The organism is Exiguobacterium sp. KRL4 (genome assembly GCF_001870785.1).
Lineage (GTDB): Bacteria > Bacillota > Bacilli > Exiguobacteriales > Exiguobacteriaceae > Exiguobacterium_A.
In genome coordinates this window covers 1-55558 of sequence record NZ_MOLV01000006.1, presented here as the reverse complement: position 1 = coordinate 55558, position 55558 = coordinate 1, and the positions used below count along the sequence as shown (strand labels likewise).

The 55558-nt window shown below is 48.3% G+C and carries 70 protein-coding genes (1 of these 70 cut by a window edge); 62 read left to right on the top strand and 8 right to left on the bottom strand.

Annotated elements, in window-relative coordinates:
• The 3 genes from BLD48_RS05990 to BLD48_RS05980 form a co-directional block, all read left to right on the top strand.
• On the top strand, positions 1 to 290 hold the 3' end of the coding sequence (locus BLD48_RS05990) for a P-loop NTPase family protein (protein WP_071499381.1). 463 nt of this gene lie to the left of the window's left edge; the window shows 290 of its 753 coding nt (coding positions 464-753); its start codon lies beyond the left edge, outside the window; the stop codon is at positions 288 to 290.
• A 717-nt stretch (positions 291 to 1007) separates the two neighbouring features.
• On the top strand, positions 1008 to 2075 hold the full coding sequence (locus tag BLD48_RS05985) for an AAA family ATPase (RefSeq protein WP_161487699.1): 1068 nt from the start codon (positions 1008 to 1010) through the stop codon (positions 2073 to 2075).
• Positions 2076 to 2568: 493 nt separating this feature from the next.
• Positions 2569 to 3531 carry a toprim domain-containing protein gene (locus BLD48_RS05980; protein ID WP_071499379.1) on the top strand — a complete coding sequence of 321 codons (963 nt, stop codon included), beginning with the start codon at positions 2569 to 2571 and terminating at the stop codon, positions 3529 to 3531.
• A 126-nt stretch (positions 3532 to 3657) separates the two neighbouring features.
• Here the strand turns inward: BLD48_RS05980 and BLD48_RS16650 are convergent, their stop codons facing one another.
• Together BLD48_RS16650 and BLD48_RS05970 are read right to left on the bottom strand one after the other, a co-directional pair.
• Positions 3658 to 3849 (bottom strand): helix-turn-helix transcriptional regulator, encoded by a 192-nt coding sequence (locus tag BLD48_RS16650; RefSeq protein WP_369825744.1) that lies wholly within the window; start codon positions 3847 to 3849, stop codon positions 3658 to 3660.
• Positions 3850 to 3882: 33 nt separating this feature from the next.
• Positions 3883 to 4659, bottom strand: coding sequence for a helix-turn-helix domain-containing protein (locus BLD48_RS05970; protein WP_071499377.1), 777 nt, complete (start codon positions 4657 to 4659; stop codon positions 3883 to 3885).
• A 249-nt stretch (positions 4660 to 4908) separates the two neighbouring features.
• Here BLD48_RS05970 and BLD48_RS05965 point away from each other — a divergent pair, with 249 nt between their 5' ends.
• From BLD48_RS05965 to BLD48_RS05860, 20 genes are all read left to right on the top strand, one after another.
• On the top strand, positions 4909 to 5571 hold the full coding sequence (locus BLD48_RS05965; protein ID WP_071499376.1) for a hypothetical protein: 663 nt from the start codon (positions 4909 to 4911) through the stop codon (positions 5569 to 5571).
• Between the two features lie 289 nt (positions 5572 to 5860).
• Positions 5861 to 6178, top strand: a complete 318-nt coding sequence (locus BLD48_RS05960) for a hypothetical protein (protein ID WP_071499375.1) — start codon at positions 5861 to 5863, stop codon at positions 6176 to 6178.
• Positions 6179 to 7053: 875 nt separating this feature from the next.
• The gene (locus BLD48_RS05950) at positions 7054 to 7608 is read left to right on the top strand and encodes a hypothetical protein (protein WP_071499373.1); all 555 of its coding nucleotides are present in this window, start codon (positions 7054 to 7056) and stop codon (positions 7606 to 7608) included.
• Positions 7598 to 8032, top strand: a complete 435-nt coding sequence (locus BLD48_RS05945) for an OTU domain-containing protein (RefSeq protein WP_071499372.1) — start codon at positions 7598 to 7600, stop codon at positions 8030 to 8032. Before BLD48_RS05950 ends, BLD48_RS05945 begins: the two co-directional genes overlap by 11 nt.
• A gap of 29 nt (positions 8033 to 8061) precedes the next feature.
• Positions 8062 to 8214, top strand: coding sequence for a hypothetical protein (locus BLD48_RS05940; RefSeq protein WP_161487698.1), 153 nt, complete (start codon positions 8062 to 8064; stop codon positions 8212 to 8214).
• On the top strand, positions 8211 to 8492 hold the full coding sequence (locus BLD48_RS05935; protein WP_071499370.1) for a hypothetical protein: 282 nt from the start codon (positions 8211 to 8213) through the stop codon (positions 8490 to 8492). The genes BLD48_RS05940 and BLD48_RS05935 overlap by 4 nt, the downstream gene beginning before the upstream one ends.
• Positions 8489 to 8773: a hypothetical protein gene (locus tag BLD48_RS05930; RefSeq protein WP_071499369.1), complete on the top strand. Its 285-nt coding sequence runs from the start codon at positions 8489 to 8491 to the stop codon at positions 8771 to 8773. The genes BLD48_RS05935 and BLD48_RS05930 overlap by 4 nt, the downstream gene beginning before the upstream one ends.
• Before the next feature lie 443 nt (positions 8774 to 9216).
• Positions 9217 to 9339, top strand: coding sequence for a hypothetical protein (locus BLD48_RS16575; RefSeq protein WP_255366246.1), 123 nt, complete (start codon positions 9217 to 9219; stop codon positions 9337 to 9339).
• Between the two features lie 155 nt (positions 9340 to 9494).
• The gene (locus BLD48_RS05915) at positions 9495 to 10235 is read left to right on the top strand and encodes a hypothetical protein (RefSeq protein ID WP_071499366.1); all 741 of its coding nucleotides are present in this window, start codon (positions 9495 to 9497) and stop codon (positions 10233 to 10235) included.
• A gap of 128 nt (positions 10236 to 10363) precedes the next feature.
• Entirely contained in the window at positions 10364 to 10771 is a 408-nt protein-coding gene (locus BLD48_RS05910; RefSeq protein WP_071499365.1) for a PDDEXK-like family protein, read from the top strand.
• Positions 10772 to 10783: 12 nt separating this feature from the next.
• Positions 10784 to 11200 carry a hypothetical protein gene (locus tag BLD48_RS05905; RefSeq protein ID WP_071499364.1) on the top strand — a complete coding sequence of 139 codons (417 nt, stop codon included), beginning with the start codon at positions 10784 to 10786 and terminating at the stop codon, positions 11198 to 11200.
• Positions 11201 to 11214: 14 nt separating this feature from the next.
• Entirely contained in the window at positions 11215 to 11775 is a 561-nt protein-coding gene (locus BLD48_RS05900) for a metallophosphoesterase family protein (RefSeq protein ID WP_071499363.1), read from the top strand.
• Positions 11776 to 11798: 23 nt separating this feature from the next.
• Positions 11799 to 13910, top strand: coding sequence for a DNA polymerase (locus tag BLD48_RS05895; protein WP_071499362.1), 2112 nt, complete (start codon positions 11799 to 11801; stop codon positions 13908 to 13910).
• Positions 13907 to 14140, top strand: a complete 234-nt coding sequence (locus BLD48_RS05890; protein WP_071499361.1) for a hypothetical protein — start codon at positions 13907 to 13909, stop codon at positions 14138 to 14140. Before BLD48_RS05895 ends, BLD48_RS05890 begins: the two co-directional genes overlap by 4 nt.
• Complete coding sequence (locus BLD48_RS05885; protein ID WP_071499360.1) at positions 14137 to 14370, top strand: thioredoxin domain-containing protein; 234 nt, start codon at positions 14137 to 14139, stop codon at positions 14368 to 14370. The genes BLD48_RS05890 and BLD48_RS05885 overlap by 4 nt, the downstream gene beginning before the upstream one ends.
• A 247-nt stretch (positions 14371 to 14617) precedes the next feature.
• On the top strand, positions 14618 to 15688 hold the full coding sequence (locus BLD48_RS05880; RefSeq protein WP_143082917.1) for a hypothetical protein: 1071 nt from the start codon (positions 14618 to 14620) through the stop codon (positions 15686 to 15688).
• On the top strand, positions 15685 to 16134 hold the full coding sequence (locus BLD48_RS05875) for a hypothetical protein (RefSeq protein ID WP_071499359.1): 450 nt from the start codon (positions 15685 to 15687) through the stop codon (positions 16132 to 16134). The genes BLD48_RS05880 and BLD48_RS05875 overlap by 4 nt, the downstream gene beginning before the upstream one ends.
• Before the next feature lie 32 nt (positions 16135 to 16166).
• Positions 16167 to 16667, top strand: a complete 501-nt coding sequence (locus BLD48_RS05870; RefSeq protein WP_236629950.1) for a crossover junction endodeoxyribonuclease RuvC — start codon at positions 16167 to 16169, stop codon at positions 16665 to 16667.
• Between the two features lie 127 nt (positions 16668 to 16794).
• The gene (locus BLD48_RS05865; RefSeq protein WP_071499357.1) at positions 16795 to 17031 is read left to right on the top strand and encodes a hypothetical protein; all 237 of its coding nucleotides are present in this window, start codon (positions 16795 to 16797) and stop codon (positions 17029 to 17031) included.
• 126 nt (positions 17032 to 17157) lie between these two features.
• On the top strand, positions 17158 to 17997 hold the full coding sequence (locus tag BLD48_RS05860; protein WP_071499356.1) for a hypothetical protein: 840 nt from the start codon (positions 17158 to 17160) through the stop codon (positions 17995 to 17997).
• Here BLD48_RS05860 and BLD48_RS05855 read toward each other — a convergent pair.
• On the bottom strand, positions 17984 to 18247 hold the full coding sequence (locus BLD48_RS05855) for a hypothetical protein (RefSeq protein WP_071499355.1): 264 nt from the start codon (positions 18245 to 18247) through the stop codon (positions 17984 to 17986). The genes BLD48_RS05860 and BLD48_RS05855 overlap by 14 nt on opposite strands.
• 95 nt (positions 18248 to 18342) lie before the next feature.
• Here BLD48_RS05855 and BLD48_RS05850 point away from each other — a divergent pair, with 95 nt between their 5' ends.
• From BLD48_RS05850 to BLD48_RS05810, 9 genes are all read left to right on the top strand, one after another.
• Positions 18343 to 18894, top strand: a complete 552-nt coding sequence (locus BLD48_RS05850; protein ID WP_071499354.1) for a hypothetical protein — start codon at positions 18343 to 18345, stop codon at positions 18892 to 18894.
• Between the two features lie 178 nt (positions 18895 to 19072).
• Positions 19073 to 19861, top strand: coding sequence for an AAA family ATPase (locus BLD48_RS05845; protein WP_083412250.1), 789 nt, complete (start codon positions 19073 to 19075; stop codon positions 19859 to 19861).
• Positions 19862 to 20287, top strand: a complete 426-nt coding sequence (locus BLD48_RS05840) for an RNA polymerase sigma factor sigma-70 region 4 domain-containing protein (RefSeq protein WP_071499353.1) — start codon at positions 19862 to 19864, stop codon at positions 20285 to 20287.
• A gap of 1 nt (position 20288) precedes the next feature.
• Positions 20289 to 21110 carry an N-6 DNA methylase gene (locus tag BLD48_RS05835; protein WP_236629949.1) on the top strand — a complete coding sequence of 274 codons (822 nt, stop codon included), beginning with the start codon at positions 20289 to 20291 and terminating at the stop codon, positions 21108 to 21110.
• Entirely contained in the window at positions 21103 to 21261 is a 159-nt protein-coding gene (locus BLD48_RS16255; RefSeq protein ID WP_161487697.1) for a hypothetical protein, read from the top strand. The genes BLD48_RS05835 and BLD48_RS16255 overlap by 8 nt, the downstream gene beginning before the upstream one ends.
• 275 nt (positions 21262 to 21536) lie before the next feature.
• A complete protein-coding gene (locus BLD48_RS05825) occupies positions 21537 to 22040 on the top strand; it encodes a hypothetical protein (protein ID WP_071499351.1) in 504 nt (167 codons plus the stop codon).
• 79 nt (positions 22041 to 22119) lie between these two features.
• A complete protein-coding gene (locus tag BLD48_RS05820; RefSeq protein WP_071499350.1) occupies positions 22120 to 22914 on the top strand; it encodes a helix-turn-helix domain-containing protein in 795 nt (264 codons plus the stop codon).
• Positions 22915 to 23812: 898 nt separating this feature from the next.
• Entirely contained in the window at positions 23813 to 24205 is a 393-nt protein-coding gene (locus BLD48_RS05815) for a phBC6A51 family helix-turn-helix protein (RefSeq protein ID WP_071499349.1), read from the top strand.
• A 1102-nt stretch (positions 24206 to 25307) separates the two neighbouring features.
• Positions 25308 to 25580 carry a hypothetical protein gene (locus BLD48_RS05810; RefSeq protein WP_071499348.1) on the top strand — a complete coding sequence of 91 codons (273 nt, stop codon included), beginning with the start codon at positions 25308 to 25310 and terminating at the stop codon, positions 25578 to 25580.
• A 29-nt stretch (positions 25581 to 25609) separates the two neighbouring features.
• Here the strand turns inward: BLD48_RS05810 and BLD48_RS05805 are convergent, their stop codons facing one another.
• Both BLD48_RS05805 and BLD48_RS16160 read right to left on the bottom strand, forming a co-directional pair.
• The gene (locus tag BLD48_RS05805) at positions 25610 to 26158 is read right to left on the bottom strand and encodes a tyrosine-type recombinase/integrase (RefSeq protein ID WP_071499347.1); all 549 of its coding nucleotides are present in this window, start codon (positions 26156 to 26158) and stop codon (positions 25610 to 25612) included.
• Between the two features lie 146 nt (positions 26159 to 26304).
• Complete coding sequence (locus BLD48_RS16160) at positions 26305 to 26577, bottom strand: hypothetical protein (RefSeq protein WP_161487696.1); 273 nt, start codon at positions 26575 to 26577, stop codon at positions 26305 to 26307.
• Here BLD48_RS16160 and terL point away from each other — a divergent pair.
• The 28 genes from terL to BLD48_RS05670 all read left to right on the top strand — a co-directional run bounded on the left by terL (position 26560) and on the right by BLD48_RS05670 (position 50973).
• Positions 26560 to 28020, top strand: a complete 1461-nt coding sequence (gene terL / locus BLD48_RS05800; RefSeq protein WP_071499393.1) for a phage terminase large subunit — start codon at positions 26560 to 26562, stop codon at positions 28018 to 28020. The two genes, BLD48_RS16160 and terL, sit on opposite strands and share 18 nt — an antisense overlap.
• 47 nt (positions 28021 to 28067) lie before the next feature.
• Entirely contained in the window at positions 28068 to 29615 is a 1548-nt protein-coding gene (locus tag BLD48_RS05795; RefSeq protein WP_236629952.1) for a portal protein, read from the top strand.
• 14 nt (positions 29616 to 29629) lie between these two features.
• Positions 29630 to 30574, top strand: coding sequence for a phage minor capsid protein (locus BLD48_RS05790; protein WP_071499346.1), 945 nt, complete (start codon positions 29630 to 29632; stop codon positions 30572 to 30574).
• An 89-nt stretch (positions 30575 to 30663) separates the two neighbouring features.
• The gene (locus BLD48_RS05785; protein WP_071499345.1) at positions 30664 to 31365 is read left to right on the top strand and encodes a hypothetical protein; all 702 of its coding nucleotides are present in this window, start codon (positions 30664 to 30666) and stop codon (positions 31363 to 31365) included.
• 24 nt (positions 31366 to 31389) lie between these two features.
• Entirely contained in the window at positions 31390 to 32481 is a 1092-nt protein-coding gene (locus BLD48_RS05780) for an SU10 major capsid protein (RefSeq protein WP_071499344.1), read from the top strand.
• Between the two features lie 14 nt (positions 32482 to 32495).
• Positions 32496 to 32735 (top strand): hypothetical protein, encoded by a 240-nt coding sequence (locus BLD48_RS05775; RefSeq protein WP_071499343.1) that lies wholly within the window; start codon positions 32496 to 32498, stop codon positions 32733 to 32735.
• Between the two features lie 26 nt (positions 32736 to 32761).
• Positions 32762 to 33151, top strand: coding sequence for a hypothetical protein (locus BLD48_RS05770; protein WP_071499342.1), 390 nt, complete (start codon positions 32762 to 32764; stop codon positions 33149 to 33151).
• A gap of 1 nt (position 33152) precedes the next feature.
• The gene (locus BLD48_RS05765; RefSeq protein WP_071499341.1) at positions 33153 to 33467 is read left to right on the top strand and encodes a hypothetical protein; all 315 of its coding nucleotides are present in this window, start codon (positions 33153 to 33155) and stop codon (positions 33465 to 33467) included.
• Complete coding sequence (locus tag BLD48_RS05760; protein ID WP_071499340.1) at positions 33464 to 33868, top strand: hypothetical protein; 405 nt, start codon at positions 33464 to 33466, stop codon at positions 33866 to 33868. Before BLD48_RS05765 ends, BLD48_RS05760 begins: the two co-directional genes overlap by 4 nt.
• A 3-nt stretch (positions 33869 to 33871) precedes the next feature.
• Positions 33872 to 34327: a hypothetical protein gene (locus BLD48_RS05755; protein WP_071499339.1), complete on the top strand. Its 456-nt coding sequence runs from the start codon at positions 33872 to 33874 to the stop codon at positions 34325 to 34327.
• Positions 34328 to 34371: 44 nt separating this feature from the next.
• Positions 34372 to 35415, top strand: a complete 1044-nt coding sequence (locus tag BLD48_RS05750) for a phage tail sheath subtilisin-like domain-containing protein (protein WP_071499338.1) — start codon at positions 34372 to 34374, stop codon at positions 35413 to 35415.
• 14 nt (positions 35416 to 35429) lie between these two features.
• Positions 35430 to 35861, top strand: a complete 432-nt coding sequence (locus tag BLD48_RS05745) for a phage tail tube protein (RefSeq protein ID WP_071499337.1) — start codon at positions 35430 to 35432, stop codon at positions 35859 to 35861.
• 69 nt (positions 35862 to 35930) lie between these two features.
• The gene (locus BLD48_RS05740) at positions 35931 to 36323 is read left to right on the top strand and encodes a phage tail assembly chaperone (protein WP_071499336.1); all 393 of its coding nucleotides are present in this window, start codon (positions 35931 to 35933) and stop codon (positions 36321 to 36323) included.
• Positions 36324 to 36564: 241 nt separating this feature from the next.
• On the top strand, positions 36565 to 39282 hold the full coding sequence (locus BLD48_RS05735; protein WP_071499335.1) for a phage tail tape measure protein: 2718 nt from the start codon (positions 36565 to 36567) through the stop codon (positions 39280 to 39282).
• A 10-nt stretch (positions 39283 to 39292) separates the two neighbouring features.
• Complete coding sequence (locus tag BLD48_RS05730) at positions 39293 to 40096, top strand: LysM peptidoglycan-binding domain-containing protein (protein ID WP_071499334.1); 804 nt, start codon at positions 39293 to 39295, stop codon at positions 40094 to 40096.
• Between the two features lie 12 nt (positions 40097 to 40108).
• The gene (locus BLD48_RS05725; RefSeq protein WP_071499333.1) at positions 40109 to 42286 is read left to right on the top strand and encodes an XkdQ/YqbQ family protein; all 2178 of its coding nucleotides are present in this window, start codon (positions 40109 to 40111) and stop codon (positions 42284 to 42286) included.
• Positions 42287 to 42296: 10 nt separating this feature from the next.
• Complete coding sequence (locus BLD48_RS05720; protein ID WP_071499332.1) at positions 42297 to 42629, top strand: DUF2577 family protein; 333 nt, start codon at positions 42297 to 42299, stop codon at positions 42627 to 42629.
• Positions 42629 to 43078 (top strand): DUF2634 domain-containing protein, encoded by a 450-nt coding sequence (locus BLD48_RS05715; protein ID WP_071499331.1) that lies wholly within the window; start codon positions 42629 to 42631, stop codon positions 43076 to 43078. The genes BLD48_RS05720 and BLD48_RS05715 overlap by 1 nt, the downstream gene beginning before the upstream one ends.
• 59 nt (positions 43079 to 43137) lie before the next feature.
• Positions 43138 to 44169, top strand: a complete 1032-nt coding sequence (locus BLD48_RS05710; RefSeq protein WP_236629951.1) for a baseplate J/gp47 family protein — start codon at positions 43138 to 43140, stop codon at positions 44167 to 44169.
• A complete protein-coding gene (locus tag BLD48_RS05705; protein WP_071499329.1) occupies positions 44162 to 44716 on the top strand; it encodes a putative phage tail protein in 555 nt (184 codons plus the stop codon). Before BLD48_RS05710 ends, BLD48_RS05705 begins: the two co-directional genes overlap by 8 nt.
• A gap of 29 nt (positions 44717 to 44745) precedes the next feature.
• Positions 44746 to 46764: a pyocin knob domain-containing protein gene (locus BLD48_RS05700; RefSeq protein WP_071499328.1), complete on the top strand. Its 2019-nt coding sequence runs from the start codon at positions 44746 to 44748 to the stop codon at positions 46762 to 46764.
• Complete coding sequence (locus tag BLD48_RS05695; RefSeq protein WP_071499327.1) at positions 46764 to 48758, top strand: hypothetical protein; 1995 nt, start codon at positions 46764 to 46766, stop codon at positions 48756 to 48758. Before BLD48_RS05700 ends, BLD48_RS05695 begins: the two co-directional genes overlap by 1 nt.
• 12 nt (positions 48759 to 48770) lie before the next feature.
• The gene (locus BLD48_RS05690) at positions 48771 to 49256 is read left to right on the top strand and encodes a hypothetical protein (RefSeq protein WP_071499326.1); all 486 of its coding nucleotides are present in this window, start codon (positions 48771 to 48773) and stop codon (positions 49254 to 49256) included.
• Complete coding sequence (locus tag BLD48_RS16370; RefSeq protein WP_201723138.1) at positions 49256 to 49366, top strand: CD1375 family protein; 111 nt, start codon at positions 49256 to 49258, stop codon at positions 49364 to 49366. The genes BLD48_RS05690 and BLD48_RS16370 overlap by 1 nt, the downstream gene beginning before the upstream one ends.
• Before the next feature lie 73 nt (positions 49367 to 49439).
• The gene (locus tag BLD48_RS05685; protein ID WP_236629948.1) at positions 49440 to 49592 is read left to right on the top strand and encodes a CD1375 family protein; all 153 of its coding nucleotides are present in this window, start codon (positions 49440 to 49442) and stop codon (positions 49590 to 49592) included.
• Entirely contained in the window at positions 49589 to 49864 is a 276-nt protein-coding gene (locus BLD48_RS05680; protein WP_143082915.1) for a hypothetical protein, read from the top strand. The genes BLD48_RS05685 and BLD48_RS05680 overlap by 4 nt, the downstream gene beginning before the upstream one ends.
• A 30-nt stretch (positions 49865 to 49894) precedes the next feature.
• On the top strand, positions 49895 to 50749 hold the full coding sequence (locus BLD48_RS05675) for an N-acetylmuramoyl-L-alanine amidase (protein ID WP_071499323.1): 855 nt from the start codon (positions 49895 to 49897) through the stop codon (positions 50747 to 50749).
• Positions 50750 to 50751: 2 nt separating this feature from the next.
• The gene (locus BLD48_RS05670) at positions 50752 to 50973 is read left to right on the top strand and encodes a phage holin (RefSeq protein ID WP_071499322.1); all 222 of its coding nucleotides are present in this window, start codon (positions 50752 to 50754) and stop codon (positions 50971 to 50973) included.
• A gap of 63 nt (positions 50974 to 51036) precedes the next feature.
• On the opposite strand, the gene BLD48_RS05665 is transcribed toward BLD48_RS05670, so the two are convergent.
• From BLD48_RS05665 to BLD48_RS05655, 3 genes are all read right to left on the bottom strand, one after another.
• Positions 51037 to 51576: a hypothetical protein gene (locus BLD48_RS05665; RefSeq protein ID WP_071499321.1), complete on the bottom strand. Its 540-nt coding sequence runs from the start codon at positions 51574 to 51576 to the stop codon at positions 51037 to 51039.
• A gap of 99 nt (positions 51577 to 51675) precedes the next feature.
• Entirely contained in the window at positions 51676 to 51981 is a 306-nt protein-coding gene (locus BLD48_RS05660; protein WP_071499320.1) for a hypothetical protein, read from the bottom strand.
• A 3-nt stretch (positions 51982 to 51984) separates the two neighbouring features.
• The gene (locus BLD48_RS05655) at positions 51985 to 53040 is read right to left on the bottom strand and encodes a ParM/StbA family protein (protein ID WP_071499319.1); all 1056 of its coding nucleotides are present in this window, start codon (positions 53038 to 53040) and stop codon (positions 51985 to 51987) included.
• 632 nt (positions 53041 to 53672) lie between these two features.
• Between BLD48_RS05655 and BLD48_RS05650 the strand changes: the two genes are divergently transcribed.
• Both BLD48_RS05650 and BLD48_RS16645 read left to right on the top strand, forming a co-directional pair.
• Entirely contained in the window at positions 53673 to 54797 is a 1125-nt protein-coding gene (locus BLD48_RS05650; RefSeq protein ID WP_071499318.1) for a helix-turn-helix domain-containing protein, read from the top strand.
• Between the two features lie 202 nt (positions 54798 to 54999).
• A complete protein-coding gene (locus BLD48_RS16645) occupies positions 55000 to 55290 on the top strand; it encodes a helix-turn-helix domain-containing protein (RefSeq protein ID WP_071499391.1) in 291 nt (96 codons plus the stop codon).
• Positions 55291 to 55558: the final 268 nt, after the last annotated feature.

The following is a 55558-nucleotide window of genomic DNA, read 5'->3' as shown; positions in this document are numbered from 1 at the left end:
AGGATTCGGCGGAAATGCAGGCGTTTGTTGCGGAACTAAGGATGGCGCAGACGGCGCAATTGATCGTACTCGATGATATTGGAGTGCGGGAAGCGACGCCAGGGTTCCGGACGCACCTGCATACGTTAGTGAATGCGCGAGTGGCCGCAGGGAAACCGACCATCTATACGAGTAATATCGAAATGAAGGAACTAGCGATGGTTTTCGGAGAGCAACGACTAGCCGATCGAGTAAAAGAACAGTGCGTAGAGATTGCGTTTACTGGCGAAAGTAAGCGTGGATTACGATGAAAACAGTAATTTCCTTCTCCTAGGAGGAATGGATCATAATTATTTAAAAGGTCTTTTGAACTCATAAACGTTAAAACGCCTTATTTCAATATATCTCAAAAGGCGGACTACAGCCTTTTTGAATTTGTTTGACCTGATTTTCAATGCAAGGGGTTATTTTTTCTTAATTCAACGATAACCTATATCTTGTAGGCAAATAGGTTTAGAAACGTCTAAAACGTCTATATAAAGTATATTGGCATGTGCTAAACTCAATATATAGTGTTGTTCGGTCGGAAAATAAAAATAGATCGAATAAGATTTACACTCGGAAGTTTGTCATTAACGCAAATAGTAGACACATACTTTTGACCTATTGTACTGATCGTAGTAATAGCGACGGGTTCACTGGAAAATAAGCGGATTTCATTTGTCCTTGTCAGATAGCAAAAACCGCTTAACAATTAACTTATACCTGGGAGGTAGCAAATGGCAGATTACGCAGCACGCCTTATTTCGCAATTGATCGATAACCGCGACCCGAAGTTACTCACGATTAGCGGACTGGTACAACGAGACATGGCCACGCAACTACTCGAAAACACTTACGAGTTTTGCGCCCAGCACTATGAACAAACGAACGAGATACCTACGCTCGATACCGTCACTTACGAAATTCCGGAGTTTGCTGACGTATACACGCCAAATGGCGATACTCCTACGTATTTAGTTGCCAAGATGAAGGAACAGCGCGGTAAAAACGAAGTTGTGCGGATTCTTGAGAGATACGTTACAGATCAGGAAAAATTCGACAGTACCCCGTTACAAAATTTTACCGGAGAGTTGATTGACGAGCTAAATCGCGCTAAACTAAGTACAAGTGTTCGTAGTTCGGGTGTAGAAATGCGAACAGCGAAATCAGCTTTTCAGGAAGAATACTCCAAACGTAAAGCCGGAACAAGTAGCAAGCGATGGCCTTCGAAATTCCCGGTAATCGGCGACTACCATTCGGGCAATATGTATGCGGTCTTTGCGAAGTCCGGCCGGGGTAAGTCGGTTATTACATTGGAGGAAGGCGTTCATGCTGCGTTTGAAGGCGCTAACACATTGATTTGGTCGCTCGAGATGTCTACGTACGAAGTGTTGTGCCGGGCATTATCGATTATCAGCGCTCGATTCGGTGCTACCGGCCGGACCCGCGACGATCATAACGAAGGTTTCGATAACCTGGCGATGCTTGGCGCAAGTCTTAGCGAATCCGACGAAGCAGCGTTATGGGACGTGTTTGACCATTACATGGCGCAGATTCCCGGTCGACTCGTCATTAAGGGCGCCGATGATCCGAGCCTTACGTCACGCACCGTAGACGACTTGGAAACGGATATTATCGAGACTGGCGCTAACTTCGTAGTACTGGATCCAATCTATTTGATGGATTATGAGGCGAATACGAGTAAGACCGCAGGCGGCGATGTAGCGAATACAAGCAAGAAACTGCGTCGTATGATCGGTCGCCAGCAAGTCGTGTTATTGATTGTTACGCAAGCTGAAGAGGATAATACGCAGAATGGCGAAGACGTTCGTACGGTGGCGCCTCCACCGCGGAATGCCGTCAAGAAGTCAAAAGCGATTCTCGAAGATAGTACGCTGCTGATTGCGTTTGATAGCGCAGACGATACGGCTCGTATTGAAATCGGGAAGGGGCGTAATGGAGGCGAAGGGGATTCGGCTGATCTCGTATTCTTACCGCGATACGGATTGGTCTATCAATTGACGGATAGCGAAGTGTTTGCGAATGCTTTCTAAAAAGGTGTATGGCGCAAGCGTTCGCTGCCTCTTAAAAAAATCGATACAAATGTTATAGGATTTAGGGTGCTTGCTGTATATTGGAATTATAGTAACGCAATATGACGCAGTATGGTGCAGGAATCACGCGTATTGGTGCAAGAATGGCGCAGATGACGTAGCTAATCGGGTGTGAGCGCGGCTAATCGCCCGTAAACGACTTTAACTGAAATGGTCGCCAATGCCGAAGTAATCTAAAATAAAGACATGCCCAACGAAGACTCAAATATGCTTGTAATACATTTAAAAGATGATTACGATCATTTTGCAGGGGCAGGTAGTTTTAAAAATCATTTTGAAATGGCTTTCATATCAATAGGCAATATATAATATTGATGCAACGGTAGTTTTTCCGAGATGTACTTTTAATCTGCCAGTTTATCTATCAAACTAGAATCATCACGTAGAAAAATCGAACTGACGTTTGTTATAACATCGGAGGAGGCGCTGCTAGTTGCTGACGAAACACGAAATCAACGAAGTCATGACGCTGATCGACGTCGAAGAAGAGTTGCGGGAGTTTGAATGGCCTGGCGCCAATTGGTCGCAAGACAAGTTAATTGCGAAAAGCCCGTTCCGTGACGATCATTCACCGAGCTTCTTCGTTAACTTAACCGGTGACTTGAAAGGCGTGTGGGCCGACTCGGGCGCTACCGACGATCGTTACGCAAAAGGCGGATGGCTGAAGTTAATCGCACATTTGCGCGGGATTAGCGTCGAAGAAGTGGTTGACGAGTATCGTGGACTATTGACGCAGCGTACGACCACGACCGAGTTACCGCAATTCAAATTAGGTTTGCGGAGTAAGGCGCCCAAGCCGGCCTTAGTTGGAACGAGTGGGTCGATAGCTACCGCACCATGCGATTATTTACAGGACCGCGGGATATCGACGCAAGTCAGCGGTGCGCTCCGCATTAGCTACGATCCGGCGCGGAAGGCGATAGTCATCCCGTGGTATGACGCTAAGGGCGACTTGGTTGCGATGAAATACCGAAGTGTCCGCGATAAGAAGTTCTGGTATGCGCCCGGTGGCCGTCCGATTTCGGAGCTAGTCTACGGCATTGACCGCGTACACAAGCGCCAGTTTAAGACAGTCTGCGTAGTTGAGGCGGAGATTGACGCCATGTCGTTGATGACTGCGGGGTTTCCGGCGGTTGCTACCGGAGGGGCTGCGGTGAGTCGCGCTAAAATCGATATTCTGCGAGGAAGTCCGGTCGAGCGATTTATTATCGTACCCGATGCGGATGGAGCAGGGGAGCGATGGGCAGCGGAGTTGGAACGCGGTTTGAAGGGTTACGCAGAAGTGCGGGTCGAGCGGTTGGGTGCGCAGTTTGGCGTGAAAGATGCGAATGATGCGTTGATGGCGCAAGGTTGCGAAGGATTGCGTCACAATTTGGGAAAATTCTTTGACAGGTAATGTAAATTATAGTGCCATTTTTAAAAAACGGTGATAAAATTACAACTAACGGGCACGAACGTGCTCAAAAATGGCGGAAGCTGAGACAGCCCCCGCCAGTCATTTACTCTTGTTGTTTTTATAAAACTATGCTTCTACCAAAACCCAATCGTATAGAGATTCTATCGTAACACCGAAGTACTGTGCGATTGAATACGCAACATCAATCGGTAAGGGCCTGTATCCTTTAACATAGTTGTACATTGATCTCCTACTAACATGAACTCGTTCTGCTAGATCAGGTGCTGTCATATTATGACTGTCAAGGAGCTGCCCCAAGCGGATATTAGTCGCTTTGTAGGCAGCCAAGCATTATTCCTCCTTATTATCTTTAGTAGAAGTGCCTATATCACTTTGATTAAGCTTACCACCATTTGTATGCCGATAAATCGTGTTAACGTAATGTTTTGCTTCCTTTTCTTTTAGATAGTATTTAGAAAGTATTTCATTGAATTGTTCAATTGCTTCTTTTAAATCAATTTCAGGTCCTTTATTTGGAATACCTATTGTAAATATTTCGTTGGCAGACGTGTCTGTATCTTTTATTTCCCTAAGAATTGCAGTAGGTATCTTCACATCTTTACCTTTGTACTCAGTAGTTTCGTCGAACTTAGTTAGATTTGCTTTCATTTGGCGATTGAGTTTTTCAGATGATGTGATAAATGTGTACAAATCATTCACTTCACACTCCAGGAATTCTGAAATCTGAATCAATGTATCCATGTGTACAGTCTCATTTTTAGAAATACTTGTTCTGATCGTAGAGTTAATGTTGAGGTAATCACACATGTTAGATAGTTTAATTCCATAACGAGCTATCAACGCATACATCGGTGAGTAGTCGATATGTTTATCCTTTGGGGAGCCTACCAGTACTTTATTAATTATTCTCTTCGCGTAAGAGGTAAGGCCTTCCGGTAGCGCTGTATCCATGTTTTCCTCGCGATCCAGTTCGCTAATTCGCTCTAAAACCACTAGCTCATGTCTTAGGTTTTTCACATTTCCTTCTAAACTAGGTGAGTCGTCCTCGATTTCATCTAGCACGTGGTGAAGTAATTCTATATACCTAGTTAGTTGCTCTCCGTTCATTTTAAAAACCCTCTCTATCTTGTTCTTAATAAGATTTTACAACTGTATAGTCTATTTTACAACTTTTATTGTAAATAAGGACTCGGGGGTCTAAATAAACTACTTTTTAGATTGAAATTATTATTTATTTGATTTACTATAATGTTTAAGGGCCGCAAGGAAAATTTTTAGTATTTTTATAATTATCCATGACCGAATTGTTGATTTCTTGCGGATTATAGGTAGGGATAAAAGAAAGAGGTGTTGTGTTTGTTTAAAAAACTAAGTCCTGAAGATTTGCTGGACTCACTATTCAATGATTTTTTCGAAAAAGATGTTTCAAGGTTTGCTTTTACTTCCGGTGTCGGTAGGTTAGATGCAGAAGAAGCAGTTAGCACTGCTTATCACGAAATGTATAACGAAGTTTTAAGTGGTAAAATAACACCTGACACACCGACCGACCTTCATCGTCTGACTTTAAAAAGATGTGGCGATCGGTGCAAGGACCACATAAGAAGGGTCACAGCAAAAAAATTCGTTAAAAGTATCCCGCTGGAACCGGAAAACTTGGATTACGTCATACAATCGGAGAATGTACGATCGACACGCCAAACGCTCGTGCTGCTCTCCACAAAAAAAAGTATCGGTAGCGCCCGCCAAGAGCTACTAACCGATACCTTCCGACTTTTCTGCAAAACAGCTACTGATAAAATGTTCGCAGAAGTACTTATGGAGATGGTTCACGCCAATGAAACATCTTCCTTCGACTGCACAGAGGTGGCACGCCAATGCCATAATCTCTATGAACTGACGGGCACACTTGATTCGACTCGCCGAAAAGTATCCCGCTTCTTCGAAAGACTGCGTATTTTCATTTCTAAAAACCGCAATTTTGTCGAAGACTACCATTCTTTAACTTCACTTTTAGCCTAGTAGACTACCACATCTTTCTAGACCGTATAAATGTAGACCGTACAAAAATCAATGTTGCCCATCGACGTTTGTAACGAGGAGCGATGGTGTTGTTTTTCCAACATCATCAGCTTACCTCTATAATACAAAACTTGAGTTTGTCTCTCAATAGAGAGTTCACTTATTTTTGTGTCAGTTTGGGCTATGAAAAGACGATATTATTTCGTATCCGGCGATATCTCATAAATAAGTACGAGATCAGCGCTCTTGATACGCATCTATTCCCAACACAACGGAGGTTGAAACTACTATGAAACAATCCACGATAATTAACCGCAGAAAGTCCGCTCTTAAACGCCGCATTTCGCTAATCAATCTCACCAACGATATTAACTTCAAACGCTGTATCGCGACCAACCACGCAATCGTCCGTTTTATCGAACGGATCAATCCGCAAGCCTGCCGTATTACGGCGGACCATGCGATTCAACACGCTTTCAAAAACGCTGAGTACGTCGGCCGTCATGTGAACGAAGCTGGCGAGCCATCGCGAGTGTACCGGAATGGTGCGCTGATCATGCGACTTGCGCTGCACGAAAATGTCGTCATTACGGTGTTTGCGAAATAGGTTACGAGTTCATATGAACTTGTTTATAGACCTATCATATCGCAGATGAGCACGTTTGTACACAATAACTGCGGAAGTTTCCGTTAAAAATTCGGTCAATGAGTGTCTTTCGGTGTTCTTTCAAAGACATTGCGTGACATTCCGTAGCCTTTTGCAACGCCTACAAATACCCATACGGGGCAGAGTATGAATAAGTTTCAAGAAACGGGTGATTAATTTTGAAAAAGTTACCTACAAAAGAAAAACATCGCCTACTGTCGGTTGGTTTCAAACAGTGTTCGAAATGTCTGATTGTTTACCACAAGGATTACTTTCGACCTGAGCAGTTCCGAAACGGTGGGCGCTGTTATTTGTGCTTACTTTCTTATAAACAAACTAAGGTCACCAATCGATACGGAAAAGCCCGTAAAACTCCAGGGCAACGTTATCGGGATCGTTTTATGGAGGCTTGTGGTTATAAAAAATGCAATAAATGCTTGGTCACACTACCCGTGGCTGAGTATCACGGTTTACAAACAATATGCAACGAGTGCACAAAAAAGAGCGGAAGGATTAAGGAGTACCTCAACGGTTTTAATCTCCGTAAATGCGCAACTTGTATGGGTTATCAAGAGCGACACAAGTTTTACTGTAGACCCTGTGGGCAGTACACAAGTAATTGCCGTGATTGCGAAGCGGATCGATTGCTTGCGTGGAAGTCAGAGAACTCCGAACGTTATCGGAATTTGGTTAGAAACGGTGCCGGTCGCCGTCGTGCGCGAATCCGCAATCTGCACCATAAGCCGATCACTAGCGAAGAATACGAAATACTGCGAGCACAACGCATTAAGATATTTGGTGAATAAATTACGTCGGGCGACGAAAGGGTGGCGAGGATGGGCGGAGTGATCGAGTTCACCACGAAGGACACGAAACAATGCATGAAGTGTGGCGAGGTTAAGTCGTTAGACGCGTTTAACGCGGATAAACGAGGTAAGTATGGGCAGAAATCAGTGTGTAAAGATTGTGAACGCAAATATCGTCAAGAAAACAAAGAACGTATAGCCGAACGGATGCGCAAATACCGCAAAGAAAATAAAGAGCGAATAGCTGAGCGAAGCCGCGGATACTACGAAGAAAATAAAGAGCGAATCAGAGAATACCACGAAGAAAATAAAGAGCGAATAGCTGGACGAAAACGCAAATACAACCAAGAAAATAAAGAGCGAATAGCTGAATATATGCGCAAATATCATGAAGAAAATAAAGATAGACGGAATGGGTATTCGCGTAAATACGCAAAAGAAAATCCCGAAGCCAGTCGTCGTGCCCATCGAAAACGCCGCGCCTTAATCCGCAACCTACCGCATCAACCGCTAACACCGCAGCAATACGAGATCCTGCATCGTCAAAAACACGAAATCTTCGGAGGTATCGTCAGTGGAAATTAAATTCGAACTCGATCACTTTATCCCGCTTGCCTGCGGTTGGGGTGCTGACTCTTTCTTAAACGTCGCATATATCCCGAAATCCTGGAATAACTCGAAACTTGCGCAGCATCCTTTTGAATGGGCCGATCGATACTTCACGCTACCCGACGCTTTTGGTACTCGGGCGCAATTCGACGCCGTAGCGCAGGAAATCGCCACCCGCAATAACATCACCGTCGAATATCTGCGAGAGGTTTGCGACTGGGCGTTTGCGAATGCGCGAACTGTCGAAGAAGCCGATATGGATGCGGAGTTATTCGGTCGTGTGGACGCAATTGGCGCATATCGAGCGGTACAGAAGACTAAACACGAAATGGCGGCGTTGTTAGTTGCGGAAACTACGGAGGATACCGAATGGATTATGAACTTACTACAGATTGCGTAACGTCACGACTGACTGCGCTAATCACGAATATGCCGGCACTACGAGTCACTGAAGAATTAACGGAATCGCAACTACGCCAAATTGAATTGGTGACTGCGCGGTTTAACGAAAACTTGCGAGCTAATGCGGTCGATTACGATGAAACCGACGAAGCGGCGGAAATGGAGTTGGAATACGCATGATTAAACTTCTGCGAAAATGGTTCGACAAGAGGCGCCATGAACGTTACCGCAAACAAGACATCAAAGAGGCGCTTGAAGAAATTGCGTATCACGAAAAGCAAATCGAAACATATCGACGGAAGAAACAAGCTAGAGCTGCGGCATATTACTTTTTCGATGGCACTCGAAGCGGCCATAATCGGGCGATTCGCGCTATTGACTTGTATGAAGAAGCTATCGATCAACACTTAATCAGGCATTCGCTTGTTGCCGAAAGATTGCGGGAGTTGCGCAAATGATGTGGCGCATACAGCACTTCTTACTGACGCTCCAGTGGCGACTGATCGGGCATCGATACAAAGACATCGTAGAATTGCGCCTGCATCACTATCAACTGCTTGTTGACGCAAGCATCCGGACGTCTGCGAAGTATTACTACGCGATGTGGGTCGCTGAAACCGAAGATGAGCGCGAGCAGGCTTTCGAAGAAGCTCGCCAGTTACAGATTATCGAAGATGAACGTGCTGCGGAGTTAAGGGCAATCGAAGTTACGTTGCCTAAATGTTTCTTCGTCTATTAACGAAAGGGTGAGCGAAATGCTTCAACTAATCCGAAAGTACTTGCACGCCTACCGCTACCGACGCGAACTTGCGGAACTCAAGCGGCTTCAGCGTGAACATGACGAGAACTTACTTTGCGCAATGATGGCGAGTACTGTATCTGAATCCGCGTTATTTATCACTACCGCTGACGAGTATAAGGCCAAAATTGACGAACTTAAGGCGGAAATTTACGGAGGTACGAAATGATTAATCCTTTTCGAAAGCTACGTTACCGGCGCGAGATTGCGGACCTTGAATTTCATGAAGGTATTTGCGCTGAATATGAGCGCAAAAAAGCACAGTTGTGCGAGAACTTTGGTTGGTATCGTAACCAAGACGAAGTTATGAAATGTAGCAGAATCATTGCGCAACATCGATATTGGATCGAGCATTTGAAGGCGCAAATTAACGGAGGTACCAAATGACGACAATCCTAACAGCCGTCGCCGGATTAGCGATAGCACTCGTTCTTATCGCAATTGGCGGCGTTTTCCTGGCGTATCTCGCGGTAATCCTCGACAAAATTCTCGATAAGTATTATTAAACCTCGCAGTCGTACGCTGCAGGTAACGCCCGACCACGCACACTCACGATCGGACGGCGCCTGGAACGCATGAAACGCGGTTCACATATATAGCGACATAGGTACGTCAGTAACGCAAAATATACGGCGCACTGCGCCAAATGGAGGAATGCGATTTGGCATTTACACGAGGAAATACGGCAATTCAATCGGCATTATCGGAGTCAGGCGGCAACGGCGGTCGTGCAAGCACCTTCGCCAGCTTCAAATCCGGCAGCTCTTATAAGGTCCGCATCAACTCGCTCGACGACGTAGTCGGTTACGAAGCAGCGTCGGTCTTTAAGGTCTTCGATACGACTCCGGTAGAAAAGCGCTCACTTTACCACAAAGCGGCGGAGTTACTTTATCTCGACGCTAAAAACGCCAAAGACGAAAGCACTGCGGAAGCCATTCGCAAGCAGGCGTACTTGGTTAAACCGAAGCCACGCTATATCTTGGCCGCGATCGACCTCGAAACTGGCGAAAAGCTCTACGTCGACCTTACGAAAAACCAAGCGAAGGCAGTCATCGCAGTCGTTCAGAAGAAAGCGAAGAAGCTCGACAGCTTGGCGTTTGAACTAACGAAGACTGGCGAAAGTACTTCGACGGCCGTCAGCTTGACGCAGCTTGACGAAGACGAATTGGATGCGAAAGAACTTGAAAACTTCGGTAAGTCGAAGGGTGTCGAATTTGCCGACGAGGACTTCGAAGCCCTGTTGCAATACAAAGGCGAAGACGAACAGCTCGACGACTTGTATCAATTCGACCGTAAGCTCGCGGATCGTGTCGCAGGTAAGCCGTCAGTGCAAGCAGTTCGCGATCCTTTCGATGATCCTAGCGGTCGGATCGAACTCACAGATGATGATATGCCTTTCTAATTAAAACCACGTAACATTTGCGCCGGTTAACCCCGGCGACATATCTTCGCAGGATTGCGTAAAGGCGGTTCGATTCCGACTGAAGGTACTAAACGAAACTATAAAACGCAGAGGAACGGTGAACATCTATGTCAACGCCAACTAATTACGCATTACTCACGCCTGAAGTACTAACATCCGCTCAAACCGGTCGACTTTCGGAGCTTACCGCAGCCGTCGCCTTGATTCGCAATGGCTACGAAGTGGCAGAACCACTTGTCGTCAGCTCGTACGATTATTTAATCAAACGCCCTGGTAGCGATGTATTCGAAAAGGCACAAATTAAAACGGTATATGTCCGAGAAGACCGCGACGGCGCCTTAGTCGTAAAGGGTGCGAAAAATAACGGTATGCCATATTCACTCGATGAGGCATCGGTCATCATCGGAGTCGACCGCTTCTCGGCGTACATTATCGAAAACCGCGAGCAGTCCGAATACTGGGCGAAAGATGAAGTTGTGGCCGCCGGTAAATGGGAGAAAGTTTCGCTGCTATAAGGAGGACGCCGGATGGATTGGATGCGGGAGGTTGATCGACGCGCTGGCTACGATGACTACTACACACGAAAAAAGTTAAGTAACGGCATGACCGCCTACGTTTCGCTGATCAGCGATGTTCCTAAAATGGATTCTCGCCAATACTTTTACGTTGCGTTAGTCATCGCCAAAAAGCGCAAGGCAATCGCTCGTACCGATTATTTCGATGATCGCATGACTGGCGACGGTTCGTTAGAAGGTTTGATATTTGCGAAACAAGCGATTACCGACTTTGAAGCGTCGTGGGCCGGTCCACGTAATATAGCGCTCGTAGTCGGTGGTAGCGATAGTCGGCGCCAAAAACTATATGAACGGTATTTTCCACGAATGGGTTTCGTAAAAGAGCGCAGAGACGGCGCAATGGTAATGATTAAGCGGATTGATACGTGAAGGGGCGGATACAAGTGGAGTATTTCATTTCTGATATTCATTTTTGTCATAAGAACATTCCGAAATTTGAGGAAACACGAAGTCATTTCGGTGAAGATATCGATTTAATGAACGAAACAATCATCAACAACTGGAATGCTGTCGTCACCAACGAAGACACGGTGAACATTATCGGCGATGTTGGAATCGGGGCGCAGTCAGGGATTGTTGCTTGTGTTCAGCGACTAAACGGAAAACTAAAGCTATGGCCAGGTAATCATGATCACGGTAACTTGCTCAAGCGACTAGAGAACGAAGCAGGTATCGAAGTCATGCCGTATATGACGAAAATGAAGACTCACGGAATCGTAGTCTTTGTAACGCATTACCCGATGGATATCGGTGAGCGACCGAATCTCTTCAATATCCACGGGCATATCCACGGTATGCCGAGCCGGCTACGTAATCAGATTAACGTTGGAATCGACCAAGATTGGGGATTACCGTTCGGACAACCAATTCCGAAAGAGATGGTCGAGGCGCGCATCATCGCCGTTTCCGAAGTATTGCGGGAAGAACGAGAACTATCTAACTGACAAAGTGAAAAGGAGTGACGCATATGGCGCTAGTAGAAATGAAACTCGATGCAACTGATAAGGCGGCAGCAACACGAAAATCGGCGGTATCTCGCGCCAAAGCCAAGCAAAAGCCGGCAGAATCGATGGAAGACGCATGGCAGCGTGTAATGGCAACTAAATTATCTGACGCTGATCGAGCGAAGTTACTGCGCGTCAAGGCGGCACTCGAAGCCGGTAAGATCGGTCGCCATGCGGATAAACTCGCTAAACGATTCAGCAAAGCCGAAGCCCAAGCACTGTACCGCGATTTAGTCGAAATCGAACGGGTGTCCACGCTAAAACAAATGGTTGCGAATACTCCGGACAATTACGTCATGGTGCGGGACTTCGAAAGTCTTTGGAATATGATTGCGGTGCTCGAGCAGGAACCGATTATTGCGGTTGATACCGAGACGACCGGACTCGACGTGTATAGCGATGTGATCGTAGGAATGTCGTTTACGGCACCGACTGCGGATATCCATTATTACGTCCCGACGGATCATGTCGAAAAGACGTCAATTAGTACGGCGACTGCACTGGCGGGACTGGAATCAATACTCGCCAACGAAAACATCGGTAAGGTCTTGCATAACGCCAAATACGATATCCATATGTTCCGCCGGCATGGCGTCGATATGCGCGGTTTGGCGTGGGATACGCAAGAGGCGATGCAACTTCTTAACGAAAATGAACCGTCGATGGCGCTCAAAAACTTAGCGACCAAGTATTTAAACGAACCTTCCGATACTTTTAGCGAACTATTCGGTAAGGACGCCAAGTTTGCGGAAGTGCCGCTCGACGTCGCCATGGTGTATGCAGCGAAAGATACGCATATTACCTGGAAACTGTACGAGTTCCAACGCAAACACTTCGCCAAGATGCCGTCGATTGAGCGTTACATGCGAGAAGTGGAAGTCCCGCTGATTTACGCAATCGTCGATATGGAGCGCAATGGCTTCGTTATCGATCTTGAGTTTGCGAAAACGTACGGTAGCGAGATGAAACTACGCCTGGATGCGCTTGAGGCGGAATTGGTCGAAGAGTTAAACGGAATCAACCTTAATTCTCCGGCCCAACTGAAACCGGCGCTTGAGGCGTTGATCGGACGCAAGCTAGAAAGTACCGACGCTAAGAAGGTGCTGAAGCCACTTGCGAAAGACTATCCGACGATTGCGAAGTTACTCGAGTACAAAGGCGATATGAAACTGTATTCGACGTATATCTCGCGACTTCCGGAATTGATCCATGCGAAAACTGGGCGCCTTCATGCGCAGTTCCGACCGAATGGGACCGTAACCGGTCGCTTCAGTAGTGGCGGTAACGGTGTGAATTTACAAAATCAACCAAAATCGGCGCGGAAGCTATTCAATGCTCCGAAAGGTCACGTCATCATGGGCGGTGACTGGTCGCAACAAGAGGTCCGAGCGCTGGCTTACTTCACGCAAGAACCGACACTACTCGAAGCCTACGCAACCGGTCGAGATATCTACGCTTCAATGGCGTCGGAAGTCTATAACAAACCGTACGAAGAATGCGGCGACGGTACTTTCGAACGTAAGGCGATGAAGGTCGGAGTCCTATCATGTATGTACGGCACTGGTCCGGCGACACTTGCGCAACAACTCGGTATTACCCGTCCGGAAGCTGACGCATTTATCGAAGATTTTTTCAAACGATTACCGATGGTCCAGGCGTGGATTGACGGAAATAAGCGCTATGCTGCGCGACATGGTTTCGTTTGGATGGACGGGGAGCAGCGGAAACGTCGTTTGCCTGACGCAAAGAAGCGAGTTCGTGGTTATGATCGCGATAAAAGTCGTGCTGAACGCCAGGCGACTAACGCAATTATCCAGGGGAGTAGCGCCATTCAAACGAAAGTAACGCTGATTGCGCTACACGATCTGTGTAAGCGAAAAGGATGGCAGTTATGGGCGACCGTACACGATGAGGTACTACTGGTAGTGCCGGAAGATATCACGGATGCGGAAGTTAGCGAGTTTGAGCGCGTCATGCTCGAAAGTTATCCGTTTGGTGACGTCCAAAATAAGACAGATATCGAAATCGGGCGTTGCTGGGGCGAAATGAAATCACGAAAGGAATGGTTTGCATGAAATTATTCATCGAACGGTTAAAAATCTGTGCTGCAACGCCATTAGGCTCTTGGCTAATTGTATGCGGGCTATTGTTAGTAGCCTTCAATTTACCGGAATCTGCTGCACTTGCACTGCTCTTATTTTCGGTAGTCGTCGCAGCACACTTATTGATATACCTCATAGCGGTAATTATTTTTTTGTTTATCATCGAACCATTCTTTACTAAAAAAGGAGTTGACCGCAAGTGAATACGAAACTAATTAAATTCGGTCGAAGAGGGTGCGCCCCTTGCGCCGAACTCGATCAAGCGCTAACTGCGGCAAACATCGAACACATTGCGATGGACGTCGAAGAAACCCCGTCAGCAGCCGCACAATACGGAATTATGTCGGTGCCAGTCATCGTGCATCACGGTCAGAAGATTATCGGAGGCGAGCGCTGTATTGCGTACGTCCGGTCGTTAGCAGGTGCGAAATGATGATAGCGATGAGTGGGTTCATTTCATTCGTACTGACGTATATCGCCATTGACGTAACTGTCGAAGCAATTCGCCGGAGACGCGCTAAATGACGGCCGCGGTTGCCACCTTAATCGCATTCGGCGCTATCTGTTACTGGCCGACGGCTTGGCGCCTTCGCGAGATTCGGCGTGAGTACATGCGTATTGAGGCGTACGATCCCGATTATTGGACGCAATACTAAACTAAAAGAAACGGAAGTGGTCGATTGATCAATCGAAATTTAACGGCAATTACATCGGATATTCATCACGAAACGGCAGCGCAGATCGGCGACCGGTTCGCGCAATTCATTAACACTTGGCATAGTTTTCGAGAACCCTACGACGATGAGTTAGATGCGTGGCTTCACGAAAGTTATGCGAAGGCAAAGCGCGTTAACAAGATGAAAGGCATGCGCTGGGATATTCCGAGCTTTGCGCCATCTAGCGCCGGTGCGTCTGATCGCGAACTATACGAACGTGCGGTTAAGTCGAAGAAGGATCCGGCAGAACAAACGCCACCGCATCAACGGCGCTGGACTTCGCAAGGAACCGCAATCGGCGATTGGTTGCAGCGTGACTTATTGCTTTCTGAACGCCATTTCGAGAAGTTTACGGGTGTCGCGCCGGACTTCGTAGTCGAACGCACTACTGACGGATATCCTGCGTTTGAGGACTTCGTGTTTACGCAAGCTATCGGAGATCACGATGGTCAGGCATTTTCGCTAGTTGGGACTACTGACGGAATCCTGCGCCATACTACGCCCGACGGCGACGAAATCCGCGTGGGCCTCGAAATCAAGACGAAGCAAACGACCAACGCCAAAACGAACAGTCGCGGTATGCAGGGTCCGGAAGATAAGCACGTTCGTCAATGCGTCGTTTATTCGATCATGTACGGCATCGATTATTTCGTACTTGCTTACGTCAACCTTTCGAAAAAGTCGTGGAACATGACGCCTGAAGATGTCGCAGCCTATCCGGATTTCCGTACTTTCGGTATCTACATTACCGAAGAAATGCGCGAAGCCGAGCTATCCCGATTTGCCCGAATTGTCGCGCTAGCCAAAGCAAAGCAGGCGCCGACCGTCGATTTAGACAACTGGACGTTCAACTCGTATAAGCACGCAATCGTGCGAAAACTGACGCTCGATGACGTAAATGCGCTCGAACAACAGGCGCAGGCTATGCGGAAATCTCGTCTTCCGGAATACAAGAAGCGATCAGTCCTAGAAGCATACGACGAGATTGCGGAGTTATACGAAAAAATTCACGGGGAAAGCGGTGCTGCGGAATGAGGAAATTCGCAGGTGAAACGTGGGGTTCGATTAACGTACTGGCTTGGTTTTTGTTGATCGGATTACCGAGGAAAGTGTTTAAAGAGATTAAGACGCTATTCCACCGAGATGCAAGCGTCGATATCCAATATGTTTCGCAAACATTCTTCGATGAAGTCGGTAACAAGTACTTTGTGAGATTTCCGGATACATTTAAGATCAACATTGATACCCGAAAAAAGCGCCGTACACACTGGCTTGCGGCAGATTTCGAAGACGCTAGACAACTTTTAGGGTGTTTAGACGATAAAAGTCTTTCGAAAGTCACGCTACAAGTAGGCGATAGAATTTCGTCGACGATCGTCATTCCACGTTGGGCTAAAAAACGACTTGCTGATCAACTACGCCCACATATTTCGTATTACTCACACCTTGCTAAACCTTACGAAAAACGAGGTGAGGCGTAATGGGGCGCATCAAAGCGGACATGAAGCGGATATTGGCGTGGGACATTAGTTTGTCCTCGCCGGGTGCCGCAGTAGTCGATATCGATACCAAACGTAATAAGGCGTACGTCGTCGCTAAATCTCACGTTAGAACGGACAGTAGCGAAGTCATTGCGCGTCGTACGCAACATATTGAAGCCTGGGCGCAGTTATTTGCACGGGCTTACGGGCCTTACGATGCCATCGTTAAAGAGGGCTTCCAGGGGAAAATCGCACATACGAGTTATACGATATTCAGCGCACATAATGCGATTGATCGCGCCATGAACGTAATTGATCTCACGATTACCGAAAAGCCGATTCCGCAGTCTACCGTTAAAAAGTTATGCGTCGGTAAGGGTCGCGCCGAGAAATCGGAAGTGGAAGAAGCCGTTCGCAAATGGACCGGTTACGACGGAGAGTTTGCGCGGGATGACGAAAGTGACGCAGTGGCGATTGGTATCGCGTTAGCTGTCCAGCAAGGGTGGGTTACCGCGGAAGAGGTGACGCCATGAACCGTTTTGATTACGCATGTTTGCGGATTTACTTCGGGATGAGTAGGTTATCGGTGCTGGCGTTTAACAAGCTAGACGCAATTATCGATAAGCGACGGGAAAATAAACGAAAAGGGCGTGGGGCGTAATGGCAAAGATTGACGATAAGCAAGCAGCGGCAGCCTTCGGAACAGTAATCGGATTGTGGATCGCAAATATCAAAATCGCAGTAATTGCGGTCGTGGTTGCGTTGTTGGTCGGATTGTTTCCGACTGCTATCGCATTTTGGGTGATTTGGGTGAGCGCATATGTCGCCTTACTCGTATTACACCGGATTAGCGTTATGAAGCGGTTATGGCGGATTATTTCGGATGAGGTCGGTTAATAGCGAAGAGAGGCGCCGTGATGGCGTCTTTTTTATTTTATTTTTTGCTCAACTGACCACATCCTTGTTTTCTTGCGGATTATATATGAAGCAACAAATAACTCAAACCACGGAGGTTACGCAAACATGCGAATTATTATGAATGGTACGACAATCACCGGTTCAGTTAGCGAAGTTTTGGCGACACTTACACATCTCGGATTTAAAGCGTCAGATACTACGGCCGAAGTTACTGCAAAGTCGGTAACAATGGGTCAAGTTGCCGGAATCACGGTAACAGACAAAGGAGACGCAAAATCAATTGTTGCGCAACTTTTCGCAGGTGAAACGGTTACGCCAGCTATCCCCGTTCCTGCACCGAAACCTGCGCGAGACGGCGTGATTCAGCAGGCGATTAGCGATGTCGAAGATTTGTTGAGTCGCGGGTATTACGGACTTGATAGCAAAGAAGACGCAGTTGTACAACATGTGGGAGATGTCGTCGATTTCGTAATCGGCGGAAGTAGCGACCGAGTAGACTTCTTTATCAACACAGACAAAAGAACGGTTATCGCGAAATTATATTTAGAGACTACCACGTCCGTAACTGCCAAAGAAAAAGCATACGCAACACAAGGACGCGCCAAATGCGCACCTGGCGACGTGTTCAATGAACATATCGGCAAGGCTATCGCATTACGACGCGCCCTCGGATTAGAAGTGCCGGTCGAATATTTTACGGTTGAAGCGCGAGATCGCGACGACTTGGCGGTGGGTGACGTGGTTCGCGGTAACCTGACGGGTAATTTTTATGAACTTACGGAATCTATCGACAACCAAATGCCTTATCGTGTTGGCGGGATTGCTCCGGGCTATAAAGGCGCTGGAAAAGTCGATTGGGATACACCGTATGCTACAACGCTAATCAACGATTCAGCTCGCCACACTGCGCCCGACCTCGAAGTCTCACGCATCATTCGTCACTGAGGGTTTCGTCAGTGCCCGGTCGTCTTGCGGTAATCAACGCATCTTGCGGAATCACACGCGACCAATAGCTCGCACGGTCCGGATTAAATCGCATCGGCGGTAACCCGAACGTCTTGAACGAAATTTCGGCGCTAGTGGCTGCGGTGATGACGACAAATGCTTTAATGATTTCGCCGTCACCGTCCCAATAGTGAATGATCGCAGGTGTCGGTAGTTCGGCGCTAGTGAAACCGAATTTAGCGAGTCTCATAAGTAATCACGCTCCTTTCTTTAGGAAACGCACGGCTCGAAATAGAACGTATGTGCGCGTATTTAATTAGACTATACCACGGAGGTAACGTAATTATGCAAACAAATGGTGTAAAGCAATCAATTGAACGAGTACGCATCGAAGATAGCAAACGAGTAAGCAGCGAAGAAATCAAGCGAAATTATACGCAAATTACCGGTCGAGAGGCGTTAGAGCGCTTGTTGGCGGGTGAGGAAATATATGCTGCGGATTCGGCAGAATCTTGGAAGCTCATTGATGGCGTCTTATCCTATCGAGATTGTGATATTGATAACGAGTTTGCAAGGGCGAGTCTTTCGCTTAATGCGATCTTAGATCCCGAAGATGACGACTGGTACGTCGCACCGCCATTTGAGGCTCGTAAAGAGATGCTTGCGCGACCAGGCGAATGGGTTGCGAAGTATGAGACAACGGCCGGCTGGGCTTATATCGGATTTGACCACGCTGAAATGGTAGTGGTTGGTGCTCTTGATATCGGTAAAAATGTTTACTTTACTGATGCAGAAGTATGTCCGCAATCTTTCGAAATCGACGCAGCAATCCCGCTTGATATGCAAGACATCGGAAAAATCGCTTGGGGAGAAGCTAAGGAAGGAGTGGAAGCGTAATGGGTAAACAAAAAGCGCTTGAATACGCAGAAGCACGGTTGGCGGAAGCAGAGGCGGAGTATGCCGAGCTTGAGACGGTATATGGCGGGATTTAGCGCATCACGAAACATAGCGGATATATGGAAGCTACGGAAATGATCGAATACCTGAAGGACTACGAAAAGGGAGTGGATGCGCAATGAAGTTTATTCCGAAAGCACCGCGCAAGTTAGTGCATGGCGATAAGTACGTTGGTGGCGATAGTGAGGCGGGTACTTTGTTGAGCGCCGGCGACAATTGGTTTTTTTATTGGGATTCAAAACTCCATTCAAAATTATTTCCGGCAGATTTAGCGCTCAATAAGATCACACAATTACGAAAACTCGACGAACCAAAGGCGCCAGCACTAAAAATCGCCTTCATCGGACCTATGCGCTCGGGCAAATCCGAAGCCGCGCGCTACCTTGCGGAAACTTACGATTTCGAAAAGGTCTCATTTGGCGACCACTTGCGCTACTGCGTCGAAACCGTATGGGGCGTCAATGAAACCGGCGTAAAACCTCGCGCTCAATTGCAACAACTCGGACAACTGGCGCGACAATTCGATCCTGACGTTTGGGTAAAACCGCTAGCTGCGAAAGTGTTCCAACTTACCGCAGGTAACGCCAATCGAGAGCGCCAGGTTAGCGTAGTGATCGACGATCTGCGTCAACCTAACGAATACGAGTGGTGTAAAGCGAACGGATTTACGATTGTACGCGTGATTAGTAGTCCGGAAGCGCAGAAAGAGCGCATTGAGGCGTTAGGTGAAACATACAATCCGGCGCATTTGGCGCATGAGACCGAGCAGCACCACGCTAATTTTGCTCCGGATCACTTACTGATAAATGTTACGGGCACTTCGCTTGATCAGTTACACGCGCAATTGGATGCGTTAATCGAGCGCTTGGCTCACGAATATTACGAAAGTGCAAAGGAGCGTGAATGAATGGGCGCAGTTAAGGCGGATTTACACGCAAAATCACGACGGCTTGCGGAAACTTACGCATTAGATACGCCGGATGGCGTTAAAAAGTTGTTTTCGCATACTCACGCGCTGCGCAAGCTCGTCGAAGGTGGCGATTTTGACGCAGTGGACCTGTTAATCGATATGGCTACGGCCGTGGAAATGGCGAAATTGACGAAAAGGCAGCGTGAGGTTTTGTACTGGCGCTATGAGGTGGATCTTTCGCAGGAAATGGTCAGTGAAATATCCGCAGTTCGACAACAATCCGTTGATGATGTAGAAAACGCGGCATTCCGCGACATTGCGGCCGTGTACGAATCATGGGCGCGACGGGGCGAAGGTTATGCGGTCAGTGACGTATTGGAATCGAGTTTGGCGCAATGGAGCGCAGAAAGCGAAGGTAGTTAATTTGGAAAAGATTAAACAAGCTCGAACAGGTGCGGCAAGTGGTGAGGGATACTCGAAAGAAAGCCTTCAAAAGGTCAAAGAAATTGTTGAATCCGCAGCAAAATACATTCCGCAAAAGATCGAAGCTAACGTGGAGCAGATAAACGAGCTACTTGATATTACTGAAAGTTATAAGGCGCCGGATGCGCTAATGAAGATACTGTTTGATTGTGAAAAGCGTGAGGAATTATTTCGATCTATGCTCGAGCTATTTCGATATGAAATGGATAAAGATTGGTTTCATGCCTACTTTCAAGATGAACACGCTGATCGAAAGCAAAAGAAGCAAGATTTTACGCCTACATCGATATCTAATTTATTAGCGAATATTACTGGGGCGCCATCAGACGGTATGTATTATGAACCTTGCGCAGGTACGGGCGGTCTTACGATTGCAGCATGGCACAATCACCGCATACAACACTCACCATTTGAATACAAACCTTCTATGTATTACTACACAGTTGAAGAACTATCCGAGCGAGCACTACCTTTCCTACTATTCAATTTGATGATCCGAGGTATGAATGCAACCGTCGTCCAATGCGACGTTCTTTCTCGAGAAGCGAAAGCAGCGTTCTTTATTCAAAACGACAAAGATGACCATATGTTGTTCTCGTCCCTCAATGTCCTTCCTTATTCAAAAGAAGTTGAAGAGTATTTAGCGATTAAATTTACGGATGAAGTCATTTATGGCCCGCATATCGAGAGTACTGCTTGGCCGGTTGCTCTAGGTGGGGACGGTCATACGCCAATCGATTTCTCGGAGGTACTAAATGGTTAAATTTGATGATTATTGCGAAGAATGCGGCCATGATCCGGAAGATTGTCGATGTTGTGCTTGTTGCGACGGTGGTCATGTAGAGGATCAAGACGAAGAAACTTCGCTCGAAACGCTGGCCAATTGGCAAAGCGAAGAACTACGCAGCATGTAACCAACTAAAAATACGGAGGTCGCGTAATATGTTCAAACTAACCACGCCAGGAATTGCAAAATCGACGCTAGGTACGGCTAATGCGGTTGTCGATGCAATACAGAGCGCTTTAATTGCGCGAGATATCGGAATTACCGGAGTTACCGCGTCAATCGAACGCCGTTTCGACGGTCAACACGAATTAAGTGCGCGAGTCGACGGTACTGACGGTATCCGTGCGTACATTAACTTACCAATCGAATCACCAGTACTCGTAACCACGGAGGTAGCGCCAATTGACTGAATTAAAACCTAACCGACCGCTTGAGTCTATCATTAACGAAGCAAACGAGATTATCGAACAAACGAAGAAAGGCGAGCTAGATCGTGGTCCACGAATGGACCGATTAACGGAACTTTGCGATGATTTAGCGTTAACTGCCGAAGAATATCGCAACAAAGATAACATTTATGCGCTGATAGAACGCCTCACCAACGCATTATTACACGAAGAACTGACGGATCCGACGCCCTGGAAGTCGCAGCAGTCGGAATATCCGGTATATAGCGAAAACATGCTAGATAAAAAGTCGCAAAAGAACGTCCCGCAAGAATTGGCGTCGGAATATGGCATGGACCGTAAGAATCATGGCCGTCCAGTACGCCGGAAACGGACTAAATCGGAGTTGGCTTTCGCGGATCGTACTGTAAAATCACGCGAACGAGCGCGAAAGGCGAGTTACCGAGCATTTGTACAAGGAGAAGACGTACCGGTGAGGTTGCGGGTGAGCGTCAAATAACCGTTAGGGCGCCATTGCGGCGCCTTTACTTGTGACTTTTACCCGAAAAATACACCAAAACACGGAGGTAACGCCATTTATGACGAACCACAGATTGATTGATATCCGCACTGGCGAAGATTTGACACCTGATTACACGATTCGAAGCAATAAACAGGTGGACGCATACCGCGCAAAACAGCGCCTGGAGCAAGGTTACAATTTTACTCGCTTTGTTGCGTCTCATCACGATCCGATTCTGAACGTAATCCGGGACCTTTCGCTCGTCGAGGCCGGCGTAATTCTACGTCTGCTGCCGCATATCAAGACGCAAACTGGTGGACGGGTCACGCTGACTACCGAAGAGATTGCGAAATTGGTCGGTCGTAGTCGCAGACGGCTCGATGAGTCGCTAAAAGCACTATGTGACGCAGGAATTTTAAGCAAGCAGCGCACTGGCAAGGGGAACGTGTATACCGTGAGCGAAGAACATCATTCTTACGGTGTTTCATTAGGAAAAGGCGCTAGATTTACGAAATTGTATCGTGAGGCTGCGGATCACTTGCTCGCAGAAGTATCGCTCGAGACGGCCGGTTTCCTTTACAAGATTCAACCGTTCTTGCATTACGAGCTTTGCTTCTTAACGAGTACTCCGGAAGCGCCGACAGATGCAATGGAAACGATGACGATCGCTGAAATGGCGTTCCAAATCGGGTTGAGTGAGAGCGAAGTTAAGCGTCATTTGGCCGTATTACGTCGATTAGGCGCATTGATGCGTGTGTCTACCGGTGAACGGACCGGCTATATCGTACATCCGGATCTTATGTTTAGGTTGGCGCAAGAAACCGATTGGTCGACGAAGATGCGCAGCATGTTTAAGAGCTTAACGAAATAAGTACGAAATCAGGCGCCTTCGGGCGTCTTTTATTTTGCCTAAGTAAATGGTCGGAAATGACCGTACTATAACGCACCATACCGACATACTCGCATATAGCGGTACCTACTAAAACTACGGTTGGTGGGCGGTAAATTACGCGTAGAATCGAAAGTGGTTGAAAAGATCGCGGTAGGGCTGCGGTGAATATCGGGAGTTAGCGATAGAGGGCGTCAGGTTACGCTGATTGGCGCCGGAATAAAGGTGATAAATGGGCCATTCCTTTATCGCGTTAAATCGACCACAGGGTCAAATTCGTCCAATTGGTCGCCAAAACAGGGTCAAATTCGTCCAATTGCAAAAGTGGCTTGCGCCTTAGAGCCGCAACGGTTTCCGGCGTTTTTGAACAAAAAGTTCTCTTAGTCTTAGAGAGCGCAATAAATTCGCTATTAAAACAGCTCGACAAGTAATCGAAGGGTGACGGTAGGAAATGCTAGGTTACGCAGGTGAGCGAGTGATATCGAGGTTATCGGTAATAGCGTAGATGACGAGTTTCTTCATTATATAGATACGTGTGACGCGATAGCGGCACCAGTACTTAATTCTTGATCTTTATTAAGAACTAGCGGTCTTTGTCTAACGACAAATTCCGCACGGGGTTTATTAACGTAGTTATTAGCAGTTGGTAGTGGGTGTAGGCGATAGTCAGCGTAAGCCTACGAAAGTAGGCGCCAATATCCGCAGATTAACGCTAATAAAAATAATTAAATTTATTTTATGCAGTTTGCCTGTTAAAAGCGCTAATTGTTGTCTTTACTATATGAGGAAGTATAAACGGTATATTGTCTATTTCAATTACCGAACTGATAAAGAAGTTATTACGAAATAAACACAGCACTTAACGAGGGGAGGACGCAACATGGCGCTAACACCGGAACAACAAGAGGCTATTGAATACCTTAGCCAACCGAAACGATCACGCCTTACTGCCGAAGATATTGCGAAAAGAGTCGGAGTATCTCGTAAGACAATCTTTAACTGGAAGCATGATCCCGAGTTTGCTACGGAATTAAAGCACTCTATTATCGTGGGTACGCAAGACAGATTACCGGAAGCTATGGATGCTATCGCTGATGCGGTCATTGAGGACCGTAACGCGGCAATGGCGAAGATCCTTCTCGAAGCACACGGTATGTTGACGAAGAAGTCGGAAGTAAGCGTAAGTGATTCGAAGGTTATTGATAAGGATGCGCTGAACAAACGACTGGCTGCGATCGTAGCGAAGAGTGGCGAGGGTAGCGATAGAGTGTAAGCTGCGCAGTATTGCGATGTAGTTATATGAAGTAACGCGATATTGTCGTTACACTCTATTGCACTCTCAGTCCGCACACAGCTTCAGACGGAAGGCCTCGGTTTTATTTCGAGGGGCCAGGGCCGTTAACCGCTACTAACCATTGCATATTCGTTGCATAAAAAGCCCGCAATACAGGCGCCAATCGACGGTGTAATGCGGGTTTACATAGCTATGTATATCGTATTCATGCGCAATGATGCGTAGTACTTAGTATAAACGGCTCTACATCAACGTTTATAACGTATTAACCAACGCTACACTACTTGCTTTTGTTGCGTTAAGTATACGGTTTCTATTCATTGCGATATTTGCGGTGCTGATCGAGAACTTGCGCCCCCAAGCGCCCCCTTTTTATAAGCGCCTTCCTGGCGCCATAGAAATCCGCGCATAAAAATTACGTTTCGACTTTCGGCGCCGGCCTTCGCTTTTACTCTATCACATTTCGGAGGTGCTCGCTATATGACGCAAGCTGAACGAGAGTTACGTCGCAAAGCCGTATTCGAACGAATCATTGCGAGAAACGGCGACGCCAATCGTAAATTGGCGCAATCTTAACACCGCGTCCCTGGTAAGACGATAAACTGCGCCTACTCCGTACCGAGCGCTCGGTAGAAAAGGGGATTCGCTTGCTCGCGAGTCTCCGGTATGCGCTGACTTCGGTTATAAGTGCAATGTTGCAACATCACCGGTCGAGTTTCAGCGTTCTCGTTAAAAACGCGAGGTACATATACCGACCAATGCAAGTCGTGAAACTGCGCTATCACACATTACCGTATCGAGTAAGATCGCGAACACTGCTCGATAAAAAAGAGGCTTTGCGCAAATTGCGTGATGTCAAAAGCCGGTTTGGAGACTTTCCGGCATCTTTACGCCGACTTCGGTTATAGGCACCTACATATCGACCTGAACACGTCGTTAAACTATTCGGATAACAGGCGATATACTGCGACTGCGCGGGGTATCGCCTTATTTTATCTACGGATACTTACGCAAGTTCGCGCCCGGTCTTATACGGCGTTGATTGGCGCAAGCACCCGTAATCAAACTCGGAGGTGTTCGGATGCAAATCGCAATCCTTAAATGCAAGAAAGATTTTATCCTCAATGGCGGCCCTGCAAAAGATCCACTTTTCGCTAAAGTCGACGATATCGTCATTGGCGCTTACATCGAAAAGAAGAACGAAGTGTTAACACTCGTCGAGGGCAAACATGCGTGCTTTATCGAGCTTGATAAGCCGAATGGGTACGATCATTTCGACTTAGAAGCGGTAATTCCCGAAAACACACTCGCTGATTTGCGCAAAGTATACGCAGAACGACGCAAGTATTCGTAACTTAACGCAAAAAGACGCCCGAAGGCGCCTCATAAGCACAGATCATCGTAACCTGCGTCAATATTCGATTGCTCGATCCCGAGGTACGCGAGTGTTTCGTTAAAGTTCGAGTGATTCAGCATTTTCATTAGCAACGGCAATTCCATACCGTTGATATAGCGATGATAGGCGAACGTCTTACGCAAGCTGTGCGTACCGATGTTATACCGCTTGTCGATGCCCGAGCGTTTGGCCGCCGCCTTCAATAACCGATTGGCGTTCGTACGGTCAAGCGCTTTGCTGGCGTCCCGTTTGCTCGGGAAAAGCCAGTCGCCGTCTTGCGCATCTTCCGGAATCAATTCGGCAGCCGCGTTTTGTACTGCAGCGTTCCATTTGATTTCCTTACGCTTGCCGGTCTTTTGTTCTCGCGTGATATAGCGCGTTTGATTGCGAACATCTCCGACTTTGAGCGCCAGGATATCGCTAATCCGCAAACTACTGTTTAATCCGATCCGGACGAGCAGTTGATCGCGGCCATGCGTGGCATTTACGAATTTTTGGATATCGGCAATCTCTTTAATCGGGTTTACGATGTTCATTTTAGTTTCGCTCCTTTACGCTACTCTACAATATTGTGTAGCGTTATTTATAATTACATAATAGCACGCCGTTTGCGCTCCTGCAAGCGGTTTTTACTTTATTTCGGGGAGGTGAGCGACATATGGCATGGGTTGACGGTAAGTGGTTAAAACGCCCCGAGCGTGCGGAATACATCGAAGTCCTGCGGGAATCGATCTTGAACATCACTGAAGCGGACGATACCGAAAAGCTCGCGTGGATTGACGAGTATGATCGCCTCACCCGCATCCACCGCGCTGAAGTTGATAGCGTGTACTTCAATTACGAGTACTTCGGTGAAGATGCGAACCCCGATAATCAAGGGAACTGGATTCCGGCGGGCGCCGTGGCCCCGGACTTCCACCGCGAGCTTGGCGCCATCATGGACGAAGTATCGCACAAAAAACGAAATAAGCGCGTCGCGGCCGCAGCACCTCGCTCACATGCGAAGTCTTCGTACTTGTCGAAAGGGTATCCGATTAAGGAAATCGTGTACCGACTCCGAAAATACATCATCATCATTTCGGAAACGCCGTCTGTATCGAAGGCGAACATCGAGTGGATATCGTTGCAACTGAAGCATAACGAAAAGTTGCGTGCTGACTTCGGTCCTTTATTGGATCCGAAACAGCAAATGAACCCTCGCGACAATTCCGAAGAGTTCGTAGCGTGGGAGCCGCGCGATAACGGTACCAAGCAATATAACCTGGCATTAGTACAAGCTGCTTCGTCAGGACAGGCGTTGCGTGGTCGAAACTGGAACGGTAATCGTCCGGATTTGATTATTTGCGATGATGTCGATTCAGAAAAGAACAACAACACCGAGCAGTTACGAAGCGAGCTGAAAGAATGGTTTCGTAAGGTCGTTATTCCGTTAGGTGATCCGGAAGGTAAGAAAACAGCGATCATCTTCATGGGTACGACAGTTCACGCTGATTCGCTACTTATCGAGATCATGAATAACCGGGGCGACTTTGAGTCGAAGAAGTACAAGGCTTTGATTTCTCCGCCTGATCGCGCTGACCTTTGGGAACAATGCCGCGAGATTTACCAGGACCGAGAGAATCCCGATTCAGAACGCCTAGCCGAGCTATTCTATACTGCACATCGCGAAGAAATGGACGCCGGTTCCGAAGTATTGTGGCCGGACGTGCAGCCGTTATGGAAATTGATGAAGATCAAGTGGGACGACGGCAGTAAAGCATTCTCGACCGAGTACCAAAACGAACCAATCGACGCAGAAAGCGCCATTTTCGACCTAGAATCTTATCGATATTGGGACGCAAGCGTCGAAGAAGGGCGCCGGCTTACGTTAGAGCGCTTTAAATCCGGTGATTACTTCCTTTATCTCGGCGTCGACATGGCGTTCGGGAAAAAGAAAGGCGATTATTCCGCATTGGTACTGCTCGCTAAACACCGAGTCACTAACGTCGAGTACGTCGCTTATTCATGGGGTGACCGAATCGGTATCGACGCTTTCTTAGCGCATATCTGTACGGTAGTCGACGAATGGCAACCGGATGGTATCGCTGCTGAAGCGGTCCAGGCGCAGGAGCACGTAGTTGATCAACTTATCGAGAAGCTACGAGAAATTGGTTATCCTGCGAAGTCTCGCGTACACAAGTATTATCCGAAGGGTGATAAGTTGCTACGCATTGAGGCGATGGAACCGGATTTAGCGACCGGCCAACTCATTCTAGCGAAACGACACGCCTTATTGCTCGAGCAAATGGAGCGATTTGGTTCGAACTCGCACGATGACTTACCGGATGCGATGCACATTGCACGTACCCTTACAAAGAAACGTCGTAAACGAATTACTTCGAAGCCTAAATGGGCTTGATATACGTTAGTTGAAATAAAACGAAAGGAGGCGATAGCTTGACGGACATGTTTAAACGAGGCGCTCAATTCCCGCCCGAATCCGATATACCGAGATTAGTGCGATATAAGCGTGGTGCTCATGCGTTCCACGGTAACCATCACGAGATATACGAAAGAATCTCCGAATTGATCGCAGACACCCCTCACCAATCGCAATTATCGAAGCTCTATATCGCGGCGAATATCGTACCTATCCTAGCGATGAAGCCCGCTGATTTGCTTGTTGGTGAGCCACCGATTTACAAATCCGGTAAGCCCGATGCGTCTCCGGAACAAAAAGGCTTATCGCGAATCGTCGAAGAGAACGATTTAACGACGTTGCAGCACGAAATGGTGACGGCAATGGCGTATCGTGGCGATGGTTGGCTAAAAGTTCGGCTTGATCGCAGGCACGATGCTTCCGTACTTACCGAGTTAGGCTTACCTGACTTACAGCAAATTGAATCAATTATCGAATCGGTCGATCCTTCGAATGTTTTCCCGGAACTGTCCAACTCTTCCGGCCAGCAGAAGTTCAAAGCGATCAACGTATGTTGGGTCGAGACTATCCTTGATACCTCGCCGATTCTCCGAAAAGAAAAGGAACGCTTTATCTTACACGTCGAACGCCACTTACCAGGGTATATCGTTTATCGCGATTTCCACTTAGTAGCGCCAACCCGGCGAATGCAAGACGGAGTTTTCATCGATATCTTTTCGATTGGCGATGAGATCGAGTTAGAAAATCATATCCAAGCGACCGGCGTACAGGACTTCTTAGTCAAACACGTACCTTACGCAAAATCGGGCGACCGGTGGGAAGGTATTTCGCTGACCGAGCAGATTGATCCCTTACTTGCGACAATCAACGACACGCTAACGCAAATCAGTTACGTACTCGCTAAACACGCGGATCCTACGATGTATGGTCCGGACTTAGACGAGATTGGCGAAACGACTCGCGTCGGTGGCCGGTATATCGAAGTTGAGAAGGAAGACGTAGCGCCAGGTTACATGACGTGGAATGCGCACTTGGACCTTAACTTCAAGTTGATCGATAAGACATTAGCGATGATCTTCCAACAAGCGGAGACACCTCAATGGGTTTTCGGTACCACGCTAACTGCGGACGGTGGCGGAACCGGTACGTCGCATACGGACTCCGGCGCTATTAGAGCGCGATTCTTCCCGCTACTTTCGAAAGTCAATCGCATTCGAGCACAGGTCGATCGTGCTTTACGCGATTCGCTTTATCATGCGCAATTGCTCGAACAGCAGCAATATCGCCAGCTCGGCGTAGACAAGTACGAAGTAGACTATCCGGAAATCGCATGGCGCGACGGTTTACCACGAGACGAGAAATATGACGCAGAAGTCGTAAGTGCTCGTACTAACGGGATGCCTACGATGTCGCAAGCGGAAGCCATTAAATATCTCGACGGCAAGAACGACGATAAGGCAGAAGCTACGATTCAAGCGATTAAAGGCGACAGTGATCGCCTAAAAGGTACCGTCGATGCTTCGATATTCAATACGCCATTACCGGAAATTAGCGTACCCGACGAAAGCACATAACAGGAGGCGGTTGAGTGGAAGACATTCGTGAGTGGCCGCAACCTGAATATGATTACAATACTCGTCGATTAGTCGCTATTTACCGGGAAGGTATCCAGGCAATTAAGACGCAACTGGACGAAATGCTCATGCAAGGCGAATTAGATGACGCTAGGTTTTTAGCGCAAATGATGGCGCAGTATGAGCAAATCGTAGCGCAACTGAACAGTGACGCATCTCAATGGGCGCAGGACGTCTTAACCGAGGTATATCAAAACGGCGTTGAAAATGGGGCCTTTGCTACCGGAGCTACTTCGGAAGTTGTCGCTAACATTTCGCTATCACGACCACATCGCTTGATGGCGAATGCCTTTATTGCGGATACACAAAGTGATTTATTGAAGATGACGCAATATGTCGATGCTCAAGTCCGGACAGCGGTACAAAGCGCAGTCGGGCAAGCAATCCGAAATAGAATCGCACGAGGCGATAATAACGTCGGTGTGATAAAGGGCGATATCCTGCGTGATTTACGCAAGCAGTTCGCTGAAGCAGCAGACACGGTGATTATCGATAAACTTGGACGTGCTTGGACGGCGGAACGTTACGCAGACATGATCGCCTATACGAAACAAAAAGACGCACATGACGAAGCTACTCGCATTGAGGCGCTTGATCGTGGCGTCGAATACGGCTTGATTGTCGGACCTAGCGCAACTGACGCATGTAAGTATCACATCGGTCGTATCGTTAGGTTAACGGAAGCCGGCGACGATCAGTACATGACGCTAGACGAGCTGAAGGCGTCGAATCAAATCTTCCATCCGAAGTGTCGCCACCGAGTTGTACCTTACGCCAATCCCGATAATCTTTCGGACAAGCGCAAGGATACGGCAGCATCGCAAGAGCGTTTAGGACGTGCAGCGATAGACTCCGGTAAGCGAAACCCGAAACTCGATGCAACTCAGGGCGCCAATTAGGCGTCTTTTTACATCCAACACGCTGACGACGCTAAAAGCTCATGGTCGTTACACCTAATAGTCGACGGACTTTAAACGGAGGTAAGCACATGGAACCGACTCAAACGACTCCACCCGATACAGCACTGGAAACACCGCAAGGCACTGACCCAACCGCACCAAATCCGCAGGGTAGCGACACGCCGGAACCACTTGCACCGGAAAAGACATTTACGCAAGCTGAGTTAGAAGACGTCTTAAAGCAGCGCCTTGCACGCGAAGCTAGTAAATACAAAGACTACGATGAAAAGGCAAAACGTCTCGAAGAACTCGAAAAGGCTGCGGAAAAACAGCGCTTGGACAATCTTAGCGAAGCAGACCGCTTGAAAGAGCTTGCTGAAACGAAAGATAACGAGGCAAAAGAACTCGCCGACAAGCTCGCTAAACTCGAACAAAGTTACGAGAGCGAACGCAAACAATCGGCATTTAAACAAGTTGCATCAAGCGGAGATTTTAACCTTAGCGCTGATCGCGTAGAAGCTGCGCTTAAACTCGCTGACTTATCGGCAGTTGAAAAGGCGGAGGACGGCGGTTATGACGTCAAAGGCGTAATTCAATCGCTTGTTGAGACATATCCTTTTTTGATTGAAAAGGCAGAGGCGCAACCAATTGGCAAACCCGTTCCCGGATCAATCGACTTACCAAAATCAACAGAAGAGCAGCTCGAAGTACTGCGTGTAAAAGCAAAGAAGTCGGGTAATCCAAATGACTTAGCAAAGTATGCAACCGCAAAACGCGACTTAGGACTGTAATCTAAACTACGGAGGTAATACCACATGTCACAAATCCAATCAAAACTCATCGTCGGTAAACAAGAATCGATTACGGACGAATTACTACTTTTAAACCCGCATCAAACACCCACTCTATCCCTTATTGGATTTAGTGATTCAGTATCGGACACTAAGCACTCTTGGTTCGAAGATGAAATGGTTTCTTTCGAAACAAAAGCCACTGCAATCGCAGTTATTGCCGCAACAAAAGTTGTTGTAGCAGACCCATCTATTTTCCGTATTGGTGATGTAATCAAGACGGGTGAGGAGCTTCTATATGTTTCGGCAGTCGATTTGGTTGCTAAGGAACTCACAGTAGCTCGTGGTTATGCAGGAACAACTGCTGCTGAAATCAAAGCTGATGCAAAAGTCGAACTTCAATTTGCTGAAGGTGTCGAAGGTGCAAAAGCGCGTGAAGCTCGCTACAAGGCTCGTAAACGTGAAGACAATTTCACTCAGATCTTTGACGATTCTATTGATATCTCAAATTCCGCTTTGGCTTCTTCGCATATCGGTATTGACGACCTGTATGAGTACGAAAAGCAGAAAAAACAACTTGAACTTGCGCTCAAAGTTGAAAAAGCAGTGATCAACGGTAAGAAATACGAAAACGGTTCTGTACGACAAATGGCTGGTCTCCGCGACTTCATCAAAACAAACGTTGCAGACGCTGCCGGATCTGCCGTGAGTCTTGAAAAGATCACAAATGAACTTGAGAAAATCTACACTGCCGGTGGAATGGCTTCAGGATCAGATTACGTCATCATGGTCGGTGCTAAACAAAAACGAGCGATTTCTACGTTCGGTGCCGCCGCAGTCGATATTGCTCGTGAAGATCAAAAGCGCGGAACCGTCGCTAACGTTCTTGTAACTGATTTCGGAGAGTTCCCAGTTGCGTTGAACAACAACGTTGCTCCTGATGAGTTATTCATCATCGACCTCAACCGTATCGCTATTAAACCGCTTCGTGGCCGTGACTTCAAACACGAATACCTCGGTAAAGTCGGCGACTCAGTGCAGGGTACAATCGTCGGTGAGTTCACGCTCGAACTACACCAAGAAAAAGCACACGCTCGCCTTAAAGGCTTGGCGTAAGGAGGCGAAGGTAGATGGCAAAGTTTAAAAGCGTCTACCCCTCGCTAGGCTTTTATGTCGACGAACAATTGCATAACTTCACGGAAGGGCGCTATGAGACGGACGAACCAGCCTTCATCAACGTCCTTTCGAAGTTAAGCGATGTTACTCGCGAGGATGTAGCCAACGAACCACCTGCACCAAAAGCGAAGCCACCGGTCAAACCGAAGGCACCGCCTAAAGCGAAAGCAACAGAAGCGAAGGCAGCCGAATAACTAAACACTTACGGAGGTGAACGGTAATGGCCGTATTCGACGAAACACTCGCTGATCAGTACGTAAATAGCTACGTTGCGGATCCGGAAGAGTGGCGGGACACTGCGCCCGAAGACAAGCAACGGTATTTCAACATCGCGGAACGTACACTAAGCGGCAAGTTTCGCGGTTACGTCATTCCGATCGATGCCGTACATGATTTTGCTGCTACGCTAGCTACCGCATTTAGCGATACCAACAAGCTCCGCCAGCAAGGGGTTTCTAACTTCTCGCTGTCGGGCGCTATTAGCGTTGGGTTTAAGGATGGCGCCAAAGAACTCGATCAACTTATTACTAAGCACATTCGAACGATGGTTGCTGACGCCAATCCCGATAAACCGAAGCCTGGTGGTCGCGTGAAATGGACGGTGGTTTGATATGGCGTTAATTCCGCTAAAACAACGTGTGGTCCGCAAGGTTGCGGGGATTCCCGATGACTTTGGATATGCGGAGACAATCGAAGAGGCGCTTAAATGCCGCTTTGAAAACAAAGTCGAGAAGATTACGACGCCTAACGGAGACGAATATGTTTCCGGAGGGCGTTTTTATTTCGCCAAATCGCAAGCCCTGTCGTATGACGACGCTTATACCTATACCGATGAATATTCGCCAGTTACCGAATATCGCCCGAAGTTAATCGAAACAGTACGCGGGTTTAACGGCAAGGCGCTCATTAAGCGGGTGTTCGTATGAGCATTGATTTTACGATAAAGGGTTCGCAAGATTTGATGGGCGTGTTACGCGAGACCGATAAACGCCTAGTCCGCGGTGCTAGAAATGGTATCGAAGAAATTCTCGATGACTGGCGTGTGGAAGCGATGGATATCGCCCCTTATCTCACAGGAACGCTGCATGATTCGATACATGCGGAACCTGTTGCGAATGCTTTAAAGATCGGCGACGTATCCGGTACGATTTCCGCCAACGCCGTCAAAGACGGATTTAACTACGCTTACTACATCCACGAAGAATCGAAACGAGCGGTGTCGGGCGATCCGGAGTTTCTCGAAACACCAACGAAAGAGAACGCCGCCCGATGGCAAACGATATTTGACGAAGCGGTTAAACGCGAAGTAGGAAAGTGGTGGGAATAACCGATGGCAAACACTAACGAAGAATTAGCGGCACTATCGCAGTTACTCAAACCACTGCTGCCTGCTAACGCAAAAATCGCATTACAAAACTTTCCGGAGAAACCCGTCAAACAGACGCTAGTCCTTCGTAGCTTACCCGATGAAGTGACGCCAATTGCGTCGGGAATGACGCGGACCATCCGGTCTTATCAAATATTTTACGTCGATGATCGCATCGATACGGCACAGGCAGTAGGGGACGCCCTTAAAGTCTATTTAGCGCAAACCATTTCCATACCGGTCAATGCGCAGACGCTCGCTTTCATGCGAATCAGTTCGATCACTGGTGGTAAGCCGTTCAAAACGGAAGGTAGCGCCCCACTCGACGGCGTTTTCTTAACGATTCAATCCACTTCGCATACTGCGCGGAGTACAGAAGTATATGAAACGATGCAACACGCCTCTCTCGAAATCAATTGACTTCGGTAGAGGTTTTTTGTTGCGCAAAAACAGGAGGTTAAAGCATGGCACAGATTACGGATAAAGGCCGCCCCGGCGTATTTTTCACGTTCGCCGAACTCGCTACGTCACGCCTTAGTGACATCGAAGGTACGGTCGTCCTGATTGCGTCGAACTACGTGGCGCCAGTGTTAGTCAATCAGACGTACGTGTTTACGTCAGCTCGCCAAGCCCGCGATACCATGACGGTCGCAAAAGCGGATGCAGTCGTCCAGGCGTTTAATGGCGGAGCATCGCAAGTAATCGTTCGAACGGTACCTGCTACGCCAGTCGCCGCAGATTATACGGCAGCACTCGCAGCACTCGCTACACAACGATTCCAAGTCATTGCGCTTGATCACGAAGTAGCGGATTCAGTCGTTGCGACATTCAAGACGTGGCTTTCTGACGAACGCACACTTAACGATCGATACGTTTTCTTCGTCACAGGCGGAAATGCAGCGCGTGATGCGAAACCGGATATGGGGATTGCAGCCGCAATTGCGAACAAAGACGACTTCATCGTGCAAGCAATCAATGCGCCTAAGTTCGGAAGCGTGACGCGGTCAAGCGGATTAAACGCGCCGTCTCTCGCAGGACAGATCGCAGGTTCGAATCTTGGCGACAGTTTCACGTATACCGAGATTTTAGACGCTACTGACGTCAATGTCGCGCTATCGCCGGCAGACGTAAAGGCAGCGCTCGTAGCCGGAGCATTCGTTTACGAGTTTAATGGCGACTTTGTACGAACAGTCCGCGGAATTACGACAAGTGGCGCGAAGTTGCGCAAGTCGTTATTGAAACAGACGATCGTACGCGACGTTAAGCAAGAAATCGAAAACAACTGGATTGGTAAGAAAGCGAATGGTCCTGCGCAACGTCTCTCGCTAAAAGGGACGCTCGAAACTTACGTACAAACACTTGTAAATGCCGGTGTTATCGCAGAAGGATTCACGGTTGGTGTTACTCGCCCTGAAGGCGCGGACGCCGACCAAGTGGCCGTCGAAATGATGCTCGTATTCCAAGACACGATGGAAGAAGTTTACGTTTCTGTCGGATTCACTAACTAAGGAGGTAACGCCGCATGAATGATTTTGAACCATTATTAGGCACCTACGGCAAACTATATGCGAATGGTGTCGAGTGGCTCGGCGTTTCGAAGTTCGAAGCAGGTCTTGAGCCAGCATACGAAGACTTCAAAATGGCAGGCAAATTGAACACTGGTAAGAAATACGCCGGGTACGAGATTAGCGGAAACATGACTTACTACAAGAAAGCCGGTAAGGATCCGTTCAAGTTCTCGGACTTCCAAAAGGCTTCTCGTAAAAATCCACGTATCCAGGACATGCTCTATATCTTGGACGATCCACAAGAAGGCGTCGTAGCCTATCGCTTTAAAAACGTTCAATTCGGAAAAGTCCCGATTATTAATGCTGAAGTTGGCGCTTTGGTCGAAGACGAATTGGAGTTCTTCTGCGACAGTTACGTACCGCTCTCAGCTTCAGACTTGAAATAACAGGCGCCTTCGGGCGTCTTTTCTATTACTTAATTTATAGTCGACGGACTTTAAACGGGAGGTCCTCACATGGCTAAAACAATGGATAAATCAAAAATCGACTTACTTCTTGGCTTCGATCTAGTTGCTCCTAAGGAAATCACACCATCACAGCGCATCAAAGACCTTGGTATTACGATCACTGTCAAACCTTTGGACGAAGATCAGTTTAAAGAAGTCCGCGCTTCAGCAGTCAGCGCAGACGGTAAAGCAGACGAGTTCAAAATGGCGACTAAGACAATTCAACTAGCTCTCGTCGATCCATCACCGGAAGAATTAATGAACGCGACAGGTTCGTTAACACAAGAGCTTGCGATTAAAAAGATTTTCAACGTTGGTGAGCGAGTTTCGATGTCCGAAGAAATTATGAAGATTTCCGGATTCGGGCCTGTCCAGGAAGAAGTAGAAGACTTAAAAAACTAATCCGGTCGGATAATTTTGAGGCGATTCTTTGTCATTATGCGTGGCAAAATCACCACAAATTTCCGGCCGAAGTATTAGCGCAACGACCTCGCCATCAAGCGTTTATTTTAGCTTCAGATTTAATCGTTGCGGAAGAACAAGCGAAAGCAAACGCAAACAGTAATTAACCCCTTTCGCTAACTGACTTGGCGTGTCGTGGGTAAGCGGCGCGCGACGTAACTTAGCGAAAGGAGTGAACTGGGTGATTCAACTTAACGGCATAATTCGCCTTAAAGATATGTTTAGTCGACCATTAAAGAACTCGACCGACGCAATGGAAAAATTCGAAAAGCAAACGAAGACCATAACAGGCGGTGTCCGAAACGCAGGACGCGAAATGAGCGCCATGAGCGGACGTGGCGGTAAGCTCTCCGGTGCTTTCGGAAGTATGGCCGCTTCTGCGACCGGACTTTCTACGGCACTTGCGGGAGTCGGCGCAGGCATGGTGGCGATGAATAGCGTCAACCTGGCGATGGACTTCGAGTCTCAAATGTCGACGATCGGCGCCTTAACCGGTTTAGCCGGTAAAGAAATGGCAGAGATGAAAGAGGTCGCAATGGACCTCGGAGCATCTACGAAGTACTCGGCACTAGAAGCAGCGCAAGGTATGGAAGAGTTGCTAAAAGCCGGTATCTCGCCAGCTACGGTAAAAGCCGGAGGACTCGAAGCGGCGCTTAATCTCGCTACTGCAGGCGGTTTGGAACTCGCAGATGCTGCGGAAATCATGTCGACCTCGCTCAACACGTTTAAAGACGATGGTTTGAAGGCGTCAGATGCGGCAAATATCTTAGCCGGCGCGGCCAATGCGTCAGCTACGTCAGTCGGCGAATTGAAGTATGGGCTTTCGCAAGCCGGTACAGTCGCAAGTGGACTCGGACTATCGTTCAAGGATACTTCGACGGCCCTCGCAGTCTTCGCACAAAACGGTATTAAAGGATCAGACGCAGGGACTTCGCTTAAAACGATGCTTGCGAACTTGATTCCGGATACGAAGAAAGCGAACGAGCTATTTATGGACCTCGGTATCGTACTCGAAGACGGTTCGAATAAATTCTTCGATGCGCAAGGCAATATTAAATCGATGGCCGGCATTGCTTCGGTACTTCAGAAATCGTTAACCGGCATGACGCGGGAACAGCGCGCGGCTACGCTACAGACGATGTTCGGATCAGACGCAGTACGCGCAGGTAACATCCTCTACAAAGAGGGCGCAGAAGGCGTCAAGAAGATGCAGAAGGAAATGGCGAACGTCACGGCGCTACAAGTCGCCAAAGAAAAAATGAATAACGCAGCCGGCGCCATCGAGCAGATGAGCGGGGCTTTCGAAACCATGCAAATTGTCATCGGTACGGCCGCATTACCCGCAATCAAAGAGCTTGCGCTATGGATGGCGAACTTGCTCGAGAAGATGCAGCAGTCAAGCGCAATGGACGGTATCACGAACGCGTTAGGAATGTTCGGCGCTACGTTGGTCGCATTGAAAACGCCATTGCTCATTACGGCGGGAGTCATCGCCCTCACTCTTGCTATCGCAGGTATCGGCGCAGTCCTGGGCGTAGTTATCTCGCCAATCGGCGCAGTCGTCGCAGGTATCGCACTCTTCGCAACGGGTATCGCTTACGCGTACAAGCATAGCGAAACGTTCCGCAATGGAGTCGCCGCAGTCGGTACTACGATTAAAGGTCTGTTTGCGATATTTAGCGGCAATACAGCGGGTGGCACGAAATTGCTCGAATCGATCGGGCTATCGCAGTCTACAATCACGACGATCACTGGCGTCATTACAGCGGTGAAATCTACGGTGTTTGCGGGACTTGGCGCGGTGAAGTCGTTCTTCATGTCGCAATTCACAGTAATTAAAACGTTCATGGATACGAATGGACCGGCGATCTTTACAGCGGTTCAGAACGCATTCAAAGTGTTTGCAGCGGTATTCTCCGTCATTTGGCCGGTCATTAAGATGCTCGTCATTGGTACGTGGGATGCGATCAAGAACGTCATTTCCGGCGCCTTGAAAGTGATCATGGGCGTCGTCAACATCTTCACCGGGTTATTTACGGGTAACTTCAGCCGGATGTGGAAAGGCGTCAAGCAAGTGTTCTTCGGCGCAATCCAGTTTATTTGGGGATACATCAACCTCATGTTCGTAGGCCGTATACTCAAAGCCGGTAAAGCGCTATTCACCGGTCTGAAAGCTGCGGTATCGGGCGGTTGGACTGCGATTAAAAACTACTTCTCGAACGGAATCAAGACGTCCGGCGACTACGTAGTTAACGGTTGGGTGAAGATTAAATCGTTCTTCTCCGGTGGTATCGAAGCAATCAAAACGAAAGTATCGACAGGTTTCGGAAACATTACGCGGACTATCGCGGAAAAGCTCACTACTGCGAAAGATAAGGTAGTCGAGTGGGGGCGCAGTATTCCGGAAATGCTTTTTAATGCGTTCAAGAACCGAATCAGTATGCTTTCGTCAATCGGTACCCTCGTTTGGGATCAGATTAAATCTACGCTTCCTAGCGTTGGCAGTATCGTCGATTATGTTTCGGATATGGTCGGTGGTTCTAGTTCCGGCGGTGGCGGCAAGAAAAAGTCCGGCGGTTCTCACTACTCCGGATTATTCAACGTTCCGAATCACGGATACCAGGCGACACTACACTCGGGCGAGTCGGTATTAACCGCTAACCAATCGGCATTACTTCGCAACTCCGGCGTATTGACGCGTCGTAACGGTAATCTCGCAGACGTCAATCCTTACGCTGCTTCTTCAGGCGGCGCAGGGGCTTCGAGTTCTAGTAACGTCGGAGGGCGCAATGTCACGATCAACATGCAAGGCGTAACGATTCGTGAAGAAGCCGACATTAAACGAGTGGCACGCGAACTCATTACGATGATCGACGAGTCAGACGACAGAAACCGGTAGGAGGTAAAGGATGGCAGTAGTCCTAAGTAAAACGAAATCAGGCTTCCACGCAACGCGCGCGGAAGTCTTTATTTATAAATCACGAAAATACGCAGACATGCGCGATAAGAAGATTTCAAGGAGTACGTATTTACGGTTCCCGGTTCCGTCGTCTGTCGGTATTTCCGAGAACACAGCGAATCCCTTTTCGATGGAAGAAGTGCTCGGCAAAGGACAAGTAACGATCTTCAGTGGCGATGAATTGCGGACCTTAGAAGTCGGCGAGTTATTGTGGCCACGCGAGTACGATCCTTCATTCTGTACCTCGAAACCTTCGCGAACACCCGACGAAGCGGCGTCTACCATTAAAAAGTGGAAAGACCAACGTTCGCCAGTCCGCGTCATTATCGGAGAACACGCGCAACTTGCGATGGATTGCACCATTCAAGATTTAACGATCGACTTTGAGCGTCCTGGTCATATTGGTGACGCTTGGATATCGTTCAAACTCGTTGAATATAAAGCGCCAACCATTCGTCGTACAAAAGTCACGATCAAGCGGACCACGAAGAAGAAGCCGGTCAAGAAAGGCAAATCGACGAAGCCGCGCAGTAAGGCGCCTAAGAAATCGACACCACCGGTTTACACCGTGCGCAGAAATGACGTACTGGGTGCGATTGCTAAACGTTATTACAAATCCGCTGACTACAAGTATTACAACGCAATCTATAACGCCAACAAAGCGGAGTTTGCGAAGTATCATCGCAAATACAAGCCACGTAGTCGATTCACGATATATCCCGGCATGAAACTCAAAATACCGAAGAAACCGTAAGGAGGCGATCAATTGGCGAAGATTAAGTATGAATACGATACTAGCGTCGTGGATTTATCGCGCACTCCTTCGGTCAAACTTCGTTATTACGACGGCAAATACGTAACAGACTTTACTTCGATGTCGACCGGTTTCCAGTGGTCCGGTAATAAATCGGATGCCTTCCGCTGCTTGGCGATTGATCTCGTCATGGGTAAAGACGTCAACGACCGCGATTTCGTACCGACAGTAGGGCGACAAATCCGCCTCTATTCCGGCAGCACCGAGCTATTTCGCGGTGCAGTCGTAGAAGTCGAGCGGACTGGCGAAGGAAAGGCGAACGTCACGGTATTCGACGAGCTATGGTATGCCGCTAAGAATACGGTCGATTACGTTGTAAAGGGCGGTACGACGGCGAGTCAGGCGATTAAGGCGTTATGTAAGAAATACGGCATTGCTTACGGATCCATTACCGATACCAAATACAAATTCGGAGTAAAGCGTTTCTTGAAGAAGAGTATCGCGGAAATTTTCGATACTTTGATTTGGGAGACTTACCAGGTAACGGGACGCAAATACATGCTTGAGGTCCGCGGTGGTAAGGTCGTACTCGCGCAAGTGGTGCCCCAAAACGTAAGATTCCGAGTCGAACGCGGGACCAACATGAAAGGGATTTCCGCAACCACTTCGATTGAAGGAATGGCGACGCAAGTCTACATGACCGGCGGCCAGGACGAAATCAAAGGGTTAAAGGTTACGCGGAAAGACGCTTCCGGAATCAAACGCTACGGCATCCTGCAACATGCAGAACACCGCAGTAGCGTAAGGAAAGCGGGCGACTTACTGAAATACGCAGATAAGGCGCTAGCCCGGCGTAATCAGCCGACTCGTACGTTATCGGTTCAAGCGCTAGGTTACTTCGGCGTCAAATGTGGAGATGTCGTTTATATCAAGGATGCCGCAACCGGCGTAAATGGTCGGTATTGGATTACCGCAGATTCGCACACGATCGATAGTAAAGGCAAGCATACGATGGACTTAACGCTCGCTAAGACATGGGCGCTTGATGTTTCGAATTACGAGCCGCCAAGTGAGCCGTCAAATAACGTAGCAACTCCGACCGGCAGTGACGCTGCTATCGGAACGAAGGCGCCGTTCAAAGACTTGACCGCTTTCGTCCGTAAATACGAGACTTCTAACGCAGGCAGTACGTCGATCTATAACGACCGCAAATACGGCGGCATGTCTTATGGATACTACCAAATGGCAAGTCGTGCAGGCACTCCACAGAAGTTCGTACGTGGTTTGTCCGGTAAAGACGACGAAATCTACGAAAGACTGGCGAATAAACTTAGCTCAGTTTCGCAGGTTAACGGTGCATTTGCGAAAGAGTGGTTAGCGGTAGCACAACGATACAAGTCGCGATTCACGGACCTGGAACATGCTTACGCCTACAAAGAGTATTACCAACCTGCTCGCGACGGTATTCTACGCCGTACAGGCATTGACGTGAACAAGCGAAGTTGGGCGATGCAGGCGGCTTTGTTATCGACGGCCATTCAATTCGGAACCGGTTCGTCGACTAGCGCAAAAGGCGCCATTCCGATATTTAGCCTTACGTATAAAAAAGGAATCTCGGACGATACATGGCTTCGTGCTATCTACGCAGACAAGACTCGCAGATTCCCGGTCACGCGGACCCGTTTCGCTAATGAATTAGCGGATGCGATCGCCATGCTGAAGAAGCAACAAGCGGCTATTACTAGAACGAAGCCGACGCCCAAGCCGAGTAGCGCCTCGAAGACGGCCACTCGCGAGAAGATCGTAAAGATTGCGCGGAGTAAAAAAGGTAGATTGCGTTATAACTTGGCAGGCGGTAACCCGTTATTAAACGGCAGCAATGTAGGCGACTGTAGTGACTTTGTTCAATATGTCTATAAGCAAGCGGGCATTGCCGGAACGGTACCGAACTATACGCCGTCTATTTGGGGCAAGTACACGAAAATCAGTCGTAGTTCAGCGCGACCAGGCGACCTAGTGTTGTTCAGCGGAACTATTCCGGGACGCGGGCGCGGCATTCCGTCACACGTCGGTATCGTATCCGGAGACGGAAACATGGTCAACCTGCAATCGTACGGCTGCAAGGAAGAGAAGTACGGGTCCGGCTATTGGGGCAATTACCTACTCGGATTCGTTCGAGTATTAGATTAGGAGGCGGCATATGGAAAGTAGACAGAATCTAGGCGCCGACTTGCGCCGAGTTGTTAAGAAATACGGTTACAACAAAGCGCTAGATATCGAATTGGGTACGGTCCTATCCGTCAATCCTATTTCTATCGCAGTCGACGGTGTAAACGATATTTTAGAGGCCCACGAAGTTAAAGTGGCGCAGCAGTTAATTAATCGAACTGTTTCGGTGACCATCGCAGGCACACCTACGGATATCGATTATCCGATGCAATTAGAAGAATCCGATCGAGTCGCGTTGATTTACGACGTTGACCGCGGGTTCTTTTTCGTTGTCGATAAGGTCATTGACGGGGAGGACATCTAATGGCGTTTACTCCGCAAGAATCCTTTAACGATGATTTCGATGAGTTCGAAGCAGACGCCGTCGAGGCGGAAGAAACAATCACAATCGCTCCTTCGCAAACCTGGCGAATCGACTTCGCTAACGGGCGTTTAACTCCGGCAATCATCGATGGAAAAGACGCAGTCATGCAAATGGCCGCTATTGTCGTTCAGACGCAACGGGGGCGCCACTATATCTACGATGAAGATTTCGGTGTAGGAGCTGACGAGATAATCAGCGCTAATTTACCGACTGCTATCGCAATGGACGAAATGTCGCAAGAAGTCGCAGAGGCGCTCGAGCAAGATGACCGTGTAGACAGCGTCATTTCTGTTGCCGTCGATATCGTAGATGGCGTAGCTACCGTTGATCCTGTAATCGAACTTGTCGAAGACGGTACCGAAAGTGAATTCGAAGGTGAGGTAGACTAATGGCTTTTACAGATGTATACGAAATTAACAGCGATTTATTCGGTCAGATATTGGAATCAATGCTAGACCGATTACCCACTAATATAGATTCCCGTGAAAGTTCGGTAGCTTACGCCTTACTGGCGCCAATCGCCGCTGAACTGGAACGCTTTTATATCGAGGCTGCCGATGAAGATCGACAGTCTTTTTTGGTGGACGCAGAAGGTAACCCGACCGCAGCCGGCGACCGTATTGACCGAAGAGTTCGTGAGTTCGGTATCACACGTAAAGACGGTGCCCTTGCGACCGTTTCGCTAAAACTCGTCACTGAAGTACCGACGCTAATTCCCGCATACAGTCAGTTTGCGACATCAGATAGCGAACCTATCGTATTTGAGACGCAAGTTGACGTAATGGCTACGCCGACTGGCGCTACTGTCGTTGCTCAAGCGACCGAGCCGGGCGTACTCGCAAATGTCGCGGCCGGCGAAGTCACTACGGTACTTGGCGATTTGGCAAACGTACTGACGGTAACGAACCTAGCACCGGCTACCGGTGGCACTGACGGAGAATCTGACGAAGATTTAATCGATCGGTTCCTTACGTACATGCAACGCCAAGCCACGTCGGGTAACGCAGCTCACTACGAGCGATGGGCTACGGAAATCAGCGGTGTCCGGGAAGCGCGAGTTACGCCGATTTGGAATGGCGCCGGCACCGTAAAGGTCGTACTTATTGCGGAAACGGGCGGAGCACCTGCGGCAAGTAAGATCACCGAGGTTCGCGACTATATCGAAAGCCAACGCCCAATCGGCGCCACCGTTACGGTAATCGGCATCCAGGAGCGCACCATTGCGGTATCTGCGACGGTCATCCTGCAACCGAATGTCTCGCTAACTGCGGTCAGAGAAGCGTTCACAGCGGCATATCTCGACTATTTGGCGGAAGTTCCGTCGGGTGGCGTCATCACCTTAACGCGAGTCGGCGGTCTGCTGATCAGTATCGATGGAGTTGCGGACTATTCTAACTTGCGATTAAACGGCGGCACGACGTCCATTACGCTGACTAGCGATGAACTGGCGGTGGCTGGGGCGGTGACGATTAATGTCTAAACCGGACTTACTCGCGCACTTGCCAGACTTTTGGGCGGATATTTACGAAGTAGCGGAGATTCTCGATACGGACGCAGAAGAGTTATTGCTGCTCGATCAATACGTCGAATCGCTCGTTAATAACCTTTACGTCATGACCGCAGAGCGCAGTTTACCCCGATGGGAGCGTGCTTTCGGTATTACGCCAGGGTTGAATGATACCGTGGTCCAACGCCGTGAGCGCATCCAATCGAGACTGCGCCTACAAGGGACCGTCACGAAAGAAAGTATCGCAAACGTCGCGGCTGCCTTTTCAGGCGGGGACGTAACCGTAATCGAGGCGCCGGCACAAGCGTCCATCACCGTTAAATTTACAGGGACTTACGGAGTACCGAACGACGTCGAAAGTCTTGGCGTCACCTTGCGAGAAATGTTGCCGGCGCACTTGGCGTTTGCTTTCGCTTACACGTATTTAACTTGGGCGCAAATCGACGCTAAAGCACTGACTTGGGCGCAGATTGACGCTAAAGGACTTACGTGGACCGGCGTCGATAACGGCGGGTTATAAGCGCCGGATTTATATAAAGGAGGTAGCGCATGGCTACGAATACACCAAACTTTTTGCTTCCTAAACCGGACGCTAACGATAACTTTAACCGGATTGCGTATAACGCGCTGATCGACGCCATTGATTCGAAAGTCGGAGCGAAAACGAACGCAGCAGATACTCATATGGCGGATCTGATTAAGCATATTACGTCACTGGAACGAGATAAGTGGAATGCAGCGCAATTGTTCGCTCTGACAAGTAGCGTCGGATCCGGCAAAACACCGACAAGCAACGACCTTAACGCTACAATCACCGCCGGATTCTACAACGTACAGGCATCGAATTTAAACAGCAATAGTTCTTCCGGAACGATGTTTGTAAGTACCCGAGGAAGTAGCGGAATTTCGCAAATCCTGCACACTACGGCGAACAAGTTGTTTACGCGTTTCTCCGGAGATGGCGGCACTACTTGGTCGACATGGCTCGAACAGGAATCGGCGACCGGCGCCCAAGCGAAAGTCGACGCCCATGCTGCGGATGCAGTAAAGCATATTACGACTCCGGAACGTGATAAGTGGAATGCCGGACAGTTGTGGAAGTTGACGGAATCGACCGGATTCTCGAAATATAACGCAAGCCAAGACGATGCTGACGTTTTACTAAATTCCGGTAACTACGCTTGCTATTCGAGCACCAAGAATGTTCCGGAATCAGGCGGTCACCTTTATGTTATTCAGCGAGATGGTAGCCAGGTTGCGCAGACTTTCATCGGAATTACTTCGAACATCTATATTCGAACGTATTCGGCAACATGGAAACAGTGGCGCAAACTGACGGATAACAACACGCTTGGTAACGTCCTTTTCGGAAACAAACTCGTAGATCAATCAAATGCGAATTTTGTCGGGAAGGTTGCTGGTAGTTCTACCGAGAACCCACACCGAAGCAGTGCAGTATACGGTTCTACATCATTGGCAACGCCTAGTGCAGCCGACACCGTTCAGGCAGTCTACGACGCACTAAAGTCGATCGATTTGTCTCGTGTAGTTGTAAGTAACACGGGATCGGGACATGTATCTCAACAATTGTTTTCATTCAATATTGTCGAACATATCCAACGCACCTATGGAAATATTCCTGGTGTAACAACAGCCGAAAAAGTTACGTGGTTGAGAAATAACTTGTCGAAACTCACATTTAACTGGTGGGGGTTTGGTTCTAGTGTCGGCGGTAATAAGGCGAATATCTCATTTTGGAACGGTTCATCGTGGACATATTGGACGTCAAACAGTGCAAATACGCCTTCCAAATCATCAATCATCTCTACAGGAATTGCCTCATTAGTACAGACCGATGGGTTTGCGTACTTTGTAGCGTATGCCGATGCCTCCGATGGCACTACGGCTAGCGTAATCAACACGGACTATGCGGAACTTGTCGTAGAACTTTCGACAGATATCAAATCAGGTCTCGCAAACGCTACGACGTCTACCGCCGGTCTACAAAGTGGCGCAGACAAAGCGAAACTCGACGGTATCTCGACAGGTGCGAATAAGACAACAAGCAGCGGAACTAACGGGAATGTCCTCGTAGATAATGCGCAGGTCCAGGTATACGCCCACCCGACAGGCGACGGCAACTCGCACGTACCCGCAACTGGTACGACGAATGGCGGTAAAGTACTCAAAGCCGGCGGCACTGCAAACGCGCTTTCATGGGCTTTCGTGGACTGGTCGGAGATTCTCAACAAACCTTCGACATTCCTGCCTTCTGCGCATACTCACGCCATCGCGGACGTTACCGGACTTAGTGCGGCACTGTCCGGCAAGCTCGATACTTCGCAACGTGGCGCGGTTAACGGAGTGGCTTCGCTAGGATCCGACGGCAAGGTGCCAACGTCGCAACTGCCTACGATTGCTAACGCAGCCGCCGATATCACGATCGCAGATGCCGGTAATTATTTTGACGGCGCAAACGTCGAAACTGGAATGCAGGAAATCGGTAGAGTTCTCGCCGGCGCCCGCACTAGTCTCGTAACTAGCGCACAACAATTAGGAGTGATTTAATGCCAAACCTCACGAACGAGACGGTTTTAACCGGAAGTTACAACAAATATAAAAACTCGAATCCGCAATTACTCGATAACGGGTGGTTAGTCGTTGCGGTATTCAGCAGCACGAACTCACGCCTGCAATTCCGCGTTAAAAAGACGCCGTCAAGTGCGTGGGAAGACTTAGCATATATCACATCGTCAACACTCACTGGATACGCGATTGCTCGAAAGGGCACGCGTATTTATTTTGTGGCGCACGCTTCGAACTCAAACGCTATCTTTTACGCTACATTCGATGCCGTGACGATCGCTACGACGACTGCGATTACTCCGGCCACTATCGAATTTTCTTCGATCAGCGGTCAATTCGGTGGTATCGATCTTGCAATCAACGCAGCCGGTACGGAACTGCACCTCGCATTCACGGCGCAAACCATCGCATACCCGACGATGAACCTACGCTATATGCTTGGCGCCATCGACGAAACGGGCGAAGTCCGGTGGGGTTACGTCGAACAAGTCACGACGCTAACGAGTACGACCGGACAAGTGCGCGAGCCTTCGATTGCCGTCGTTAATGGTACTGCGGGTATTGTAACGCGGGACCTCGGCTTTACTATTTCCGGTAGTGGCGTCACCTACGATATCAACCAAAACCAAATCCGAATGTATATGCGCGATAAGTCGCTTCAGCAATCGGTACAGCTTGGCGACGGTTGGACGTATTCCGAAATCTACTCAATCGCAAGCCGGGCGCAATACCTGCCGAACGCCATTTACGTGCCGAAAGCGGTCAATGGTATCGCATACGGGCGCATTTGGGCGACATGGAACGGCGGTGACGGGGTTTCCGCTAACTCGAATATCCGGACGGCCTTCTCGGACGACCTCGGAGTCACATGGTCCACGCCAGTTAAGCAAACGACGGAAAACTCGTTAGGGCAGTCTAGCGCCATGCTTACGGCAGATAACGCCGGCAAGGTATTCCTCGTATGGGAAGCGCTCGATAACTCGTCAGGATCAACGTACACAGTAACGAAAGAGCGCGTCTTTTCGTCAAATGCGTGGGCAACCGCTACTTCTTACGCCGGTAACGATTACTTCACGCCGACGGTCCTTTACGATATCAACTTCCGGTTAACGATGACGAAACCGCCACTTATTCGCTCGGCAAGCGGTAACGGGATTAGTTTCTCCGGCAACTACCCGGCACCTGCGGCAGTCGCGCCGTATAGCGCAGACCTCGGAACTAAATCGGATAAGGCGCTATTCACTTATACAGTGACTCCGGAAGCAGGCGCCACCGTGACGAAGATTGACGAAATCATTACGGGAATCGGCATCCAAACGTTTAACTCGCCGGCCAGTCTTAACCGCACGTTTACCGTCAGTCAGGCGCATTGGGACGCCATGAAGTTCTACAATGCGCAAAAGGTTCGCGTAGTCGTGACGGATTCAAACGGAGGGGTATCGGATCAGACGTATACCATTCGCAAGACGTTGCTAAGTGACGCGCCGTTGCTTGACGCTACTAAGGCGGTCCAGGACACGAAAGACGCCACTCGCGCTAAGGTCGATGCCCTGGCGACGAAAGTAGGACTAGCGACTGGTTCGACGCTTGATCAAATCAACACGCGCATCGGCAGCGGTGCTTTTCGCAAAGTGGCGTCAGGTACGGTAATGTCGTCGAGTACGCTCAAGGCGTTTAACTTGGTTGACGGTACGCAGAATAACATGAACATCTTGCAGGTCAGCGGTCTTGGTTTCACGCCATCTGTCGTTGTTTTAAGTAAGGGTGTTAACGCAAACTTCGATTTTACCGGCTACTATATGATGGATCCGAACGTAAGCGGTCGCCGGCTTTACCGCCATGCCTACTACAACACGGAAGCGAGTTCGGCGTCAGGCACGTCGAAAGTGTTCGAAATCGTAGAGTCGTTTAAGAACGGATTTGCGTTGCCAGTATCGCAAGGAAACATACTTTACAGCTATATTGCGTACGAATAAGGAGGTGGCGCTATGCCAAATATCGGAGCAAAGATTTACTTTTCTAACGTGACCGGCGAAGTCCTAAAAGTGGTGTCCGAGAAGTCGGGACCATGGGTCATCGATACCTCGTTCAGAGAAGATATGCGCTCGTATCCGGAGTTACAGGGATTGGACGAAGGCGAAATCGGCGTCGTTAAAATCGACTACGGTGATCACGCAGAAGATTTATTGACGCAGATCCCGGTTTCCGTTAAAAAGGGCGTCATTCAATGGGTGCCGATCGATAGCCCTGCGGAGGCCCCGCAAACGAAGCCGTTCAGCGAGCGCCTGGCTAACGTAGAAACGGAGGCGGTGTCAACGATGATGGCGATTACGGATGCCTACGAAAGCCAGTTGGCTGCTGACACCAATCGCGAAGGGGAGACGGTCGTCACGATGATGGGGCTATCGGAAGCCTACGAAATGATTCTCTCGCTGCAGGCACGAATCGAAATACTCGAAAGGGGTGACGCTTAATGGCGCAAGTGTACGCAAACTTGATCATTAAAGGGATGAAGGCGCTAGAAGAAGTGCCGAAGTCGTTACAAAACGAAGTTGAGGCGTTATTACATGAGACCGCTGGATAATCTCCGGCAGTCTCTTTTTTGTATCCGCAAACAGGCGCTCGCATGGGCGCTACTAAAACTAGGAGGCGATTACGTGGTCACAGTATACGTAACACTTATTTTGAAAGGCTATAAAACGTTCGCACAAGTACCGGCAAACCTACAACCTGCGGTCAAATCGGAGTTAGAGGCGCTTGGTCTCGGCACTGACGGCAAACCGTTGTTCGAAGGCGAGGCGGTTTCGTGATCATCAACGATAACGGCGGAGGTAACTCGCAAATGGATACACAAATACTCGAGCGCCTGGTCCGCATGGAAACGAAGATTGACGTTTTTACCGACGTGCGCCAAACGGCGGATAACGCGTGGAGTCTATCAAACAAGTTGAACGGGCGAGTAGACACCGCAGAACGCGATATCAAAGAACTAAAAGCAGACACTCGCGGTAGTTTCGAACGCATTTGGGGCTTATGTAGCCCGGTGCTAACGGGACTTACCGTTTATTTTTTGACTCACTAAATCTACGCAACACGAAAGGGGAAACGCCACATGGCGAAATATACAATCAACGAGTCTTTACTGCAGGTTAATCCGTATACACGTACCGGCATCAAACTGAAAAAGGTAATGGGTATCGTCATTCACTGGACCGCTAATAAAGGAAAAGGCGCGTCTGATACCGCCCACTACCGCTACTACTCAGGTGGCGCCATCTCTGCGAAATCTTACGCTTCAGCGCACTATTTCTGCGACGGGGATTCGATTCTTCGCGTTATTCCGGATAACGAAATGGCGTACCATGTCGGAGCACGTTCTTACCGGACAAACCGCCTAGGCTCGTACCCTAACAACATGACGATCGGTGTCGAAACTTGCGTTAACGTCGACGGAAACTTCAAACAGGCGCTCGACCGGTCGGCTTGGTTAGTTGCGAAATTGCTCAAGGACAACAAGCTCGGCATCGACGACCTGTACCGCCACTACGATATCACCGGTAAAGATTGCCCGCGCTACTTCGTATACGACGCAACGGCGCGGGAATACGGACTTGGCGATTCTGCTGCTAAAGCGTGGTCAGCGTTCAAAGCGCAAGTCGTCGCTTATATGGGCGAAGGCACGAAACTAAGCACGAAACCGCCTATCGCGAAGCCTGCGGGATCCACGTACAAAGACAAAGAAGTGGCGCCAACTCTCGTTAAAGTCATCTACAAAGGGCGCGATGGCGTAGCTGTCCGGAAGACTGCGGACTTCTCGGCACCGGTCCACAGTTACGTGAAATACGGCGACGCGTTCACGATCGTTAAGAAAGTGAAAACGAAACAAGGCGAATACATGTGGCGCCTGAAATCGGGCTTATTCATTACGGCCCATGAAAAATACGTCAAGACTATCGGAGGTAAGTGAGTATGCGTAAAATCGATTGGAGCGCCCGGCTCCGCAGCAAAGAGTTTATCGTGGCCATTGCGGCCCTACTCGGCATGATCGCTAATTCGGCGTTTGGTATTACGCCGGAAGAGTGGAATATTTGGGTAGCGCTAGTCCTCGGCGTGTTCGTGAGTGGCGGAGTTATCGCCAATCCGACGACTCCTGGTATTAAGGACGCGCCCGACGACGAAACAAACGAATAATACGACGAATAACGCCCCCTTTGCGCTTAATTGCGTGGAGGGGCGCTTTTTTCGTTTACATAATCATTTCTTGAAGCGGACGTTATCTGTGCACATGCCAACAGAATGTTCTTTGCCTTTACCCTCTTTAACCGGAACGTGTAGACAATAATACTCGGCTTTCGTCTTATCGAAACCTTTCGATGATCGGACGAACTCCGCATACTGTTCCTTCGAAGTTTTGCCAGGTTGTAGCGTGAAGTCTTTTAGTTTGTACTTTGTGTTTGCTTCAGCAAGTGTGTAATATATGGCTCCATCGCGATATGCGTACAGCCTAGCCTTACTTGCATAAACACGCTGACTATACGCCTTGCTCGTATTTTTAATCTTAAAGGATCCGTCGACTACGATTTTCGTTTTGTAAGTGTTATCCCATTTAGGCTCAATGCGTAATGACATGCCACTTTCGACCATTCTTAGTGTGCTATTACGTGACTGCGTGTAGTCTCCGGAGTCAAATAAGTCATATAGTTCGTTCTTTCCGTAGGCAAAGACTGCCGAAGGGACGGCGATAATTGCAGCAAGGGATAGCGATGTGATTACTATTTTTGATTTCTTCTTCATTAATTCCCCTCCTAGTTTTTACCTACAGTATACGCATACTGGTCGATAATGTGACGCTCATTGCCATAAATAACAAAAAGACGCCCGAAGGCGCCTCGTTTAAATATCGAAATCAAAATCGTCGAGCAGTTTGTTTAATTCGTCATTCTCCGGAGTAACCGCCTTTGGCGCCTCCACGATTTCCTCCGCCATTTTACGGTAATTACGCTTTCTTCGCGAAGTAATCAGCTTACGACCGGCCATTTCATTGCGAATAGCGTCGCGGATCCACTGCGATTTCTCGCGGGGAGGCAAGCTATCGAGGAACATTTTTATATCTGCGTCTGCTTCTTCGTTCAACGTAACAATCAGCTTCGTAAACTTTACGACTTCCTCCGGATTCTTCGGCTTACGACCGCGCGCCATCGCTTACTTCGCCTTACTGGATGCCGCTTGGCGACGTTCTCCGAATGTATAGAAACCACGAAGGTTAGCTAATGCCGGTTCCGTCAATACTTCGACGTCCAAACGCTTAGATAGCGCCTTACCTACGAGTGCTGCGCCACCGCCGGCTACGATAACCGTCTCAAATTTCGTACGATCCGGCCACTCCGACGTGATGTAACTCGCCAAACGGTCGGCATATTCGTTGATTGCGTCGTCTACGAGGTGCCCGATATCAGCGCCAATCTTCGAAGTCTGCACGTATTTGCCGCTATATTCCGGCGATGTAACAGTTTTTTCGATACTGCGGATCGTTGCGCGGATGTTCGGGTTAGCAGCGATCAACTTGCGTCGGACTGCGCTATATACGTCATTCATGCCCTCACGCATCGTGAAAACATCGTTAGGCTGGCGTTTTAATCTGTTATAGCCGTCGCCTACTGCTGTACCACTACCGATATCAATGACTCCAACGTACGCTTGCGCAAGGTCTGCGCGACGGTCGCCGAAGATCGAAACGAATAAAGCACCGGCAGACTGCGGTAATACCGTAACTTGTTCGATTTTTATGATATGGTCGCGTCCGTTACGACGTACTGTATGTACGCTGCCCGTGAATACGTCCTCAAGCGACTTTTGCGCCGATGTTCCGTGTTCTTCTGAAGGTACGCCCGTTACGATATGGACCGAAAGGATGTCTTCATCGAAATCTGCCGCAAGTTCTGCGAGAATGAAATCCGTCAATAAACGATATTCTTTTTGTGAATAGCGATCTTGTAGCGTGTAAGAATCTTGTAATTCTTGATGATCAACTGCGTCAATTACGCCTGGACCCCAAACATATTCTTTATCCGGATCTTGCGGAGATTTGAAAACTGCGACGTCGTCCTTGTCGCTACTATACGACTCAACTCCGACCGCACTTGCTTTTGCATACGCAGATTTAGCGACAATTTCGCGCTTACTCGACTTCGCTTTTACCTGTCCATTACCGTGATCGATGACAAACATTAACGGAGATTTCGACTGACCTTTTTCCACTTAAACCGCCTCATTTCGTGTTTTTAGCGGGTTATTTCACCGCTTCTTAATTTCAATGTTACCATAAAAATTAGATATTGCAAGAATTAAATTACTATGTCACCATTAAATTTAACGTTGGTATTAAGCCATTAACTTAAATTAATACAAAAATGAAACAAAATAAAATAATGCTTTACATCTATACGCGCGAAGAGGTAAGATGAATGCAACGAAATACAAAGTTATCCACAAGCAACATTTGTAAAACTTACTTAAAATGAAAAAGCTGACAAGTTATCCACAATTTCGTGAACGACTCGCCAGCTACTAAAAATAAAATGAGCACAAAAAAGCCACCGGCCGATTAGGAATTTTGCCGATTCCTAACTGGACGATCCCGATAAACGACCTATCGGAAACGCACTTCGCGGTGACCTTCTGTATAATCTTCTATACGCTGATTATACGAAGTCTAAACCTAGTAGTCAACGTATTAAGCATAAGTTTTTCCCTTGGGAGAAGTTTATACGCTTACATTCGCCATACCACGATGTTTTGCACCTACACGAATTTTCTGCGCGTTTCTCGATTTCGCCTAACCAAAGGCATCGGGAAGCGCGCTTTTTCGTGTACCTAAGGAGCGAAACACTATGTCGAAGTCCGTCAAAACCGCAATCACACTCATCCTTAACGAATCAACGCTATCCTCGCTAACTAACCACAAAGACGTAGACGCGATCAATGCAACGTATTGGGCGCAAGTCACGGCAAATGGCGACGTACTTACGAAAGCCGACCGCAATGTCTACTTCACTATCTCGAAGCATGCCGTCAAATACCCGGGCGTTGCGTACCTATCTGCGAACTCTATCGCAAAAATGGTCGAATGCAGCCGGGCTACTGTCATGCGCGCTTTTAAGAAACTCCGCACACTCAACATGATTGAGATCCTCAACGCTAAACGCAAATCTGATAACCGTCAGACTGCGAACATCCTCCGTATGCTTCCGGTAGCCACTGAAAACGTAGTTGCCGAAAATAACCCTATCCAATCGCAAGAAAACGAAGTTACTCGTCCTTCCCATACCGACGTACCTGTTTCGAAAGGTAACGCTGAAAAACCTGTCGCCAATCAAGCGAAAACGAACGTAGAATCGAAAGTGATTACACAGGATGCGACACAAGATGTTACACAAGGAAACGCCCAAAATGCGACACCATTAAACTCTTTTTCTTTAAGCCCTTCCGAAGCCCCTAAAGACCTTAAAACATTCGAAGGCGCAAATGCGCGCGAGTGTGGCGCCCTGGACGCGTTTAATGTTCCAGTCGATTTGCAACGTGCATTGGTGCAGTTACCGATCACTGACGCTAAGAAGTTCGAATTACTTAACTCCAACGACTCACGCTCTATCGCAACATACGCTAACCACGCATTATCCGCAGAGTTCCCGACACTCATGCGTAACTTTGACGTACTCAAATACGCGAGCTTAGTCGAATCCGCTGCTGTCCGTACTGCTTTCGTCGCTAAACGTAAATCGATCCGCAACCTCGTCGCTTACTTCCTCCGCACATTTGTCGAGTTATTGCGTACGGCCCTCGTAGAAATGGCGATTGATCTAACGCTAGATGCCGTCGAAGAAGCGATTGAAACGCAAGAGTGCTATATCTCCGTAGCTGAAGAGACTGCGCAAGTATGGGCGCCGAAATGTGCGCAATTGGTCGTAAATGGCGTCATGGAGCGGATTGAGGCGACTGATAACGACGTCGCGTAAAAATAAATTTAAAAAGTTTTGCCGATTTTGACCGAAAACATCATTTCGTGCGGATTATATGTGAAAGGCGCAATTGAGCGTCTCCACCCCAACTACGAATGACCGGCGGCAAAACGGCGTTTGTAGTTGCGGTCCACTTAAATATCCGAAGGTGGTGCGTACCATTACGAACGTGATCGACTACGCTAGCCAACCTTTCGTCATGATCGCAAGAAACGTTATGGTGTCGCCTGAACTGACGCCTAACGATAAAGTCGTGTATGCGATACTCTGCGCTCATGCGTCAAATGGCGGCAAGCAAACTTATCTAGGCAACGAAACAATTAGCAAGATGGCGGGATTTAGCGGTCGTACCGTTACCCGGTCGCTCGTACGATTAAAAATGAAGTCCTTGATCGATATTGAACCTCGCTATAATACGGAGGGTCGTCAAGTATCAAACCTTTACACTGTTTTGGCTCTACCAAAGGATTTTGCTAAATTGGTACCCTGACACCACTGTCACCGGCACCCTGTCACCAGTGTCATACAAACTATATGTATTAATAACTAGACTTTATATTTTAAATACTTGTCGACATGAATCTAGTCGACTAGCTATTAATACCGTAATAAGGCGCTATTACAACATAAGTGCAAGACATGGTTTTATCTGATCGATAAAACACGTATCCCTTCTGACGCAATCTGTCGCAGGTAAGTACTCGTCTTATGAACCGCTTATCTGCGCCAATAAAACCATCGGAGGATAACGCAATGAC

Excerpts from the sequence above, each read along its gene's own strand:
- BLD48_RS05985 (WP_161487699.1), top strand. The coding sequence starts at position 1,008 with ATGAAGGAACAGCGCGGTAAAAACGAAGTTGTGCGGATTCTTGAGAGA.
- BLD48_RS05970 (WP_071499377.1), bottom strand. The coding sequence starts at position 4,659 with ATGAACGGAGAGCAACTAACTAGGTATATAGAATTACTTCACCACGTG.
- BLD48_RS05960 (WP_071499375.1), top strand. The coding sequence starts at position 5,861 with ATGAAACAATCCACGATAATTAACCGCAGAAAGTCCGCTCTTAAACGC.
- BLD48_RS05950 (WP_071499373.1), top strand. The coding sequence starts at position 7,054 with ATGGGCGGAGTGATCGAGTTCACCACGAAGGACACGAAACAATGCATG.
- BLD48_RS05940 (WP_161487698.1), top strand. The coding sequence starts at position 8,062 with ATGCCGGCACTACGAGTCACTGAAGAATTAACGGAATCGCAACTACGC.
- BLD48_RS05935 (WP_071499370.1), top strand. The coding sequence starts at position 8,211 with ATGATTAAACTTCTGCGAAAATGGTTCGACAAGAGGCGCCATGAACGT.
- BLD48_RS05930 (WP_071499369.1), top strand. The coding sequence starts at position 8,489 with ATGATGTGGCGCATACAGCACTTCTTACTGACGCTCCAGTGGCGACTG.
- BLD48_RS16575 (WP_255366246.1), top strand. The coding sequence starts at position 9,217 with ATGACGACAATCCTAACAGCCGTCGCCGGATTAGCGATAGCACTCGTT.
- BLD48_RS05910 (WP_071499365.1), top strand. The coding sequence starts at position 10,364 with ATGTCAACGCCAACTAATTACGCATTACTCACGCCTGAAGTACTAACA.
- BLD48_RS05905 (WP_071499364.1), top strand. The coding sequence starts at position 10,784 with ATGGATTGGATGCGGGAGGTTGATCGACGCGCTGGCTACGATGACTAC.
- BLD48_RS05895 (WP_071499362.1), top strand. The coding sequence starts at position 11,799 with ATGGCGCTAGTAGAAATGAAACTCGATGCAACTGATAAGGCGGCAGCA.
- BLD48_RS05890 (WP_071499361.1), top strand. The coding sequence starts at position 13,907 with ATGAAATTATTCATCGAACGGTTAAAAATCTGTGCTGCAACGCCATTA.
- BLD48_RS05875 (WP_071499359.1), top strand. The coding sequence starts at position 15,685 with ATGAGGAAATTCGCAGGTGAAACGTGGGGTTCGATTAACGTACTGGCT.
- BLD48_RS05865 (WP_071499357.1), top strand. The coding sequence starts at position 16,795 with ATGGCAAAGATTGACGATAAGCAAGCAGCGGCAGCCTTCGGAACAGTA.
- BLD48_RS05860 (WP_071499356.1), top strand. The coding sequence starts at position 17,158 with ATGCGAATTATTATGAATGGTACGACAATCACCGGTTCAGTTAGCGAA.
- BLD48_RS05855 (WP_071499355.1), bottom strand. The coding sequence starts at position 18,247 with ATGAGACTCGCTAAATTCGGTTTCACTAGCGCCGAACTACCGACACCT.
- BLD48_RS05850 (WP_071499354.1), top strand. The coding sequence starts at position 18,343 with ATGCAAACAAATGGTGTAAAGCAATCAATTGAACGAGTACGCATCGAA.
- BLD48_RS05845 (WP_083412250.1), top strand. The coding sequence starts at position 19,073 with ATGAAGTTTATTCCGAAAGCACCGCGCAAGTTAGTGCATGGCGATAAG.
- BLD48_RS05840 (WP_071499353.1), top strand. The coding sequence starts at position 19,862 with ATGGGCGCAGTTAAGGCGGATTTACACGCAAAATCACGACGGCTTGCG.
- BLD48_RS16255 (WP_161487697.1), top strand. The coding sequence starts at position 21,103 with ATGGTTAAATTTGATGATTATTGCGAAGAATGCGGCCATGATCCGGAA.
- BLD48_RS05820 (WP_071499350.1), top strand. The coding sequence starts at position 22,120 with ATGACGAACCACAGATTGATTGATATCCGCACTGGCGAAGATTTGACA.
- BLD48_RS05815 (WP_071499349.1), top strand. The coding sequence starts at position 23,813 with ATGGCGCTAACACCGGAACAACAAGAGGCTATTGAATACCTTAGCCAA.
- BLD48_RS05810 (WP_071499348.1), top strand. The coding sequence starts at position 25,308 with ATGCAAATCGCAATCCTTAAATGCAAGAAAGATTTTATCCTCAATGGC.
- BLD48_RS05805 (WP_071499347.1), bottom strand. The coding sequence starts at position 26,158 with ATGAACATCGTAAACCCGATTAAAGAGATTGCCGATATCCAAAAATTC.
- terL (WP_071499393.1), top strand. The coding sequence starts at position 26,560 with ATGGACGAAGTATCGCACAAAAAACGAAATAAGCGCGTCGCGGCCGCA.
- BLD48_RS05795 (WP_236629952.1), top strand. The coding sequence starts at position 28,068 with ATGTTTAAACGAGGCGCTCAATTCCCGCCCGAATCCGATATACCGAGA.
- BLD48_RS05785 (WP_071499345.1), top strand. The coding sequence starts at position 30,664 with ATGGAACCGACTCAAACGACTCCACCCGATACAGCACTGGAAACACCG.
- BLD48_RS05780 (WP_071499344.1), top strand. The coding sequence starts at position 31,390 with ATGTCACAAATCCAATCAAAACTCATCGTCGGTAAACAAGAATCGATT.
- BLD48_RS05775 (WP_071499343.1), top strand. The coding sequence starts at position 32,496 with ATGGCAAAGTTTAAAAGCGTCTACCCCTCGCTAGGCTTTTATGTCGAC.
- BLD48_RS05770 (WP_071499342.1), top strand. The coding sequence starts at position 32,762 with ATGGCCGTATTCGACGAAACACTCGCTGATCAGTACGTAAATAGCTAC.
- BLD48_RS05765 (WP_071499341.1), top strand. The coding sequence starts at position 33,153 with ATGGCGTTAATTCCGCTAAAACAACGTGTGGTCCGCAAGGTTGCGGGG.
- BLD48_RS05760 (WP_071499340.1), top strand. The coding sequence starts at position 33,464 with ATGAGCATTGATTTTACGATAAAGGGTTCGCAAGATTTGATGGGCGTG.
- BLD48_RS05755 (WP_071499339.1), top strand. The coding sequence starts at position 33,872 with ATGGCAAACACTAACGAAGAATTAGCGGCACTATCGCAGTTACTCAAA.
- BLD48_RS05750 (WP_071499338.1), top strand. The coding sequence starts at position 34,372 with ATGGCACAGATTACGGATAAAGGCCGCCCCGGCGTATTTTTCACGTTC.
- BLD48_RS05745 (WP_071499337.1), top strand. The coding sequence starts at position 35,430 with ATGAATGATTTTGAACCATTATTAGGCACCTACGGCAAACTATATGCG.
- BLD48_RS05740 (WP_071499336.1), top strand. The coding sequence starts at position 35,931 with ATGGCTAAAACAATGGATAAATCAAAAATCGACTTACTTCTTGGCTTC.
- BLD48_RS05730 (WP_071499334.1), top strand. The coding sequence starts at position 39,293 with ATGGCAGTAGTCCTAAGTAAAACGAAATCAGGCTTCCACGCAACGCGC.
- BLD48_RS05720 (WP_071499332.1), top strand. The coding sequence starts at position 42,297 with ATGGAAAGTAGACAGAATCTAGGCGCCGACTTGCGCCGAGTTGTTAAG.
- BLD48_RS05715 (WP_071499331.1), top strand. The coding sequence starts at position 42,629 with ATGGCGTTTACTCCGCAAGAATCCTTTAACGATGATTTCGATGAGTTC.
- BLD48_RS05710 (WP_236629951.1), top strand. The coding sequence starts at position 43,138 with ATGCTAGACCGATTACCCACTAATATAGATTCCCGTGAAAGTTCGGTA.
- BLD48_RS05705 (WP_071499329.1), top strand. The coding sequence starts at position 44,162 with ATGTCTAAACCGGACTTACTCGCGCACTTGCCAGACTTTTGGGCGGAT.
- BLD48_RS05700 (WP_071499328.1), top strand. The coding sequence starts at position 44,746 with ATGGCTACGAATACACCAAACTTTTTGCTTCCTAAACCGGACGCTAAC.
- BLD48_RS05695 (WP_071499327.1), top strand. The coding sequence starts at position 46,764 with ATGCCAAACCTCACGAACGAGACGGTTTTAACCGGAAGTTACAACAAA.
- BLD48_RS05690 (WP_071499326.1), top strand. The coding sequence starts at position 48,771 with ATGCCAAATATCGGAGCAAAGATTTACTTTTCTAACGTGACCGGCGAA.
- BLD48_RS16370 (WP_201723138.1), top strand. The coding sequence starts at position 49,256 with ATGGCGCAAGTGTACGCAAACTTGATCATTAAAGGGATGAAGGCGCTA.
- BLD48_RS05675 (WP_071499323.1), top strand. The coding sequence starts at position 49,895 with ATGGCGAAATATACAATCAACGAGTCTTTACTGCAGGTTAATCCGTAT.
- BLD48_RS05670 (WP_071499322.1), top strand. The coding sequence starts at position 50,752 with ATGCGTAAAATCGATTGGAGCGCCCGGCTCCGCAGCAAAGAGTTTATC.
- BLD48_RS05665 (WP_071499321.1), bottom strand. The coding sequence starts at position 51,576 with ATGAAGAAGAAATCAAAAATAGTAATCACATCGCTATCCCTTGCTGCA.
- BLD48_RS05660 (WP_071499320.1), bottom strand. The coding sequence starts at position 51,981 with ATGGCGCGCGGTCGTAAGCCGAAGAATCCGGAGGAAGTCGTAAAGTTT.
- BLD48_RS05650 (WP_071499318.1), top strand. The coding sequence starts at position 53,673 with ATGTCGAAGTCCGTCAAAACCGCAATCACACTCATCCTTAACGAATCA.
- BLD48_RS16645 (WP_071499391.1), top strand. The coding sequence starts at position 55,000 with ATGATCGCAAGAAACGTTATGGTGTCGCCTGAACTGACGCCTAACGAT.